This window comes from Bradyrhizobium sp. HKCCYLRH2015 (assembly GCF_051168215.1).
Lineage (GTDB): Bacteria > Pseudomonadota > Alphaproteobacteria > Rhizobiales > Xanthobacteraceae > Bradyrhizobium.
The window spans coordinates 506,588-561,058 of the sequence record NZ_JBNPUO010000004.1 but is presented as its reverse complement, the minus strand read 5'-3'; the positions used below and the strand labels follow the sequence as shown (position 1 = coordinate 561,058).

56 protein-coding genes (2 of these 56 only partly in view) are annotated in these 54,471 nt (G+C 65.4%); 36 read left to right on the top strand and 20 right to left on the bottom strand.

All coding sequences use genetic code 11. The features are described 5' to 3' along the window. From argS to surE, 11 genes are all read left to right on the top strand, one after another. Positions 1 to 1,141 carry the 3' portion of an arginine--tRNA ligase gene (gene argS / locus ACQR1H_RS13675; RefSeq protein WP_434907663.1) on the top strand. The gene continues 656 nt to the left of window position 1, outside the view, so only the last 1,141 of its 1,797 coding nucleotides appear in the window; the start codon falls outside the window, past its left edge; its stop codon occupies positions 1,139 to 1,141. Between the two features lie 95 nt (positions 1,142 to 1,236). Continuing rightward, positions 1,237 to 2,799 (top strand): SPOR domain-containing protein, encoded by a 1,563-nt coding sequence (locus tag ACQR1H_RS13670; protein WP_315799816.1) that lies wholly within the window; start codon positions 1,237 to 1,239, stop codon positions 2,797 to 2,799. Positions 2,800 to 2,841: 42 nt separating this feature from the next. Continuing rightward, positions 2,842 to 3,870 carry a beta-N-acetylhexosaminidase gene (gene nagZ, locus ACQR1H_RS13665; RefSeq protein ID WP_434907662.1) on the top strand — a complete coding sequence of 343 codons (1,029 nt, stop codon included), beginning with the start codon at positions 2,842 to 2,844 and terminating at the stop codon, positions 3,868 to 3,870. After that, positions 3,867 to 4,706: a segregation and condensation protein A gene (locus tag ACQR1H_RS13660; RefSeq protein ID WP_434872861.1), complete on the top strand. Its 840-nt coding sequence runs from the start codon at positions 3,867 to 3,869 to the stop codon at positions 4,704 to 4,706. The genes nagZ and ACQR1H_RS13660 overlap by 4 nt, the downstream gene beginning before the upstream one ends. A 19-nt stretch (positions 4,707 to 4,725) precedes the next feature. Next, positions 4,726 to 5,823, top strand: a complete 1,098-nt coding sequence (gene scpB / locus ACQR1H_RS13655) for an SMC-Scp complex subunit ScpB (RefSeq protein WP_434892051.1) — start codon at positions 4,726 to 4,728, stop codon at positions 5,821 to 5,823. Positions 5,824 to 6,102: 279 nt separating this feature from the next. Next, on the top strand, positions 6,103 to 6,336 hold the full coding sequence (locus tag ACQR1H_RS13650) for a twin-arginine translocase TatA/TatE family subunit (RefSeq protein WP_006614346.1): 234 nt from the start codon (positions 6,103 to 6,105) through the stop codon (positions 6,334 to 6,336). Positions 6,337 to 6,448: 112 nt separating this feature from the next. Continuing rightward, complete coding sequence (tatB, locus tag ACQR1H_RS13645) at positions 6,449 to 6,976, top strand: Sec-independent protein translocase protein TatB (protein ID WP_315799819.1); 528 nt, start codon at positions 6,449 to 6,451, stop codon at positions 6,974 to 6,976. Next, positions 6,973 to 7,788 carry a twin-arginine translocase subunit TatC gene (gene tatC / locus ACQR1H_RS13640; protein WP_316178562.1) on the top strand — a complete coding sequence of 272 codons (816 nt, stop codon included), beginning with the start codon at positions 6,973 to 6,975 and terminating at the stop codon, positions 7,786 to 7,788. The genes tatB and tatC overlap by 4 nt, the downstream gene beginning before the upstream one ends. Positions 7,789 to 7,918: 130 nt before the next feature. After that, entirely contained in the window at positions 7,919 to 9,247 is a 1,329-nt protein-coding gene (gene serS / locus ACQR1H_RS13635; RefSeq protein ID WP_434882374.1) for a serine--tRNA ligase, read from the top strand. 103 nt (positions 9,248 to 9,350) lie between these two features. Continuing rightward, positions 9,351 to 9,710 carry a hypothetical protein gene (locus ACQR1H_RS13630; protein ID WP_315799822.1) on the top strand — a complete coding sequence of 120 codons (360 nt, stop codon included), beginning with the start codon at positions 9,351 to 9,353 and terminating at the stop codon, positions 9,708 to 9,710. Positions 9,711 to 9,805: 95 nt separating this feature from the next. Then, the gene (surE, locus tag ACQR1H_RS13625; protein WP_315799823.1) at positions 9,806 to 10,573 is read left to right on the top strand and encodes a 5'/3'-nucleotidase SurE; all 768 of its coding nucleotides are present in this window, start codon (positions 9,806 to 9,808) and stop codon (positions 10,571 to 10,573) included. A gap of 8 nt (positions 10,574 to 10,581) precedes the next feature. On the opposite strand, the gene ACQR1H_RS13620 is transcribed toward surE, so the two are convergent. After that, positions 10,582 to 10,965, bottom strand: coding sequence for a response regulator (locus ACQR1H_RS13620; RefSeq protein WP_315799824.1), 384 nt, complete (start codon positions 10,963 to 10,965; stop codon positions 10,582 to 10,584). Positions 10,966 to 11,232: 267 nt separating this feature from the next. Here ACQR1H_RS13620 and ACQR1H_RS13615 point away from each other — a divergent pair, with 267 nt between their 5' ends. Continuing rightward, the gene (locus ACQR1H_RS13615) at positions 11,233 to 11,880 is read left to right on the top strand and encodes a protein-L-isoaspartate(D-aspartate) O-methyltransferase (RefSeq protein ID WP_434907701.1); all 648 of its coding nucleotides are present in this window, start codon (positions 11,233 to 11,235) and stop codon (positions 11,878 to 11,880) included. Between the two features lie 107 nt (positions 11,881 to 11,987). Continuing rightward, the gene (locus tag ACQR1H_RS13610) at positions 11,988 to 13,439 is read left to right on the top strand and encodes a LysM peptidoglycan-binding domain-containing M23 family metallopeptidase (RefSeq protein ID WP_315799825.1); all 1,452 of its coding nucleotides are present in this window, start codon (positions 11,988 to 11,990) and stop codon (positions 13,437 to 13,439) included. A 225-nt stretch (positions 13,440 to 13,664) separates the two neighbouring features. Here the strand turns inward: ACQR1H_RS13610 and ACQR1H_RS13605 are convergent, their stop codons facing one another. Continuing rightward, positions 13,665 to 14,669 (bottom strand): DUF815 domain-containing protein, encoded by a 1,005-nt coding sequence (locus tag ACQR1H_RS13605; protein ID WP_434907661.1) that lies wholly within the window; start codon positions 14,667 to 14,669, stop codon positions 13,665 to 13,667. Between the two features lie 203 nt (positions 14,670 to 14,872). On the opposite strand from ACQR1H_RS13605, the gene yajC reads away from it, so the two are divergent. From yajC to ACQR1H_RS13580, 5 genes are all read left to right on the top strand, one after another. Further along, on the top strand, positions 14,873 to 15,241 hold the full coding sequence (gene yajC / locus ACQR1H_RS13600; RefSeq protein ID WP_172108587.1) for a preprotein translocase subunit YajC: 369 nt from the start codon (positions 14,873 to 14,875) through the stop codon (positions 15,239 to 15,241). 88 nt (positions 15,242 to 15,329) lie between these two features. Then, positions 15,330 to 16,931 (top strand): protein translocase subunit SecD, encoded by a 1,602-nt coding sequence (secD, locus tag ACQR1H_RS13595; RefSeq protein WP_316178566.1) that lies wholly within the window; start codon positions 15,330 to 15,332, stop codon positions 16,929 to 16,931. 8 nt (positions 16,932 to 16,939) lie between these two features. Then, complete coding sequence (gene secF / locus ACQR1H_RS13590; RefSeq protein ID WP_315799828.1) at positions 16,940 to 17,965, top strand: protein translocase subunit SecF; 1,026 nt, start codon at positions 16,940 to 16,942, stop codon at positions 17,963 to 17,965. Between the two features lie 55 nt (positions 17,966 to 18,020). After that, positions 18,021 to 18,404, top strand: coding sequence for an Mth938-like domain-containing protein (locus tag ACQR1H_RS13585; RefSeq protein ID WP_316178568.1), 384 nt, complete (start codon positions 18,021 to 18,023; stop codon positions 18,402 to 18,404). Continuing rightward, the gene (locus tag ACQR1H_RS13580; protein WP_434907660.1) at positions 18,401 to 19,261 is read left to right on the top strand and encodes a phytoene/squalene synthase family protein; all 861 of its coding nucleotides are present in this window, start codon (positions 18,401 to 18,403) and stop codon (positions 19,259 to 19,261) included. The genes ACQR1H_RS13585 and ACQR1H_RS13580 overlap by 4 nt, the downstream gene beginning before the upstream one ends. 13 nt (positions 19,262 to 19,274) lie before the next feature. Here the strand turns inward: ACQR1H_RS13580 and ACQR1H_RS13575 are convergent, their stop codons facing one another. The 5 genes from ACQR1H_RS13575 to ACQR1H_RS13555 all read right to left on the bottom strand — a co-directional run bounded on the left by ACQR1H_RS13575 (position 19,275) and on the right by ACQR1H_RS13555 (position 24,020). Beyond that, complete coding sequence (locus tag ACQR1H_RS13575; protein WP_316178571.1) at positions 19,275 to 19,967, bottom strand: TauD/TfdA dioxygenase family protein; 693 nt, start codon at positions 19,965 to 19,967, stop codon at positions 19,275 to 19,277. A 243-nt stretch (positions 19,968 to 20,210) separates the two neighbouring features. Then, positions 20,211 to 21,101, bottom strand: coding sequence for a TauD/TfdA dioxygenase family protein (locus ACQR1H_RS13570; protein WP_434881591.1), 891 nt, complete (start codon positions 21,099 to 21,101; stop codon positions 20,211 to 20,213). Positions 21,102 to 21,168: 67 nt separating this feature from the next. Next, positions 21,169 to 22,269 carry a serine/threonine protein kinase gene (locus ACQR1H_RS13565; RefSeq protein ID WP_316178574.1) on the bottom strand — a complete coding sequence of 367 codons (1,101 nt, stop codon included), beginning with the start codon at positions 22,267 to 22,269 and terminating at the stop codon, positions 21,169 to 21,171. A 7-nt stretch (positions 22,270 to 22,276) separates the two neighbouring features. Then, the gene (gene trmFO, locus ACQR1H_RS13560) at positions 22,277 to 23,710 is read right to left on the bottom strand and encodes a methylenetetrahydrofolate--tRNA-(uracil(54)-C(5))-methyltransferase (FADH(2)-oxidizing) TrmFO (RefSeq protein ID WP_434907659.1); all 1,434 of its coding nucleotides are present in this window, start codon (positions 23,708 to 23,710) and stop codon (positions 22,277 to 22,279) included. A gap of 157 nt (positions 23,711 to 23,867) precedes the next feature. After that, positions 23,868 to 24,020 (bottom strand): DUF1127 domain-containing protein, encoded by a 153-nt coding sequence (locus tag ACQR1H_RS13555; RefSeq protein WP_006614327.1) that lies wholly within the window; start codon positions 24,018 to 24,020, stop codon positions 23,868 to 23,870. Between the two features lie 477 nt (positions 24,021 to 24,497). Here ACQR1H_RS13555 and ACQR1H_RS13550 point away from each other — a divergent pair, with 477 nt between their 5' ends. Further along, positions 24,498 to 24,761, top strand: a complete 264-nt coding sequence (locus tag ACQR1H_RS13550) for a hypothetical protein (protein WP_316178946.1) — start codon at positions 24,498 to 24,500, stop codon at positions 24,759 to 24,761. Between the two features lie 67 nt (positions 24,762 to 24,828). On the opposite strand, the gene ACQR1H_RS13545 is transcribed toward ACQR1H_RS13550, so the two are convergent. Both ACQR1H_RS13545 and ACQR1H_RS13540 read right to left on the bottom strand, forming a co-directional pair. Next, entirely contained in the window at positions 24,829 to 25,650 is an 822-nt protein-coding gene (locus tag ACQR1H_RS13545; RefSeq protein ID WP_315799836.1) for a lytic murein transglycosylase, read from the bottom strand. Between the two features lie 190 nt (positions 25,651 to 25,840). After that, positions 25,841 to 26,752 (bottom strand): DUF2189 domain-containing protein, encoded by a 912-nt coding sequence (locus ACQR1H_RS13540; protein WP_434907658.1) that lies wholly within the window; start codon positions 26,750 to 26,752, stop codon positions 25,841 to 25,843. Between the two features lie 402 nt (positions 26,753 to 27,154). On the opposite strand from ACQR1H_RS13540, the gene ACQR1H_RS13535 reads away from it, so the two are divergent. Then, positions 27,155 to 27,562 (top strand): DUF3597 domain-containing protein, encoded by a 408-nt coding sequence (locus ACQR1H_RS13535; protein ID WP_316178580.1) that lies wholly within the window; start codon positions 27,155 to 27,157, stop codon positions 27,560 to 27,562. A gap of 100 nt (positions 27,563 to 27,662) precedes the next feature. On the opposite strand, the gene ACQR1H_RS13530 is transcribed toward ACQR1H_RS13535, so the two are convergent. The 3 genes from ACQR1H_RS13530 to ACQR1H_RS13520 form a co-directional block, all read right to left on the bottom strand. Continuing rightward, positions 27,663 to 27,827 (bottom strand): DUF1127 domain-containing protein, encoded by a 165-nt coding sequence (locus ACQR1H_RS13530; RefSeq protein WP_315799839.1) that lies wholly within the window; start codon positions 27,825 to 27,827, stop codon positions 27,663 to 27,665. A gap of 116 nt (positions 27,828 to 27,943) precedes the next feature. Continuing rightward, on the bottom strand, positions 27,944 to 28,216 hold the full coding sequence (locus ACQR1H_RS13525) for a GNAT family N-acetyltransferase (RefSeq protein WP_434907657.1): 273 nt from the start codon (positions 28,214 to 28,216) through the stop codon (positions 27,944 to 27,946). Between the two features lie 6 nt (positions 28,217 to 28,222). Continuing rightward, the gene (locus ACQR1H_RS13520; protein WP_434847754.1) at positions 28,223 to 28,765 is read right to left on the bottom strand and encodes a DUF3828 domain-containing protein; all 543 of its coding nucleotides are present in this window, start codon (positions 28,763 to 28,765) and stop codon (positions 28,223 to 28,225) included. Positions 28,766 to 29,020: 255 nt separating this feature from the next. On the opposite strand from ACQR1H_RS13520, the gene ACQR1H_RS13515 reads away from it, so the two are divergent. From ACQR1H_RS13515 to ACQR1H_RS13490, 6 genes are all read left to right on the top strand, one after another. Next, on the top strand, positions 29,021 to 30,622 hold the full coding sequence (locus tag ACQR1H_RS13515) for an acyl-CoA synthetase (protein ID WP_316215886.1): 1,602 nt from the start codon (positions 29,021 to 29,023) through the stop codon (positions 30,620 to 30,622). 6 nt (positions 30,623 to 30,628) lie between these two features. After that, positions 30,629 to 31,486: a PCC domain-containing protein gene (locus tag ACQR1H_RS13510; protein ID WP_315799842.1), complete on the top strand. Its 858-nt coding sequence runs from the start codon at positions 30,629 to 30,631 to the stop codon at positions 31,484 to 31,486. A gap of 75 nt (positions 31,487 to 31,561) precedes the next feature. Next, positions 31,562 to 32,332, top strand: a complete 771-nt coding sequence (locus ACQR1H_RS13505; protein WP_434907656.1) for an AAA family ATPase — start codon at positions 31,562 to 31,564, stop codon at positions 32,330 to 32,332. A gap of 670 nt (positions 32,333 to 33,002) precedes the next feature. Continuing rightward, on the top strand, positions 33,003 to 33,689 hold the full coding sequence (locus tag ACQR1H_RS13500; RefSeq protein WP_434907700.1) for a UPF0149 family protein: 687 nt from the start codon (positions 33,003 to 33,005) through the stop codon (positions 33,687 to 33,689). Between the two features lie 105 nt (positions 33,690 to 33,794). Next, entirely contained in the window at positions 33,795 to 34,364 is a 570-nt protein-coding gene (locus ACQR1H_RS13495; protein ID WP_434892061.1) for an SRPBCC family protein, read from the top strand. Between the two features lie 155 nt (positions 34,365 to 34,519). Beyond that, complete coding sequence (locus ACQR1H_RS13490; RefSeq protein WP_434892062.1) at positions 34,520 to 35,533, top strand: cytochrome D1 domain-containing protein; 1,014 nt, start codon at positions 34,520 to 34,522, stop codon at positions 35,531 to 35,533. Positions 35,534 to 35,707: 174 nt separating this feature from the next. Here ACQR1H_RS13490 and ACQR1H_RS13485 read toward each other — a convergent pair whose 3' ends face one another. Further along, a complete protein-coding gene (locus tag ACQR1H_RS13485) occupies positions 35,708 to 36,352 on the bottom strand; it encodes an HAD hydrolase-like protein (protein WP_315799846.1) in 645 nt (214 codons plus the stop codon). Between the two features lie 273 nt (positions 36,353 to 36,625). Here ACQR1H_RS13485 and ACQR1H_RS13480 point away from each other — a divergent pair, with 273 nt between their 5' ends. The 3 genes from ACQR1H_RS13480 (at position 36,626) to ACQR1H_RS13470 (ending at position 38,644) form a co-directional block, all read left to right on the top strand. Then, positions 36,626 to 37,618: a lipase family protein gene (locus ACQR1H_RS13480; protein ID WP_315799847.1), complete on the top strand. Its 993-nt coding sequence runs from the start codon at positions 36,626 to 36,628 to the stop codon at positions 37,616 to 37,618. 161 nt (positions 37,619 to 37,779) lie between these two features. Then, positions 37,780 to 38,094 (top strand): hypothetical protein, encoded by a 315-nt coding sequence (locus ACQR1H_RS13475; RefSeq protein ID WP_316215879.1) that lies wholly within the window; start codon positions 37,780 to 37,782, stop codon positions 38,092 to 38,094. A gap of 223 nt (positions 38,095 to 38,317) precedes the next feature. Next, a complete protein-coding gene (locus tag ACQR1H_RS13470; RefSeq protein ID WP_316178602.1) occupies positions 38,318 to 38,644 on the top strand; it encodes a hypothetical protein in 327 nt (108 codons plus the stop codon). Between the two features lie 182 nt (positions 38,645 to 38,826). Here the strand turns inward: ACQR1H_RS13470 and uvrA are convergent, their stop codons facing one another. From uvrA to ACQR1H_RS13440, 6 genes are all read right to left on the bottom strand, one after another. After that, positions 38,827 to 41,889: an excinuclease ABC subunit UvrA gene (gene uvrA, locus ACQR1H_RS13465; RefSeq protein WP_434907655.1), complete on the bottom strand. Its 3,063-nt coding sequence runs from the start codon at positions 41,887 to 41,889 to the stop codon at positions 38,827 to 38,829. 277 nt (positions 41,890 to 42,166) lie between these two features. Further along, positions 42,167 to 42,811: an outer membrane protein gene (locus ACQR1H_RS13460; protein WP_315799851.1), complete on the bottom strand. Its 645-nt coding sequence runs from the start codon at positions 42,809 to 42,811 to the stop codon at positions 42,167 to 42,169. Positions 42,812 to 43,097: 286 nt separating this feature from the next. Continuing rightward, positions 43,098 to 43,838, bottom strand: coding sequence for an outer membrane protein (locus tag ACQR1H_RS13455; RefSeq protein WP_434907654.1), 741 nt, complete (start codon positions 43,836 to 43,838; stop codon positions 43,098 to 43,100). 212 nt (positions 43,839 to 44,050) lie between these two features. Then, positions 44,051 to 44,836 (bottom strand): outer membrane protein, encoded by a 786-nt coding sequence (locus ACQR1H_RS13450; RefSeq protein WP_434907653.1) that lies wholly within the window; start codon positions 44,834 to 44,836, stop codon positions 44,051 to 44,053. Positions 44,837 to 45,119: 283 nt separating this feature from the next. Beyond that, positions 45,120 to 45,875, bottom strand: coding sequence for an outer membrane protein (locus tag ACQR1H_RS13445; protein WP_434907652.1), 756 nt, complete (start codon positions 45,873 to 45,875; stop codon positions 45,120 to 45,122). A 193-nt stretch (positions 45,876 to 46,068) separates the two neighbouring features. After that, the gene (locus tag ACQR1H_RS13440) at positions 46,069 to 46,812 is read right to left on the bottom strand and encodes an outer membrane protein (protein ID WP_434907651.1); all 744 of its coding nucleotides are present in this window, start codon (positions 46,810 to 46,812) and stop codon (positions 46,069 to 46,071) included. Between the two features lie 462 nt (positions 46,813 to 47,274). Here ACQR1H_RS13440 and ACQR1H_RS13435 point away from each other — a divergent pair, with 462 nt between their 5' ends. The 3 genes from ACQR1H_RS13435 to gyrA all read left to right on the top strand — a co-directional run bounded on the left by ACQR1H_RS13435 (position 47,275) and on the right by gyrA (position 51,242). Beyond that, entirely contained in the window at positions 47,275 to 47,775 is a 501-nt protein-coding gene (locus ACQR1H_RS13435) for a single-stranded DNA-binding protein (RefSeq protein ID WP_315738108.1), read from the top strand. 152 nt (positions 47,776 to 47,927) lie between these two features. Continuing rightward, the gene (locus ACQR1H_RS13430) at positions 47,928 to 48,326 is read left to right on the top strand and encodes a DUF2306 domain-containing protein (RefSeq protein WP_434907650.1); all 399 of its coding nucleotides are present in this window, start codon (positions 47,928 to 47,930) and stop codon (positions 48,324 to 48,326) included. 171 nt (positions 48,327 to 48,497) lie between these two features. Further along, entirely contained in the window at positions 48,498 to 51,242 is a 2,745-nt protein-coding gene (gyrA, locus tag ACQR1H_RS13425) for a DNA gyrase subunit A (protein ID WP_315799857.1), read from the top strand. A 43-nt stretch (positions 51,243 to 51,285) separates the two neighbouring features. On the opposite strand, the gene ACQR1H_RS13420 is transcribed toward gyrA, so the two are convergent. Then, positions 51,286 to 51,543, bottom strand: a complete 258-nt coding sequence (locus ACQR1H_RS13420; protein WP_315799858.1) for a hypothetical protein — start codon at positions 51,541 to 51,543, stop codon at positions 51,286 to 51,288. A 292-nt stretch (positions 51,544 to 51,835) separates the two neighbouring features. Between ACQR1H_RS13420 and coaD the strand changes: the two genes are divergently transcribed. The 4 genes from coaD to queA all read left to right on the top strand — a co-directional run. Next, on the top strand, positions 51,836 to 52,330 hold the full coding sequence (coaD, locus tag ACQR1H_RS13415) for a pantetheine-phosphate adenylyltransferase (RefSeq protein WP_316178610.1): 495 nt from the start codon (positions 51,836 to 51,838) through the stop codon (positions 52,328 to 52,330). A 68-nt stretch (positions 52,331 to 52,398) separates the two neighbouring features. After that, on the top strand, positions 52,399 to 52,962 hold the full coding sequence (locus tag ACQR1H_RS13410; RefSeq protein WP_315711771.1) for a peptidylprolyl isomerase: 564 nt from the start codon (positions 52,399 to 52,401) through the stop codon (positions 52,960 to 52,962). Positions 52,963 to 53,253: 291 nt separating this feature from the next. Beyond that, positions 53,254 to 53,718 (top strand): peptidylprolyl isomerase, encoded by a 465-nt coding sequence (locus ACQR1H_RS13405; protein ID WP_315799860.1) that lies wholly within the window; start codon positions 53,254 to 53,256, stop codon positions 53,716 to 53,718. Positions 53,719 to 53,916: 198 nt separating this feature from the next. After that, positions 53,917 to 54,471 carry the 5' portion of a tRNA preQ1(34) S-adenosylmethionine ribosyltransferase-isomerase QueA gene (gene queA, locus ACQR1H_RS13400; RefSeq protein ID WP_316178612.1) on the top strand. The gene runs 540 nt beyond the window's last position, so only the first 555 of its 1,095 coding nucleotides appear in the window; its start codon is at positions 53,917 to 53,919; its stop codon lies off the right edge, out of view.

The window sequence follows — 54,471 nt, the reverse complement described above, 5'->3', positions numbered from 1 at the left end:
GCAGGCGCTGGCGACCGAGCACGGCGACAAGCTCAAGGCCATGCCTGAGACCGAGTGGCTGCCGATCGTACGCGACAAGGCGATCACGATGATGATGGCCGAGATCAAGGACGATCTCGCCGCGCTCAACATCCGTCATGACGTGTTCTTCTCGGAGCGTTCGCTGATCGCAGGTAGCACCAACAAGGTTGCCGACACGATCGAGTTCCTGCGCGAGCGGGGCGACGTGTATGAAGGCCGTCTGCCGCCGCCGAAGGGCGCGCCGCCCGAGGACTGGGAGGATCGCGAGCAACTGCTGTTCCGCGCTACCGCCTATGGCGATGACGTCGATCGTCCCCTGATCAAGTCGGACGGCAGCTACACCTATTTCGCCTCCGACATCGCCAATCACCGGCACAAGTTCGAGCGCGGATTCGCCGACCTGATCGACGTGTTCGGCGCCGATCACGGCGGCTACATCAAGCGCATGCAGGCGGCGGTGAAAGCGGTGACCGCCGGACAGGCGGTGCTCGACGTCAAGGTCGTGCAGCTCGTCAAGCTGTTGCGCAATGGCGAGCCGGTGAAGATGTCGAAGCGCTCCGGCGACTTCGTCACCTTGCGGGAAGTTGTTGATGAAGTGGGGCGCGATGCGGTCCGTTTCATGATGCTCTATCGCAAGAACGACGCTGTGCTCGATTTCGACCTGGCCAAGGTGATCGAGCAGTCGCGCGACAATCCGGTGTTCTACGTCCAGTACGGTCACGCGCGGGGGCATTCGATCTTCCGCAATGCGCGGGAGAGCGTGCCCGAGCTGCCGGAGGAGGAGGGGGCACGGCTGGCGTTCCTCCGCGAGGCCAACCTCGAAAAACTCTCCGACTCGGCCGAACACGACCTCTTGAAACGCCTGGCACTGTACCCACGTACGGTGGAGAGCGCGGCCCTGGCGCATGAGCCGCACCGGATCGCCTTCTACCTGTATGAACTTGCAAGCGAATTTCACGCCCTCTGGACGCGGGGGCGGGATTTGCCCTATTTACGCTTCATTATCGATGATGATGCAGAATTGACCAAGGCACGTTTGGCCATGGTTCAGGGCGTCGTCTCGGTTCTGGCGTCGGGACTTGCGGTCTTGGGCGTTAATGCTCCTGATGCAATGCGCTGATTGGGGGAAACACACGACTTCAGTTGGGGGCCTCAATCTGGCAGGGTCCGCCTTAGGACGCATATGCGGCTCACCCGCAGGGACGCTTCATCACGATGGCTGATCGTTACCAGGACAGACCCTTTCCCGCTGACGGTTTTGGCCGTGGTGGAAACCAGCAGGCCGATGCCGATCCGCTCGCCGAACTCGCTCGCCTGATCGGGCAGAACGATCCTTTTGCCGCCTCGGGCCGGGCCACCCCGCAGTCTCAGCCGCGCCCGATGGCGCGGCCCGCGGCGCCCGCGCCGGAACAGCCGGTCCCCGGCATGCCTTCAGCCGGGGCCCCGGCCTGGATGCAGCGAGCTCAGCCTGCCGCCGCCAACCCCTTCGCCGACATGGGCCGCGAGCCGCCGCAGCCGGCGCCCGCACCGCCGGCCTTTCCGGCGGGCTATCAGGATCCGCGCGGCCAGCCAGGCTTTCCTGATCAGGATTTCGCGCCCGCGCCCGCTCCCCGGCAGCAGCAGGGTTATCCGAACGCGGAGTTTGCCGATCAGTTGTCCAAGCTCGACTACAGCGTCGGCGAGTCGCGCCACGGGTTCGCCGAGAATGATCGCGACTACAACCGCGACAATGGCTTCGATGACAACGAGCCGGACTCCTCGCGCTATGACGATGCGCTGTTCGGGCAGATGGGCTCGGGACAGCAGGGGTTTCAGGGCGACAACGATTTCCAGGACAGCCAATACGGCTATCAGGACGGTTACGACGAAGGCGAGGAAGAGGAGCGGCCGCGGCGGCGCAGCGGCATGAGCACCGTGCTCGCGGTGCTGACCCTTGCGGTGGTCGGCACCGGCGGCGCCTACGGCTACAAGACCTACATCTCGTCCGGCCGGACCGGCGAGCCGCCGATCATCCGCGCTGACAACAGTCCGACCAAGATCATGGCCCAGCAGGATCCGACGCCGAAGGTGCCGGATCGGCTGCTCGGCAATGACGGCGGCGAGAAGCTGGTGTCCCGCGAGGAGACGCCGATGGATCTGAACACCCGCGGCGGCAATCCGCGCGTGGTGTTCCCGCAGATGAACCAGAATGCGGCTCCGCCGCCGGTCAGCGCCGGGGCGGCCCCGATGTCGCAGATGGCCAATGCCAATGGCATTTTGCCCAACAGTGATCCGCGTCCGATCAAGACGCTGTCCGTGACGGGAGGCAATCAGGCCGCCGCGGTCGATCCGCCGATGCCTGCGACGCCTGCAACCAAACCGGCGGCGACGCCGAAGGGCCGTAAATCGCCGGCCAACGCCAACGCGTCGGCCGCCAACGACAGCCCGATGCCGCTGACACCGCAGCCGGCCGCGCCGGCGAGCGCGCCGGCCCGGATCGCCGCCGCCGTGCCGGTCACCGAGCAGACCCAGAACGATCGGACCGGCGGTTATCTGGTCTCGATCTCGTCGCAGGCCAGCGAGGCCGAGGCGATGACATCGTACAAGGCGGTGCAGGACAAGTACGGCGCCGTGCTGGGCAAATACGAGCCGATCATCAAGCGGATGGATCTGGGTGAGAAGGGCGGCGTCAGGTACCGCGCGGCCGTCGGGCCCTTCGCGACGAAGGAAGAGGCCAACAAGATGTGCGGATCGTTGAAAACTGCCGGCGGACAGTGTTTCCCGTTTAGCAACAATTAAGGCTCGCTTGACCGCCTCCGAGGCGGGGTCTATGCGGCCCGCATGACCATGCGGGCTTTCATTACCGGCATCTCCGGACCTGATCTCAGCGACGCCGAGCGCGCGTTCATCCGCGAGTTCAGGCCCTGGGGTTTCATCCTGTTCAAACGCAACGTCCAGTCACCCGCCCAAGTGACTGAACTGGTTGAGGAATTAAGGGCCTGCGTCGGCCGCGCCGACGCTCCCGTCCTGATCGACCAAGAGGGTGGCCGGGTGCAGCGCCTGGGGCCGCCGCATTGGCCGGCCTATCCCGCCGGCGTGGTGTTCGACCGTCTCTACGACCTTGATTCGGCCGCAGGCCTCCGTGCCGCCTGGCTCAGCGCCCGCCTGATCGCCGATGACCTGATCGCGCTCGGCATCACCGTGGATTGCCTGCCGCTCGCCGACGTCCCCGTCGCCGGTGCCGATGCCGTGATCGGGGATCGGGCCTATGGCACGACGCCAACGAAGGTCGCTGCAATTGCCCGGGCGGTGACGGAGGGGCTGGAGCAGGGCGGCGTGCTGCCGGTCCTGAAGCACATTCCGGGGCATGGCCGGGCCACCGCCGACACCCATTTCCGCCTGCCGACCGTGGACGCGCCAGAAGCGGAACTCGACGCCACCGATTTCGCCGCCTTCGGGCTGCTGGCCGACCTCCCGATGGCGATGACTGCACATGTTGTGTTTAGCGCGATCGACGCCGCCCATCCGGCCACGACTTCTGCGACAATGATCGAACGGGTGATTCGCAAACGGATCGGGTTCCAGGGTTTGTTGATGAGTGATGACGTTTCCATGAACGCATTGGCCGGATCGATCGCCGAGCGCACGCGTGCGATCGTGGCGGCCGGCTGCGACATGGTTCTGCATTGCAACGGCAATCTCGACGAGATGCAGGCCGTGGCCGCCGAGACGCCGGAGCTGGCCGGCCAAGCCCTGATCCGCGCCGATCGTGCACTTGCGGCGCGCAAGGCGCCCACGGGCTTCGATCGTGACGCCGCGCGCGGCGAGCTCGACGCCTTGATCAACCGGCTGGGACCCGCGAGCGCATGACCGCTGAAATTCTGTCGTTTGAAACCGGCCGTCCCACGACGGAGCTGGCCGAGGCCGAGCCGGCGTTGGTCGTCGACGTCGAGGGCTACGAGGGCCCGCTCGATCTGCTGCTCGCGCTGGCGCGGCAGCAGAAGGTCGACCTCGCCAAGATCTCGATCCTGGCGCTCGCCGACCAATATCTTCAGTTCATCGAGGCCGCCCGCAAGATCCGGCTGGAGCTCGCCGCCGACTATCTCGTGATGGCGGCCTGGCTCGCCTTTCTGAAGTCGCGCCTGCTGCTGCCCGAGCCGCCGGCGCAGGAAGGTCCGAGCGCCGAGGAGATGGCCACGGCACTTGCCAACCGGCTGCGCCGGCTGGAGGCGATCCGCGAGGCCGCCAATCGCCTGATGAACCGGCCGCAGTTCCAGCGTGACGTGTTCCCGCGCGGCAACCCGGAGGCCATCGCGGAGGTCCGTCGTCCCAAGTTCACCGCGACCCTGTTCGACCTGCTTTCGGCCTATGCCATCCAGCGGCAGTCGCGCGTCGTCACGTCCGTTCATATGGCCAAGCGCACCGTCTGGTCGCTCGCCGAGGCGCGCGCGTCGCTCGAACGGCTCGTCGGCATGACGGAGGTGTCGGACGACTGGGGATGTCTCGACGACTACCTGCTGGACTACGTCGTCGAGCCTGCACAGAAGGCCACCGTCTTCGCATCGAGCTTTGCGGCCGTCCTCGAACTGGTCCGCGAAGGCAGGCTCGAGCTGAACCAGAAGCAGGCGTTCGCGCCGCTGTATTTTCGTAAGCGTCCACCGATCCAGCCCGGCGCCATGGCTGCGCCGGACTTGACGGTTGAGTAACGAACAAGGAGACCCTGCCATGGCAAGCTTGGCGGAACTGCGCATGGAAGAGCCCGACGAGATCGCGATCGAGCCCGCGGCGCGCCCCGAAGAGTTGCGCATCCTCGAGGCTCTCCTGTTTGCCTCGGCCGAGCCGCTCGAGCAGGCCGCGCTCGCCAAGCGTATGCCTGAAGGTGTCGACATCAAGGCCGCACTGGCGCAGCTGCAGGCGGAGTACGCCAATCGCGGCGTCAATCTCGTGCGCGTTGCCAGCAAATGGACCTTCCGCACCGCCGGCGATCTCGCCTGGCTGATGACGCGCGAGAGCACCGAGACGCGCAAGCTGTCGCGTGCGGCGATCGAGGTGCTGGCCATTGTCGCCTATCATCAACCGGTGACGCGCGCCGAGATCGAAGAGATCCGCGGCGTCGTCACCTCCAAGGGAACGCTGGACGTTCTGCTGGAGACCGGCTGGATCAAGCCGCGCGGGCGCCGCAAGACCCCAGGCCGTCCGCTGACCTTCGGCACCACCGATGCGTTCCTGGCCCAGTTCAGCCTGGAGACCCTGGGCGATCTGCCAGGCCTGGAAGAGCTGAAGGGCACGGGCCTGCTGGATTCCCGTCTGCCGACCGGCTTCACCGTCCCGACGCCATCGGACGATCCGACGCTCCGGGAGGACGAGGAGCCGCTGGATCCGGGCGATCTCGATCTGGCGCTTGCGCCGGCGGTCGAGGCCGAACCTGGCGACGCTGAGGCGGCAGAGGCCGAAACGGCGGAGATGGAAACAGTCGCAGCCGAGACGGCGGCGGCCGAGGCTGCCGAGGGCGAGATGGGAACCGCCGAGACCGCGGTTCAGGACGACGCCTCGTCGCAGGTCGCCGTTGGCGATCTGGAACTGCCCGGCACCGATGCGGAAACCGACACGACGGAGGTGGACTTCGCCGTCGAGGAGACCGAGCTCGAGCAGGAGGACGAGGCCGTGACCGAGCTCGTCGAAACTTCTGCCGAGGCTCAGGCTCAGGTGGAGGACGAGGCAGAAGCAGAGGCCGAGATCGACGCGGCAGACCATGAGATCGACGCAGCCGATGGCGAGCACGACCGCGATACCGACGAGGACGGCTCGCCGCACCAAAACTAGTGGTCGGAGCTGTTAACACTCGCGTTATTACGTAGGTCCCGCCGCGAATTGTCGGACCTTAAGTGCTTGTTTTTGGAGGCGTTGGCGCCTACCTTCCGCCCAGATCGGGCTGTCCGCGCGCTATTTTCGGCCGGTGCTAGGCCGCGTTCGTGTTGCTGTTTCGCAATCGAATGCTAGAAGCGAAGTGTCGCGGTCAAGTCCATGGATATGACGCGGTTTCGGCGGTAGCGTCGACGGGCAGTCGGGTGAAGGCTGCGCCGGTGTTTGGAGGGTTGCAGGATGGGTTCGCTTAGCATTTGGCACTGGATCGTCGTGATCGCGGTCGTCCTGCTGTTGTTCGGGCGCGGCAAGATTTCCGATCTGATGGGCGACGTCGCGCAGGGCATCAAGGCGTTCAAGAAGGGCATGCAGGACGACGACAAGGCGCCGGAGAAGACCGAGCCCGTCAAGTCGATCGATCATGGCGCCACGCCTTCGGCCACCCGCACGGATGTCGGCAGCAAAGCCGTTTGATCTGCGCGTGAAAGGCGCGGGCGGCGCGCCCCCGCAGGGACGGCACCGGGACCTGTTCAGGCAGGCCCGGGCAGGCGGGATCAGAGGCGTCGTCGCGTAGGCGGATTGTTTCATGTTCGATATCGGCTGGAGTGAGCTGCTCGTCATTGGGGTCGTCGCGTTGATCGCGATCGGTCCCAAGGAGCTTCCGGGCGTCCTGCGCATGGTCGGGCAATGGATCGGCAAGGCGCGCCGGATGGCCTCGGAGTTCCAGGGCCAGTTCCAGGAGGCGATGCGCGAAGCGGAAATGGCCGACCTCAAGAAGAGTTTCGACGAGGTCCGTGAGGCCGCCAGCGGTTTCACCCCGACCGGCGTGATCTCCTCGTTGCAGCGCGACGTCGACAAGGCTCTCGATATCGAGGGGATCGACAAGCCTACTGAGCCGGCGCCCGCACCGGACGCGGCCGCTGCTTCGTCCGAGCCTCCTTTGATGACCCCGACGACCCCCGAACCGCCACAGGCCGAGACCTTCGTGGAGGCTGAAGCTCATCAACCGGTGGGCGAGCCGCTGGCGATCGTACGTGAAATCAAGCCCGAGCCGCAGCCCGAAATGTCTGCGTCAGCAGAAGCTGAACGCCTGAAGGACGCCAAAGCGTCATGACCGTCGAAGATATCGAGGCCAGCAAGGCCCCGTTGATGGACCACCTGATCGAGCTGCGGTCGCGGCTGATCAAGGCGCTGCTCGGCTTCGGCGTGGCCTTCATCTTCTGCTTCTTCTTCGCCAAGCAGATCTACAACATCCTGGTGCTGCCGTTCGTCTGGGTGGCAGGTGCCGAGAACAGCAAGTTCATCTACACCCAGCTGCTCGAATATTTCATCACGCAGCTCAAGCTGGCGATGTTCGGCGCCGGCTTCATCTCCTTTCCGATCATTGCGACGCAGATCTACAAGTTCGTGGCGCCCGGCCTCTACCGCCACGAGCGCAATGCTTTCCTCCCTTACCTGATAGCGACCCCCGTCTTCTTCGTGCTCGGCGCCATGCTGGTCTATTTTGCGGTGTGGCCGATGATCGTGCGCTTCTCACTCGGCATGCAGCAGCTCGGCGGCCCCGAGACGGCGCAAATCGCGTTGATGCCAAAGGTCGGCGAATATCTGTCGCTGATGATGTCGCTGATCTTCGCCTTCGGCATCGCATTCCAGCTCCCGGTCATCCTGACCCTGCTTGGGAGGATCGGCATCGTCACCTCGCAGATGCTGAAGGAGAAGCGGCGCTATTTCATCGTGATCGCCTTCATCATCGCGGCCGTCCTGACGCCGCCCGACGTGCTCAGCCAGGCCTCGCTGGCATTGCCGCTGCTGGCCCTCTACGAGGGCGCGATCATCGCGGTCGGCATCGTCGAGAAGCAGGCGGCTGCGGCCAAGGCGGGCTCTTCGTCGGGCTCCGGCAACTTGCCGACCACGCCAGCGGAATAGGGCAGGCCCGCAAGCCCGGGCTCCATCCCGGGCGTTGCCTGTTCCCATCCGCCGCCTTTCGCGGTAGTGCAGGCCGGCCCGTGATCCACGGCGACTCGCCGACATCTTTCGTTCCCAGGACCGAACGACCATGCACGACATCAGATCGATCCGTGACAACCCGCAAGGTTTCGATGCGGCGCTGACGCGCCGGGGTCTGTCGCCCCAGTCGTCGCAACTGCTGGGCATCGACGAGCGGCGTCGCGCGGCGATCCTGGCGTCCGAGCAGGCGCAGGCCCGGCGCAACGCCGCTTCCAAGGAAATCGGCGAGGCCAAGAAGGCCAAGGACGAGGCGCGTGCGAGCGCGTTGATGGAGGAGGTCGCGAGGCTCAAGACCACGATGCCGGAGCTCGAGGCCGCAGCGAAGCAGGCCGACCAGGAGCTGGCGCGCGAGCTGTCAGCGATTCCGAATCTGCCGCTCGACGAAGTGCCCGACGGCAAGGACGAGCACGACAATGTCGAGCGCCATGTGTTCGGCGCCAGGCGCAACTACGCGTTCGCGCCCAAGCCGCATGACGACATTGGTTCACCGCTCGGCATGGACTTCGAGGCGGCCGCAAGACTGTCGGGCGCGCGGTTCGTCGTCCTGAAGAAGGGACTGGCGCGGCTGGAGCGCGCGCTTGGGCAATTCATGCTCGACCTGCACACGACCGAGCACGGCTACACCGAGATCAACCCGCCGCTGCTGGTGCGTAACGACGTCATGTTCGGCACGGGACAATTGCCGAAGTTCGAGGACGACCAGTTCTGGGCCGTGAAGGGCGAGCTGATTGCGGAGCCGGATGATCGCCTCAAGACCGAGCGGCTCGGACTCATTCCAACTGCTGAGGTTGCCCTGACCAACCTCGTGCGCGAGTCCATCGTCGACGAGAAGGAGCTGCCGATGCGGCTCACGGCGCTGACGCCGTGCTTTCGCGCCGAGGCGGGCGCGGCCGGCCGCGACACTCGCGGCATGATCCGCCAGCATCAGTTCACCAAGGTCGAGCTGGTCTCGATCACGACGCCGGAAACCAGCAAGGACGAGCATGAGCGCATGCTGGCCTGCGCCGAGGAGGTGCTGCGCCGGCTCGATCTGCACTATCGCGTCATCACGCTGTGCACCGGCGACATGGGCTTCTCCTCGCAGAAGACCTACGACATCGAGGTCTGGATGCCGGGGCAAGGCGATGGCGGCGCCTTCCGCGAGATCTCCAGCTGTTCGGTGTGCGGCGACTTCCAGGCGCGCCGCATGGATGCACGCTATCGCGGAAGTGACGGCAAGCCGCGCTTCGTGCACACATTGAACGGCTCGGGCACGGCTGTCGGCCGTGCGCTGATCGCGGTCATGGAGACCTATCAGCAGGCCGACGGCTCGATCGCGGTCCCCGACGTGCTGCAGCCCTATATGGGCGGCCTCAAGGTGGTGGCCGCCGAGCCATAGCGCCGCGGCAAATTGCATCCGCCCCGGTCGCCGCCATTGCGTGGCGGCCGGCGGGTCGTATCCTCCGGTTCTGTTCAGCAATTGCTTTTCAGAAACCGGCAACATGGTCCTGCATCGGGATATTTTCTGGATCGGGCGGCAATGGGCCGTCACCGGCTCCGGCATCCAGGCGGTCGATCAGCGCCTGAAGGGAGCGTTCGACGTCGATCGCTCGAGGGTCTGGGACGAGGGTCTGCACGACTCGCTGCGCGATCAGCCCTGGTTCAACCCGGTCGACTTCGAGAAGGCGTTGAGTGTCGCGCGGGCCCGGTTTGCAGCAGTGCCGCCGACCGAGCCTTCAGCAGTGCCGGCGCCTCCTGCTCAGCAGGCAGCCGGCGTATCCGGCACGTCCAGCCTACCGTTGAGGCTGGGCATACGAGGGCAGCTCGCCAGGTTCCTGCCGCAGTGGCGGATCCGGCATTGACCGGGTGATGCCGGCGAGCGCTCGGGTTTGCCTCGCTGCTGCACAGCAGATAAGACACCCCCGAACGATGCTTTCGAAGAGACGGAAGGTTGGCCATGCGGATTCTCTGCACCAATGACGACGGGATCCATGCGCCGGGTCTCAAGGTGATCGAGGAGATCGCACGGGCCCTGTCCGACGACGTCTGGATCGTGGCGCCCGAGCTCGACCAGAGCGGCGTGTCGCATTCGCTCTCGCTCAATGATCCGTTGCGGCTGCGCGAGGTCGGCCCGCGCCACTTTGCCGTGCGCGGCACGCCGACCGACTGCGTCATCATGGGGGCCCGGCATATCCTGGGGGCGAAGCTGCCCGACGTGGTGCTGTCCGGCGTCAACAAGGGCCGCAACGTTGCCGAGGACGTGGTCTATTCGGGCACCATCGCCGGCGCGCTCGAAGGCACCATTCTCGGCTTGCCGTCGTTTGCCCTGTCGCAGGAATTCAGCATCGCCACCCGCGACAAGCCGTCCTGGGACACCGCGCTCAAATTCGGCCCGCAGATCGTGCGCAAGGTGCTCGAAGCCGGCGTGCCGAGGAATACAGTGATCAACGTCAACTTCCCCGCCTGTGCACCGGAAGAGGTCAGGGGCGTCGTGGTCACCCGCCAGGGCAAGCGCAATCTCGGCTTCTTGAAGGTCGATGAGCGGCGCGACGGCCGCGGCAACCCCTATTTCTGGATCGGCTTCGACCGGGCAGCTTCGCTCGATCTGCCCGACGAGGGGACGGACCTCGCAGCTCTCGCGGCGCACTACGTGTCAGTGACTCCGCTTCGCCTGGATCGCACGGACGAGGCGTTCTCCGGCAAGCTCAGCGACATTCTCGGCTGAAGCGCCTTCTACCCCTGCGGCTCAGCGCCACGCAGGGCATGATCGATCGCCTTTCCGAGCGTCTCGAGCTGGAACGGCTTCTGCAGGGCCGGCCGGTCGCGATATTCTTCCGGCAACCCCGACGAGCCGTAGCCGGTTGCGAAGATGAAGGGCCGGTTGCGCGCCTTGATGAGATCGGCCACCGGCGAGATGACCTTGCCGTTGACGTTGACGTCGAGAATGGCAACGTCGAAATAGGTGCTCTCGGCCAGCCGCATCGCTTCGCCGATTTCGCCGGCCTCGGCCGCGACGGTGTAGCCGAGCTCTTCCAGCATGTCGGCCACCATCATTCGGATCATGACTTCGTCTTCAACCAAAAACACAGAGCCGCGCGGCGGCCGCGGTGCAGTCATGATGTCAGTCCTTGCCCATATCCGATTTGACGCTCGCAAATAACGGCTTATGGCGCAACGTCAACAATGTCGTCTTTCATGGCCGTGCGGCGTGGGCACGATCGCCCATAAGGTGAACGAACCGGACCCGACTTGGTTCCTCGTGCGGAACGCGGTCGTCGTCGGGACCATGACGGTGCATCCTGGTTGCGACGGGCGCGCGGAAAATCGGTGCGCAACCCTCGCCCGGCAGGTAAATTGCGCAGGAGCCCACCAACCGACATCCCGATGCCCCCAGCTGCTCCTCCCGAGAAAATGATGTTTCAGCTGACCCTGCGTCGGCGCGGGATCAGCGATCAGGCGGTGTTGCGTGCGATGGAAGAGGTGCCGCGGGAGGAGTTCGTTCTGCCGGCCGACCGCCCGGACGCCTATCGCGACAGCGCGATGGCGATCGCTTGTGGACAGACCATCAGCCAGCCCTTCGTCGTCGCCTACATGACCGAGCAGCTCAAGCTGCAGAAGTCCCATCGTGTCCTCGAAATCGGGACGGGGTCGGGGTACCAGGCCGCGATTCTGTCCAGGCTGGTTACCAACGTCCTGACGGTGGAGCGCTTCCGGACATTGGCCGACAAGGCCAGGGAGCGGTTGGAGAAGCTCGGCTGCTTCAATGTCGAGGTCATGCTCGGCGATGGCTACGCGCTGCCGCCGGGGGGCGGCCAGTTCGACCGCGTCATCGTAACGGCGGCGATGGATGAGATTCCCCAGAGCCTGCTCGACCGGCTGGAGCCGGACGGTATCCTGATCGCGCCGGTCGGGCCGCAACACGGGGTGCAGACGCTCGTCAGGATCACGCGGACGGGTGATCGTCTCGACCGAAAAGAGCTCGTCGACGTGCGATTTGTGCCGGCAATTCCGGGAATTGCGCGCGAACTCTAAAGAGACGGATCAGCAGGCCGCACAACGCTTTATTCGCGGCTTAAGCGCTTATTTACCGCGGCTGTGTTTACTCGAATTCGTTGTTTGTTGCGTACGAGTGAGTAACCATGCCCGCCACTGTCGAGTTGCTTCGCTCGCGCCGCCTGCCGCAGGTTGCGGCGTTGGCGCTGATGTCATTCGGCGTCGCCGGCTGCAGCGCCGACATGTCGACGCGGCTGTCGCAGACGCAAAATCCGTTTTCAAACCCGTTTGCATCCGATTCCACCGGGTCGGTGCAGGCGCAGCCGCCCCGGCAGCACCAGCAATATAGCCAGTCCTACACGCCGGCTCCCGCGCCGGCGCCAGCCTATTCGTCCGCGGCGCTGCCGCCCCCGGCGGTCGGGGCTCCGCAATCCTATCCGACGGGCGGCGGTGCCGGAGGCATGTCGTCGGGTGGGCGCGGCGTCGCATCCTATGCGCCACCCGCTGCGGTCCCCGTCGCAGCGCCCGCCGTCGCCGCACCCCAGGCCTATGCACAGCCGGCGCATTCCTATGCTCCGCCGGCCCAGCCGCGGCTCGAGACCACCGGCACCGTGCCGCCGCGTTCGGTCGCGGCCGCGCGTCCTGCCAGTGGCACCAAGATCATCGTCGGCACCAGCGATACGCTCGACATCCTCGCCAAGCGCTACCGCGTGACGCCGGCTGAGATCCTGGCTGCCAACGGCTACAAGGGGCCGCGCGCGTTGTCGCCGGGCCAGCAGCTGATCATTCCGCATCCTGGCGCGGTGGCGGCTGCGCCCGCGGCCCAGCCCGTTGCTGCGGCGCCAATGATCGCGCCGAAGCCGGTGGCGGCCGCAGCACCGTCCACCGTCCACTTCGTCAACCGCGGCGAGACACTCGCCAGCATCGCCCGCCAGAATCATCTGACGGCGGCTGAGCTCGCCCGCGCCAACAACATCGATCAGGCATCGCCGCTGAAGCTCGGGACCAGGCTGACCGTCCCTGGCAGGGCCGTAGCGGCAGCCGCGCCGGTGGCCCCGGTCGCAACCGTTCCCCAGGCGGTTGCGACCGTGCCGGCGCCAGCGCCGACGACGCGGGTTGCGGCGGCAGGTCCGGTCCAGAGCGCCCGCCTGGCCCAGGCCAATCCGGCGCCCGAGAAGGAGGAGGAGCCGGCGCGGCCGGCCGAAACCACCAGCTCGCTGCCGACCTTCCGCTGGCCGGCTCGCGGCAAGGTGATCACGAGCTACGGCGCCAAGACCAACGGCAAGTCCAACGACGGCATCAACATCGCCGTGCCCGAGGGCACCCCGGTGAAGGCAGCCGAAGATGGCGTCGTCGCTTACGCCGGCAATGAATTGAAGGGCTATGGCAACCTGGTCCTGGTGCGGCATTCCAACGGCTATGTCACCGCATATGCCCATGCGAGTGAGCTGATGGTGAAGCGCGGTGATCCGATCAAGCGCGGCCAGGTCATTGCCAAGTCGGGTCAATCGGGAGAAGTCGGATCGCCGCAGCTCCACTTCGAGATCCGCAAGGGATCGTCTCCGGTTGACCCGCTGCAATTCCTCAACGGGGCGTGAGCCGCGACGCCTGCCGTCCTCACATGCAAGGGCTCGCCTCTGGGCGAGCCCTTGTCGTTGAGGCGGGATATCAGCCAAAGGCGTCATTGCGAGCGCAGCGAAGCAATCCAGGGTGGTGTGCGGGACTCTGGATTGCTTCGCTGCGCTCGCAATGACGGAGGCTGAGACTGGTTGCGTGCCACGCAGGCGGCTGTCATCGCCTGCGATGGGGCGCGGAAAGTCGGATTACTTCGCGCTCAGCCGCACGCCGAGGCGGCCCGCCAGATCCTGCGTGAACTGCCAGGCGACGCGGCCGGAGCGCGAGCCGCGCGTCGTGGCCCATTCCAGCGCCTCGCGCTCCAACTGATCCGCGGCGACTGCGATGTCGAAATGGCCGCAATAGCCTTTGACCATCGCGAGATATTCGTCCTGGCTGCAGCGGTGGAAGCCGAGCCACAGGCCGAAACGGTCGGACAGCGAGACCTTCTCCTCGACCGCTTCGCCCGGATTGATCGCGGTGGAGCGCTCGTTCTCGATCATATCGCGGGCCAACAGATGGCGTCGGTTCGAGGTGGCGTAGAGAATGACGTTCTCGGGCCGTCCCTCGATGCCGCCTTCGAGCACGGCCTTCAGCGATTTGTAGGACGCATCATTGCCGTCGAACGACAGGTCGTCGCAGAACACGATGAAGTGGAACGGCGCGGCACGCAGGATGTCCATCAGCGCCGGCAGGCTCTCGATGTCCTCGCGATGGATCTCGATCAGCTTCAGCCGGTCGGCCGGCTTGCGCGTGACGTTGATGCTGGCATGGGCGGCCTTGACCAGCGATGATTTGCCCATGCCGCGCGCGCCCCACAACAAGGCGTTGTTGGCCGGCAGGCCGTTGGCAAAGCGCTCGGTGTTCTCGATCAGGATGTCGCGCATCCGGTCGATGCCCTTGAGCAGATCGATCTCGACGCGGCTGACGCGCGGCACGGTCGAGAGCCGGCCGTCCGGATGCCAGACGAAGGCGTCGGCCGCGTTGAGGTCAAGCGCGGGCGTGGCACCCGCATGGGTTGCCGCCAGACGCGTGGCAATGGCTTCCAGCGCACGGGCAATCCGGTCAGCCGTATCGTCGGAGGCGGGGCGGGCAGGACGTTTTGCCGCGATCTCTGGTGGCTTTTGCGCTGCAGGCCGGGTGCCTTTGGCGAGCGGTCCGAGGGCGTTTTTGGCGGGGCTACGGGACGGGGCTTTGGCTGGTTTTTTCGACATGCTGCAAGTTCCTGATGGGGCAGCCATATCGGGCCTCGCCGGCTGCCGCAAGCGGGGCGAAATGAAGGGGCGGGGCGCCTTGCTATTGGGACTGCTGCCGCTATATTCCGCGCGAAATTCGCAAGAGGCCGGCCCGCGCCGAGACATGCGTGGTTCGCCGGCTATTCCCGTCTCACCGGGCGCTGCCCACGAGGATCGACCACATGCTGATCACCCCTGCCTATGCCCAGGCCGCCGGCGCTGGCGACACCAACAGCATGCTGATGTCGCTGCTGCCGTTCGCGCTGATCTTCGTGATCATGTATTTCCTGATCCTTCGGCCGCAGCAGAAGAAGGTCAAAGAGCATGCCGACCTGGTCAAGAACGTCCGCCGCGGCGACACCATCGTGACCCAGGGCGGCCTGGTCGGCAAGGTGACCAAGGTCGTCGACGACGACCAGGTCGAGTTCGAGATCGCCGACGGCATCCGCGTGCGCCAGATGCGCCAGATGATCACCGGCGTCCGCACCAAGGGCGAGCCCGCGAAGGCAGACGCAAAGGACGACAAGAAGGACGAGAAGGCCGCGAGCTGATTGCGGCCCGGCCAGATCAACTCCGGCCTTCGCTCTCTAGTGATGTTCTGATTTTTCGGGCCGGCTACGGCCCTTACGGACAAGCTCCATGTTGTATTTCACGCGGTGGAAGGCGCTGGGCATCATTCTCACGGCGCTCGTCGTGTGCCTGTGCGCGGTGCCCAACTTCTTCTCCGAGGCGACGGTCAAGACCTGGCCGGCCTGGGCGCAGCGCCGGCTGGTGCTCGGCCTCGACCTGCAGGGTGGCTCCTATCTGCTGCTCGAGGTCGACTCCAACTACATCAAGAAGGAGCGGCTCGATGCCGTGCGCGACGACGTTCGCCGCACGCTGCGCGATGCCAAGATCGGCTACACCGGATTGGTGAGCCGGGGTGATGGGGTCGAGGTCCGGATCACCAAGGAAGGCGACACGGGAACTGCGATCTCCAAGCTGCGTGATCTCTCGCAGCCGCTCGGTGGGCTGCTCGGTTCCAGCGGCCAGCGCAGCCTCGAGGTCAGCGATGCCGGCGGCGGACTGGTCCGGCTGACGATCCCGCCGGCGGCCATCACGGAACGCATCCGCCAGACCATCGAGCAGTCGATGCAGATCGTCGAGCGCCGCGTCAACGAGCTCGGCACCGTCGAGCCGGTGATCCAGCGCCAGGGCAACGACCGCATCCTGGTGCAGGTGCCGGGCTTGCAGGATCCGACGCAGCTCAAGAACCTGCTCGGGCGCACGGCCAAGATGGAATTCCGCATGGTCGACACCTCGGTGCCGGCGGATCAGGCGATGCAGGGGCGGGTGCCGCCGGATTCCGAGGTGCTGCAGAGCGCGTCGCCGCCCAACCAGCCCTATGTCGTCAAGAAGCAGGTGCTGGTCTCCGGCGGAGATCTCTCGGACGCGCAGACCGGCTTCGACCAGCGCACCAACGAGCCGATCGTCACCTTCCGCTTCAACTCGGCCGGCTCGCGCAAGTTCGCGCAGGCCACGACCGAGAATGTCGGGCAGCCGTTCGCCATCGTCCTCGACAACAAGGTGATCTCGGCGCCGGTCATCCGCGAGCCGATCACCGGCGGCTCGGGCCAGATCTCCGGCAATTTCACCGTGCAGTCGGCCAACGAGCTCGCGATCCTGCTGCGCGCCGGCGCGCTGCCGGCGCCGCTCACGGTCATCGAGGAGCGCACCGTCGGTCCGGGTCTCGGCGCCGATTCGATCGCCAAGGGTGAGCTCGCCTCCTATGTCGGTTCGATCCTCGTCATCGTGTTCATGCTGGTGACCTACCGGCTGTTCGGCGTGTTCGCCAACATCGCGGTGGTCGTGAACGTCGCCATGATCTTCGGTGTGCTGTCGCTGCTCAACGCCACGTTGACCTTGCCGGGCATCGCCGGCATCGTGCTGACGGTCGGCATCGCCGTGGACTCAAACGTGCTGATCTATGAGCGCATCCGCGAGGAGCTGCGTGGCGGCCGCAACGCGATCTCGGCGATCGACGCCGGCTTCAAGCGCGCGCTGGCGACCATTCTCGACTCCAACATCACCACCTTCATCGCCGCCGCCGTGCTGTTCTACATCGGCACCGGCCCGGTGCGCGGCTTCGCCGTGACGCTGGGCATCGGCATCCTCACCACGGTCTTCACCGCCTTCACGCTCACCCGCCTGATCGTGGCGGGGTGGGTGCGGTGGAAGCGGCCGCAAAGCGTGCCAATCTAGGAGCTACTGTGACACACTGGGTTCTCATCGGGCTTGGCATCCTGATCGTGGTGCTGACGGTGGTCAGCGCGCTCGGCCTGCTACCGTCGCTGCGCATCGTGCCCGACGACACGCATTTCGATTTCACGCAGTTCCGCCGCATCAGCTTCCCGATCTCGGCGGCACTGTCGATCCTGGCGATCGTGCTGTTCTTCACCCATGGCCTGAACCTCGGCATCGATTTCCGCGGCGGCACCCTGCTCGAGGTGCGGGCCAAGTCCGGCACTGCCGACATTGCGGGGATGCGCGCGAAGCTGTCGACGCTCGGCCTCGGCGAAGTGCAGCTGCAGCAGTTCGGTGCTGATACTGATGCATCGGTTCTGATCCGTATCGCCGAGCAGCCTGGCGGTGATGCCGCGCAGCAGGAGGCCGCCAACAAGGTGAAGGCGGCGATCGGTGATTCCGTCGAATATCGCCGCGTCGAGGTCGTGGGTCCGCGCGTCTCTGGCGAGTTCCTCGCCGTCGGCTTGCTTGGCCTGATGCTCGCGATCGTCTCGATCCTGATCTATCTCTGGTTCAGGTTCGAGTGGCAGTTCGCGCTCGGCGCCATGATCGCCAACGTCCACGACATCGTGCTGACCATCGGCTTCATGTCGATCAGCCAGGTCGACTTCGACCTCACCAGCATCGCGGCGCTGCTGACCATTCTCGGCTACTCGCTGAACGACACCGTCGTCATCTACGACCGTATCCGCGAGATGCTGCGGCGCTACAAGAAGATGCCGATGCCGCAGCTGCTCAACGAATCGATCAACTCGACCTTGTCGCGCTCGATCATCACGCACGTCACGGTGACCCTGGCGCTGCTGGCGCTGCTCTTGTTCGGCGGCCCGGCGATCCACAGCTTCACCGCGGTGATGATGTTCGGAGTCGTGCTGGTCGGCACCTACACCTCGATCTTCATCGCGTCGCCGATCCTCATCTATCTTGGCGTGCATTCGGTCCGAGCCGAAGCGCAGGAGGAGAAGCCGGCGGCGAAGAAGAAGATGCCGTGATTCGAAGGAAGCTTGCCTTCGGATCAGATCTGGAGGCAGCAAGCTGGTCTCGGGCATGACCACTCCGAACGACACTCCGCACTTCCCGCGATCGGCGCCGATCGACGGCTATGGCAAAGGCGGCTTTGCCTTTGCCGGCATGTCGCACCGCGGCTCGCTGTTGTGCCTGCCCGACTCGATCTGGGCCTGGGATGTCACTCGGCCCGGCCAGATCGACCGATATTCGCTGCAGCGCGTTTTCGACGCGGCGAATAGAATCGACACGCTCATCATCGGCACCGGAAACGAAGTCTGGATCCCGCCCGCACCGCTGCGCGCGGCCCTGCGCGGCGTGAACGTCGTGCTCGATGCGATGCAGACCGGCCCCGCGATTCGCACCTACAACGTCATGATCGGCGAGCGGCGCCGGGTTGCGGCAGCGCTCATCGCCGTCCCATGAGCGAGACGAGCGCCAACAGCGACGCCGCGTTCTGTGCAGGCCTTGTCCGCGAGCACGATTTCGACCGCTACGCCTCGACGCTGTTCATGCCACCCGAGCCCCGGCGTGCGCTGTTGTCGCTGTACGCATTCAACGTCGAAGTAAGCCGCATTCGAGATCTGGTGTCGCAGCCGCTGCCGGGCGAAGTCCGGCTGCAGTGGTGGCACGACACGCTGACGGGTCACGAACATGGCGGCGCCGAGGGAAATCCCGTTGCGGCCGAATTGCTGCTCACCGTGCAGCGCTTCGCGCTTCCGGTCGAGCGGCTGACGCGCCTGGTCGATGAGCATCAGTTCGATCTCTACAACGATCCGATGCCGTCAATGGCGGCGCTGGACGGCTATCTCGGCGACACGCGTGGCGCGCTGTTCGCGCTGGCCGCGCAGATCATCGCGCCGCCGTTTGCGGACGCCGATCATCTCGCGCACCATGCCGGCATCGCGCAAGGGGTGCTCCAGGTGATCGCGTCGCTGCCGCGCGATGCCGCCCACCGGCAGCTCTATGTCCCGCTCGATCTTCTCGCGCGGCATGGCGTCGGCCAGGAGGAGATGTTCTCCGGCAAGGCGTCGCCGGCGATCCAGGAGGTGATCATGGACCTGCGCGGGCAGGCCCGCCAGCATCTCGATCACACCCTCGAACTGGCGCGTCAGGCGCCGCCGGCCGTGCGGCCGGTTCTGCTGCCGCTCGTGCTAGTCCGGCGCGACCTCGCGCGGGCCGGGCCCCGCGACGATCCGTTTCAACCGCGCCCCCGCTCGCGCCTTGCGACGCTGTGGACGCTGTGGCGGGCCGCGGGGACGGCGAGTTTTCGCGCGCGCTGACGCCGTCGCGGGCTCAAGCCGAGGGCATCGTGTTCCAGAGTGGCGGGCTGTGCAGGAGTCTCGGCATGTCCGGCGGCTCGTGCCGGTGGATCGTGCAGCGGGTGTCCCAGACGACGAGATCACCGGGCCGGCAGGTGTGGGTCCAACTGAACTCGGGCCGTTCGGCAAGCTGCCAGAGATCGTCGAGCAGCGCGTCTGATTCGTCCTGCTCGAGGCCGACGACGTAGGAATGGCGACGCTGCCCCAGCGCGAGCATCGAGCGGCCGGTATCGATATGATTGCCGACCAGCGGGTGCACCGGGCCTGCGATGACGGTGCGACGGCCGTCATCGGCGGTGTCGGTCGAGAGATGACGAACCTTCAGATGAGCGACGCGGCTGCGCAGCGCCGGCGAGAGCGCGTCATAAGCGGCGTAGAGGCTGCAGAATGACAGTCTGTCGCCCAGCAAGCCGCCGGGAGAGGTGTAAAATAGATCCGCGTGACCGAAGCGGCGGCTGAAAGCCGCGATGTCACGTTCACCAAGACGCTGGCCGCGCACGAGCAGGACCTGGTGCTTGAGCAGCGCGCGCATGAACGAGGCGAACGCCCAATCATCGAAGGATCCGAGATCGACATTGCAGACCTCGGCACCGAGCGTCTTTCCCGTCGGGATGACCTGGATGAGGCTGCTTTCGGCGCTTCGAGCAACGTTGCTTCTGAGACTCACTTGCGTCATCTCCCAAGTTTCACCAGCGCCTGCAAATCAACCATCGTAATTTGTCGCGGGTGTTTCGGCTCGGAGGCAATTCGCGGAAGGATCGCGGCACGATCTGCCGATTGTCGGCACACTCTGCCGCTCTGAGTCGGAAATTGGACGCTTCAAGGCGACGCACGAGGAAATATCCAGCAACCTGCAACTCATTCGCAGGCAATCTGGCGCTTGATCGTGCGGATGTCGCGCGCAAGCGAATCAGTGCGGGCGATTCGTTCCCTTGATCTGGGTCCGATGCATGATTCGCCGCGCATGATCATCGAACGGATCGCGCCGATGCATGGTGCAGCGATTGTCCCAGATGACGAGATCGCCGACCTTCCAGACATGCTCCCAGGCGAATTCCGGACGGGCTACATACGCCCACAATTCGTCGAGCAGTGCCTCCGATTCCGCCAGTTCGAGCCCGACCAGATAGGCGTTGCGCCGGCGGCCGAGATAAAGCATCTGCCGACCGGAATCGGGATGCGTGCAGACCAGCGGATGGATCGCGCCCGGCGAGGTGCGCGGATCATCGGTCGGCGTCACGCCCTGACGTACGAAGCCGCCGCTGTTGTAGGTGCCGTCGTGCTTGATCTTCAGATCCGCGACACGGCGCTTCAGTTCGAGCGGAAGCGCGTCGTACACGGCATACATGCTGCAGAACGAGGTGTTGCCGCCGGCGGGCGGAATTTCCAGCGCGTAGAGCGCGCTCGCGATCGGCGGCGTGTCGAGATACGACATGTCCGTATGCCACACCGCTTCTCCCGCGCCGAGACTGCCGATCGCCTCGCCATTCACCTTCACGTTCGAGACGATATAGATTTCGGGCAGACCGTCGACGAAGCGGCGCCCGTTCTCCTGCACCGGCGCCCAGTCGAGATCACCGAAGCGGCGGCTGAAGGCGATCAGGTCCTGGTCCGTCAGATCCTGGCCGCGCACCAGCAAAACGGAGTGCGTGTGAAAGGCGCGGAGCAGGGCGCCGAAGGCCGCATCGTCGAGATGCCTGAGATCGACATGTCGAATCTCCGCCCCGAGTTGCCGGCCAGTCGGGATGATCTCGATGCTCGACGACCGAGAGATTGTCGCCGCGCGGGTCTCGACGTTCATTGCCAAATCCTCCCAAACGACATTGCAACCACAGGATACAATGGCCGGGCCGCGAAGTCTCGTTCGCTCAGGCCGAAGGCAGCTTCAGGTCGGCCTCGAAATTGAACCGGTCGCGCAGGTTCTTGCGCGAGTCCAGGATGTCCTTGAGGAAGGCGCGATCACTGTCGCTCGTGAGCATCGGCTCGATCAGGTCGATCTGGTTCATCGCGACCAGCTGCAACAGCTCGGTGCGTGGCCTGCCGCTGGCGTCGCGCGGCAGGGCATGCACGACCTGGATGTGCTCCGGCGGCTTCGGGCCCTTGGCTGAAGCAAGCTCGTTCTGCAACTGGGTTTCAAGCGTAGGCTGCTCCCCCTCGACGAACGCATACAGCCCGACGCCGGTTCGGCGGTCGGCGAAGGCGACGATCGCGGCATCGCGCACGGCCGGGTTCTTCCGGATCATATCCATCAGCACCGGCGCATCGTTGACGAGGCGCCGTCCACCCCCCTCGCGGTCGGTGAAATTGAAGATGCCGCGCGTGATCGCGCGATACACCTTCTTGCCGGTCATCAGCCAGATGCGCGCGAACAGCGATTTGCGTGCCAGGATCTTGCGCTCCTTCGGCGTCAGCGCCTCGGGCGCGTAACTCCGCTTGTGCTTGAGCAGGTGACGCAAATCCTCATAGGCCGCGATCCGGAACAGGCGGCTGCGGCTGTCGAAGCAGGCGGCCAGCTGAAAGTCCGTCACGTAGCTATGGCCGTCGTGACCGACCAGCCAGTTCTGCTCCTTGGCGAGATCGTTGTGCGTGATTCCGGCGCGATGCAGCCGGCGCATCATCCGCTTGGCCGAGCGGAAATAGGCGACGTTGCCGTGCGGCTTGGCCAGATGCAGCGCCACGCCATTGATGAAGCCGCGGACCAGCGCGCGATCGCCCGCCCACAGCAGATCGGGGCCGGCGTTGAGCCCCCTGGCGCGCGTCAGCGCCTTGCGCTCGCGCGCGAACAAATGCCGCGCCAGCACGAACGACCACCACGGCACCTCGTCGAGCCGGCGCAGCACCGCATCGACTTCGCCGGCCTCGCTCTTGAAGCGGCCGCGCTCGACGGTCGAGAACACGTCGCGCTTGAGCAGCACGCCTTCGCTCCAACGTGCCGCCAGCACGGCGGAATCAGTCTTCGGCAAACTCATGGGGCTCTCACGCAGCGGCCGCGACGCGCAGGTGCTCGGCGATCCAGCGGTCGAGATCAGCCAGCGCGCGGGCGCTCATCGCCTGCTTCTTCGCCACCGTCTTCTCGTTGCCCTTCAGCCGCGTGCCGTCCGGCTTGCGGGTGGGGGCCGCCGCCAGCGGCGGGAACAGGCCGAAATTGATGTTCATGGGCTGGAACGAGCGCGTCGCGCCGTCGATCGTCTCGATGTGGCCGCCGGTGATATGGCCGAGCAGGGCGCCGAGCGCGGTGGTTGGCGGTGGCGGCAGCAGATCGGCGCCGCGCACCTCGGCGGCGGCGTAGAGGCCGGCGATCAGGCCGATGCTCGCCGACTCCACGTAGCCCTCGCAACCGGTCATCTGGCCGGCAAAGCGCAGCCGTGGCTGAACCCGCAGGCGGAGCTGCGCATCGAGCAGCTTCGGCGAATTGAGGAAGGTGTTGCGATGCAGCCCGCCGAGCCGCGCGAATTCGGCGTTCTCGAGACCGGGGATCGTGCGGAAGATCTGCTGCTGCGGGCCGTATTTCAGTTTCGTCTGGAACCCGACCATATTGTAGAGCGTGCCGAGCTTGTTGTCCTGGCGCAGTTGCACGATCGCGTAGGGTTTGACGGTCGGATTGTGCGGATTGGTCAGGCCGACCGGCTTCATCGGACCATGGCGCAACGTCTCGTGACCGCGCTCGGCCATCACTTCGACCGGCAGGCAGCCGTCGAAATAGGGCGTGTTGGTCTCCCACTCCTTGAAGTCGGTCTTCTCGCCGGCGAGCAGCGCCGCGACGAAGGCGTCGTACTGCTCCTTCGTCATCGGACAGTTGATGTAGTCGGCGCCAGTGCCGCCCGGACCGACCTTGTCGTAGCGCGACTGGAACCAGGCCTTTGACATGTCGATCGTGTCCTTGTGCACGATCGGCGCGATGGCGTCGAAGAAGGCGAGCGCCGTCTCGTCGGTCAGGTCACGGACGGCCTCGGCCAGCGGCTGCGAGGTGAGCGGACCGGTGGCGATGATCACGTTCTCCCAGTCCGCCGGCGGCAGGCCGGTGATCTCGCCGCGGCGCAGCTCGATGCGCGGATGGCCTTCCAGCGCGCTTGCGACGGCGACCGAGAAGCCGTCACGGTCGACGGCCAAGGCACCGCCGGCCGGGACCTGGTTGGCGTCGGCGGCCCGCATGATCAGCGAGCCAAGCCGACGCATCTCGGCATGCAGGAGGCCGACCGCGTTATTGGCCGCGTCGTCGGAGCGGAACGAGTTGGAGCACACGAGCTCGGCCGGCGTCGCGGTCCGGTGCGCCTCGGTCATGCGGTCCGGCCGCATCTCGTGCAGCACGACGTCGACTCCAGCCTCGGCGAGCTGCCAGGCGGCTTCCGAGCCGGCGAGGCCGGCACCGACAATGTGGACGGTCTTCGAAGGTGATTTGGAGCCTGTCATGCGCGGGACAGGTAGCGCTTTTCCCGAGCGCTGCAAATGCGCCAGTGAGGCTCGGCGCGAGAAAGCGGGCGCGTGTGTCGCCGTGTGCGAACCACCCGAAAACGGCAACGCCCGCAGCGAGGCGGGCGATGTCCGGTAGATATCGGAAGAGGGCTGATCAGCCGTTGTAGTGACCGGCGGCAACGCGCGGGATGTCCGAGCGATCGAGACCGATGTCGGCGAGTTCGCGATCGCTGAGCTGCGACAGCTCGGCAACGTTGCGCTGATACTCACGGAACGCCTGAACCATGCGGATGAGCGAGAGCAACATGAGAAATCTCCTTTAGTTCGCGATTCAGTTCTTCGTTGGAACTTCATCGTTGAAATGAACATAGAAGGGAATGTTGCGATGCGGAAGTGTGAATGTTGCGATGCAGCTAACCCCTCGGCGCATAGCTTGAGTAACGCTTGGGTAAGAATCGGGCAGGGCGCCCAGCCGCTGAGCGAATTGCAAAAAACCACGTATTCATGCGGTTTTTCAATCGCTCGTTCGGATTGCCGGATCGCGTAATGCCAACTGCGATGCTGGACAAGTTTTGGAGGTGCCCGCCCGGCCCGTACCTCGCGAAATGCATGGGTTGATAGAATGAATATAAATTCATTATTTTGGCTTTACCTCTCGAATGGAAGGCTCGCCATCACGGATCGCTCGCGGCGATTTCATTTCGTGCCATCTTGCGGAAGGTGCGACAAAGTGTCGCGGTATCCGGTAATGATGCCGATGCCGCCGCACCAGCGAGGAAGAACAATGAACAAACTGTTTGGGGCCGCGCTCATCACTGCGGCAATCGTGGCGTTCGGTCCGGCTCAGGCCGCGCGGATGCATGGCGCCGGCTGCAGCGGGGCCAACCTGGAAAAGACCGAGACGGCGATCGAGGCCATGGCCGACGGCGACGCCCGATACACGGCGCAAAAAGAGATCGCGGCGGCGCAGGACGCGCTTCTGAGCGGCAAGATGGGTGCCTGCAGCATGCACCTGACCAGGGCGATGCAGGCCGGGATGAGCAAGTAGCGGGCGTATCACAGCATCATCGAACGAACGGCCGGTCGCGATGCCGCGATCGGCCTCACTCTCCCTCCTACGGCGCCCGCGCCAGCTGGGTCGCGAACGTCGCGATCGTCCGCGCATAGACCTCGCTCTTGTTCCACTGCTGGATGACCGCAAAATTCGGGCCGCCGGGCTCCCAGTCCTTGCCCTTCTGCCAGCCATAGCCCTTCAAATAGTTCGCGGTGGAGGCGAGAACGTCGGGCGCGCTGCGGATCAGGTCGCGCCGGCCATTGCCGTCGAAATCCACGGCATATTTGATCCAGGACGACGGCATGAATTGGGTCTGCCCGATCTCGCCGGCCCAGGCGCCGTGCATCTCGGCCGGTTGAAGGTCGCCGCGGTCGACGATGCGCAGCGCATCCAGCAACTCGCCGCGGAACTGCTCGGCGCGGCGGCAGTCATGGGCCAGCGTCGCGAGCGCGCGGATGGTCGGGAACTTGCCGACGTTGACGCCGAAATCGGTCTCGAGACCCCAGATCGCGACCAGCACCTCGCCGGGCACGCCGTAGCTCTGCTCGATCCGCGACAGCACCGAGCCGTATTGCTTCAGCATGTTGGAGCCGCGGGTCAGGCGCGGCGGCACCATGCGCCCGGAGAACTCCTCGAAGGTCTGGCTGAACACCTTCTGACCGCGGTCGCGGTTCAGCACGCTCTGGTCGGGCGTCACGCCCGTCAGCGCCGCATTGATCGTGTTCTGCGAGATGCCTTTGGCCGCCGCTTCGGTCTTGAACTCGGCGAGCCAGCCGTCGAAATTGCCGTTGCCGCAGGGTACCGCGGCATGCGCTGGCGCTGACAGGGGGGTGAGGGCAGCGAGACAGGCAAGAGCGGAAACGGCGAGAACGCGAGCAATCATCGAAACACCTGGACGGCAATGGATTCAAAAGGCGTTGCTGGGCGTGCTCCATGTCGGGCGTAACCGCGGCAGCAGCAAGGCCTGTCGATCACATTGGCGTCGGATTTCGTGAGCGCCGCCGGACGCTGCGGCCCCTCGACGCGACCGCCGGCCTGGAGGCCGGCGGCAGGGAAAACTCATCGCTGCGTCCTCACATCTGGTCACGCGAGCGCCATGGGAACAGGTTCGCGGGGAAATCGGCCGCGGGCTTGGAGTTGCGGGGGGCCGGCGGCACGATCCGGGCGGCGTCGGGATGGATCGCGATGGCCTCACGGTAGAGATGCCAGGTGGCGTGGCCGAGCACCGGGATCACGACGGCGAGGCCGAGGAAGAACGGGATCGTGCCGGCCACCAGGAGCACTGCGACGATGAGGCCCCAGGCCGCAACCGGAACTGGATTCTTGGCCGCCACGCGCAGCGAGGTGACCACCGCTTCGAGCGCGCCGGCGTGACGGTCGAGCATCAATGGGAAGGACACGATGCTGAGGCACAGCGCCAGCAGCGCGAACAGGAAGCCTGCGCCACAGCCGACCGCGATCAGCCACCAGCCTTGCGGTGTGGTGAAGACCCGCTGCAGGAAATCGCTCACACCGGTCGCGCCGCCATAGCCGAACACTGCGACGTAGATCGCCTGCGCCGTCGCGACCCAGGTGACGAACAGCGCGAGGAGCAGCGTGCCCAGTCCGAGCATTGAGCCGAACGACGGCGACCGCAGCACGTCCAGGGCGTCCCAGGCACTGGTGTCCTCGCCGCGGTCACGGCGGCTGCTGAGCTCATAGAGACCGAGCGCGGCGAACGGGCCAAGCAGGGCGAAGCCCGCCGCCAGCGGAAACAACAGCGGCACCACCGCATAGCCGAACACTGCGCGCGCCAGCACCAGGCCGAGAACGGGATAGATCGCGCATAGCATCACGGCGTGACTCGGCACCGCCTTGAAGTCATCCCAGCCGAGCCGGAGCGCGCGCATCAGGCTCGACATGTCGATCGTACGAATCGTCAGCTCAGCCGCGACCTCGTCTGCCGCCCGCACGTGGGAGGCAGCATTGCTGTGGTAGGTGGCCATCGTCGTGTGCTCCCTCAACTTGCGTAGGGCGCTTCCCAACCACGCAGGCGGGCTGCGCTTCTCGTTGGAACAAGTTCGCGGATGGCCAGACGCGACGAACCTCGGGGCGGCCATTCGCGAACGGAAGTCATCAGGATAGTGCCAAAACAGGCTGCGCCTACTCACGCCTCGGTGAGGGCTGTGAATGTCGCAGTGCATTAGACTGGAACGCTCACGCAGAAGCTGGAGCATGGTCCAATAAAGTCGTTCCGCCGTCATTCCGCCTTGGGTAAGCTTCACATTGGTCGCCGTGTTCGCGTTTGGCAGGCCACGGCGGTGGCGGGGCGGCTCCGACGGGCGTCTCCGCAACGGAAGGCCGCCGGCCGAGTTCTTCTTACGATCACCATCCATTGGGAGCCATTGATGAGCGTTTTCGGAAAGATCATGGGCGCGATTTTCGGCCATCATGCCGAGGCGGCACCGGCCGGCGGCAGCACGCCCGCCGCTGGTGGTACCGCGCCGGCAGGCGGCGCGGCCGCGTCCCCGACGGCAGCCCCGGCTGCTGCGCCGCAAAATGTCGATGTGGCTGCGATCGTCGACAAGGCGGCGGCTGCCAAGCACGAGAAGCTGGAGTGGCGGACCTCGATCGTCGACCTGATGAAGGCGCTCGACATCGATTCGAGCCTCGCTGCGCGCAAGGAGCTCGCCAAGGAGCTCGGCTATAGCGGCGACACCAACGACTCCGCCAGCATGAACGTGTGGCTGCACAAGCAGGTGATGAGCAAGCTCGCCGCCAATGGCGGCAAGCTGCCGCCGGAGATCAAGCACTGAGCTTGCGCCGCTCACGGCAAGAACAAGAAAGCGAAAGGCCCGCCATCGTGCGGGCCTTTGTCGTCTTGGATCGCGTCGAGCGCGAGGCTGCGCCAGCGCCTCAGACGTGTACGAAGCCGGCGCGTTCCCAGGCCTCCGCGTGCAGCTGGTCGCGCTCGAAGCCGATGTCGCGCAGCGTGCGCTCGTCGAGCTGGTCGAGATAGGCGAGCTGGGTGCGGTAGTGAACGTAGCGCTTGAGAACGTCGAAAATGGCTGTGATGAACATGTGCCTCTCCCCATGGGTCTGGTTGCTTGTTCGGCGGGGGATTGCTGATCCATCCAGGTAGCCATTGCGTTAAAGCGCACCGTCCAATCGTCTCGCCCGGTAATTCCACGGCCCCATCAGGCCATGATGTCCCGGTTCTCCGGATGGTCACGGAGGTAGTCGGCAACGAAGCTGCAGCCCGCGATGACCTTGCGGCCATCGGCGCGGATCAGTGCGAGGGCGCCTTCCACGAGCTGCGAACCGATGCCGCGGCCTCGCAGCGGTAGCGGGGTCTCGGTGTGGGTGATGATCACCCCCTGTGGCGTGGCCCGGTAATCGGCAAACGCGACGTGGCCATCGATATCGAGCTCGAAGCGGCTCCCGGCCTTGTTGTCACGGACATCAGTCATGCGTCCCTACTTTCGCTTGGGTTTCTCGGTGATCTTGAGGAACTCCGCCAGCAGTGTACGGATCGACCATGGCTTGCCATCGACCGCACCCCGGATGTCGTCGATCTTCCATTGGCCGGCCTCGCGCACGAGGTCGTAACGGATGATGTCGTCGGCCTGTTCCTTGCGCTCGGTGCGGTGGCCGCGAATGCTGACAGCAACGGTTGCCTTGTCGCCGTCCTGCATTTCCGGCGTTACCTTGAACGAGGCGACATCGGGATCCTGCGAATTCGTGACGGGATCGAAATCGATCGCCCCGACCTCACCCTTGGGCGTGCGGGCGTCCATTTTCGCCCATTGGGCGGCCAGCGACTTCGACAGATATTTCGCGCGCGCCGCCTTGTCCTCGATGACGAAGGTGCCGCCATCCTCGCCCTTGCCCTTGGCGACGCGGGTGTAGATCGCGGTCATGATGCCGACGGGCTCGTTGGAAGAAGGCGCCTGCGCATGCAGCGGAGAAGCGGCGAGCACGCCAGCGAGGCCGAGAAGCAGGAAGCGACGATCGATCATGGTTGTCCTCAAATCAGATTCGGCGCGCGGTGATATGAAGAAATGCGCGGCCGGCCACGGTTTGTCGCGCGGCATCTGCATCCGTTCGAAACACGCCACCGCATGGGTGCGATGGGGAGGCCGGCCTTGCGAGGGCGAGCAGGACCGGGATAAACAGGCCCAAAGGTATCGGGCGGCTGAGATCGCCTGAAGGATCGATCGAGGGGACGCTTCCATGGGTCTGTTCGTCAGCTGCAGCGGCGCGAGAGGTTGTCGATGACACCGGCACCCCTGCGCATGTCCCGCCGGGTGATGAACCTCGCGCATATCGTTACGCAAAATGGCCGCCGGCTTGGCGATCGCGTCGGCTTCGTCTGGGGCGAGAGGTCGTGGACCTGGCGCGAAATCGACGCGATGGTCTCGGCGCTCGCGGCGGCGCTGGCCGAGCGGGGGATCGCCAAGGGCGATCGCATTCTGGTGCACTCCAAGAACTGCGAGGAGATGTTCGTCTCGATGTTCGCCGCGTTCCGGCTCGGCGCGGTCTGGGTGCCCACCAATTTCCGACTGATGCCGGACGAGGTCGCCTATCTCGCGACCGCCTCGGGCGCCAAGGCATTTCTCTGCCATGGCGATTTTCCGGAGCATGCTGCGGCGGTGACGACCACGGAGTTCACGTGGCGCATCGGCGAGGGCGGCAGCTTCGGCGCGCGCTCCGTGGCCGACGCCATGCAGGCGCATGCGGGCGCAGAGGTCGCAAATGCGGCCGTCGAGCACGACGATCCCTGCTGGTTCTTCTTCACCTCGGGCACCACGGGCCGCTCCAAGGCGGCGGTGCTGACCCATGGCCAGATGGCGTTCGTCATCACCAATCATCTCGCGGATCTGACGCCGGGCACGACAGAACACGACGCGTCTCTCGTCGTGGCGCCGCTGTCGCACGGCGCCGGCGTGCACCAGCTGATGCAGAGCGCGCGCGGCGCCCGGACGGTGCTGCTGCCGAGCGAGAAGTTCGACATCACCGAAGCCTTCCGCCTGATCGAGAGGCATCGCGTCAGCAACCTGTTCACGGTCCCGACCATCCTCAAGATGATGGTCGAGCATCCCGCGGTCGACCAGTTCGATCATTCTTCGCTGCGGCATGTCATCTATGCCGGCGCGCCGATGTATCGCGAGGACCAGAAGCGCGCGCTCGCGCGGCTCGGCAAGGTGATCGTGCAGTATTTCGGTCTCGGCGAGGTCACCGGCAACATCACGGTGTTGCCGGCCGCGGCGCATGAGGAAGAGGATGGACCGGAGGCGCGGATCGGCACCTGCGGCTATGAGCGCACGGGCATGCAGGTCTCGATCCAGGACGATCAGGGGCGTGAGCTCAAGCCCGGCGAGACTGGCGAGATCTGCGTCATCGGACCGGCCGTGTTCGCGGGCTACTACGACAATCCGGAGGCCAATGCGAAGGCGTTTCGCGACGGCTGGTTCCGCACCGGCGATCTCGGCCACATGGACGAACACGGCTTCGTCTACATCACCGGCCGTGCGTCGGACATGTACATCTCCGGCGGCTCCAACATCTATCCGCGCGAGGTCGAGGAAAAGATCCTGACGCATCCGGATATCGGCGAGGTCGCCGTGCTTGGCGTGCCCGATCCGGTGTGGGGCGAGGTCGGCGTCGCCGTCTGCGTCGCGCGCGAGGGCGCGGCGGCGCCGAGCGAGAGCGCCATCGCCGGCTATCTCGCGACCAAGCTGCCGCGCTACAAGATGCCGAAGCGCTTCTTCTTCTGGGACGCGCTGCCCAAATCGGGCTATGGCAAGATTCCGAAGCGTCTGGTGCGTGACGAGCTCGAGGCGCGCGGCCTGCTCGATCTCACCAGGCAGGACTGACGCGTGATGCGATCCATCATCCAGCCCGGCGCGCCCGTGGCCGACCGCATCCAGTGGGTCGCGGCGCGCGGCCGCGCTTTCACGTTCGCGCTCGAAAAAGGCCTGCCGCTGCTGGAAGCCGCGCGCCGCGGCTTCGCGGCCAATGGCTTTGCCGGTGGCGTGCTCGACATCAAAGGCGGGGCGCTCGGACCGTTCGCCTATGTGATGCCGGCGCTGTCGAAGACGGCGGATCATGCCGCGTTTTACAGCGAGACCTATCGGCCCGCCGGTGTGACGCGCCTGTCGACCGCGACGATGACGCTTGGCGTGCGCGACGGCGCGCCATTCTTCCATTGCCACGCGCTGTGGACGGAACAGGGCGGCCGCGCCGGGGGAGGGCACATCCTGCCGGAAGAGACCATCGTCGCCGAGCCGTTCGAGGTCGAGGCTTTCGGGCTCGATGGCGCGATCTTCACGGCCGCGCCTGATCCCGAGACCGGCTTCAAGCTGTTCGGCCCGGTGGCGGCCGCACCAAGCGGCGCCACGACGGATCGCCGCGCGTTCGCGTTGCGGCTGCGGCCGAACCAGGATTTCGCCGGCTGCCTCGAGGCGTTCTGCCGGGCGCAGCGGATCAGCAAGGGGCGCATTCGCGGCGGCGTCGGCTCGACCATCGGGGCGCGCTTCGAGGACGGCGGCGTCGTCGAGCCGTTCGCGACGGAGCTGACGATCACCGCCGGCACGATCGCGCCCGGTGACGACAGCCTTGAAGCCACTGTTGACGTCGCGCTGGTCGACTACACCGGCGCACTCGCGCAAGGCCGCCTCGTCCGCGGCGACAATCCGGTGCTGATGACCATGGAGCTGGTGCTGGAGGTCGTGGCATAGCGTCGGTGCGGCGGTGGCCGATGCGACCGCGATGTGCGAGATTGCCGGTGATGTCACCGAGGTTGTGAAGGCGTCATGGCGAGGAAGCAACGCGAGATCCGGTTGCCAGCCCCTTATCTGAAGCGGCTGTGGCTCGATCCGGCCAAGATCTCCGATCGCGCCGCCTATCCGTTCTGCCTGCCGTTCCTGCAGGATGAGTTCGAGCTCAGCTTCACGAGTGCGATTACGATCATCGTCGGCGAGAACGGCACCGGGAAGTCGACCCTGCTCGAAGGCATCGCAGCGCTCGCCGGCTATGACGAGGCCGGCGGCGGCAAGGGTTACATGCCGGTTGATCATGGCCGCGCGGTGGAGCGCATGGGCGGCGCACTCGCTGCCGCGCTGCGGGCGAGCTGGCTGCCGAAGATCACGCAGGGCTGGTTCTTCCGCGCCGAGAGCTTCTTTTCGGTGGCGCGCTATCTCGACCAGGCCGCACTGGACGATCCGCTCGGCGAGCCGCCGCCGGACTTCCTGTCCCACTCCCACGGCGAGGGCTTCCTTCGCTTCTTCGACGAGCGCTGCCAGCGCCAGGGCATCTACATCTTCGACGAGCCGGAATCGGCGCTGTCGCCGGCGCGGCAGATCGAGTTTTTGAAGCTGATGCGGCGGATGGATGACTCCAGTCATTGCCAGGTGCTGATGGCGACGCATTCGCCGGTGCTGATGGCCTATCCGGGCGCGACTCTGCTGCGGTTGACCAAATACGGGTTGGAGCCCGTCCGCGTGCAGGACACTGATCATTTCAAGGCCATGCGCGAGTTCTGCAATGATCCGGACGGGTTCGTACAGGGCGTGTTTGCGGAGTGACGGCTCCGGACGACTCTGGATTGCTCGCCGTGACTGGCCATGTGACGCCGATCTCGCGATGCCCCGGCATCCGAGCTTTGACATTCATTCCGCCCTCCCAGGTGAGAGGGCGCAGGGAAGGCCGGGTGCAGGCCGCACCCATGGCCCGCCTGCGAAAAAAATGCAGGCGGCAGGAACCACAGGATTGGCCGAACAACCGGCCTTCCCTGCGCGACGGTTTACGACTTATACGCGCTCTCCTCGGTGCACCGGGCTTTCTGGCCACCGTCATCGGCGCGACGCCCAGAAGGCATCGACACCCATTTGACCTCAGCGTCGGGAGGTCAGGACCACACGATTTCGCCGTCCGTCCCGCGACCCGTCGTCTTGCGCATCAGCACCGGGCCCGTGACGTCCATCGCATCCCGCCCTCCACGCCCGTGACGACCGCGAAGCGTCCCTCTCGTGAGGACGGGACGCATGCAGGAAAACAGAAATTCCGTAAAAACGAAAGAAGAATATTTTTCGCGGCAGGACTGGACAAGGGTGATGCCGCTGATCCCGTGCGGAAATTTAGGTTTTGCGCACGGCTGTTTTGGTGTCAAAACGGCCGCGTCGTGGCTCGGCCATGTGCGCGGCTTGCCCGTCGGGCGACTCGGAACGTGACGGGAGCGAAGGAAGAGGGGGCTGCATGCCGGAGCAGATCGGTCGCCACGACAAGCTCGAACGGGCGCTGCTGGCCCTGGATGATCGCGCCATGGTGCTGGAGGAGCTCGACGGCTTCATCGCCGGCCTGCTCGTGCTCCCTGAGCCGATTCCTCCGGGCGAATGGTTCGCGGCGGCCTTCGGGCTCGGCAAGGGGCATCGCTCCGTCTTCTCCAGCATCGACCATGCCAATGAGGTGCTCGGGCTGGTCATGGACTATCACCGGGAGATCGCGCTGACGCTCGCGCAGCATCCGGAGCAGTACCAGCCGCGTTTTCCAATCGACGCCTTCGACGGCGACGTCGTCTGGGAGCTGTGGATCGACGGTTTTGCGGCGGCCACGAACCTGAGACGCGAGCGGTTCGAGGCTTACGAGCGGGTCGGCGGCGAAGTCGCGATGGCCGCAATCGGATTGATGATGGTGATCGGCGCGACCCTCGATGAGAATCCGGATCCCGTCGAGTATGAGAACCTCAGCCGCCGGGCGCCGGCGAACATCCGCCAGGCGGTGCTGACCCTGTATCAATACCGGCAGAGCGGGGCTCCGTTGCCCGCGTCCACCAGCTTCGCCCGGCAGCCCAATCCGTTCGCGTCGTTCGGCAAGCCCGGCCGCAACGACCCCTGTCCTTGCGGTTCCGGCAAGAAATACAAGCGCTGCTGCGGCGCAAATTGAGGCGGTCACGACACGGTCTTTTTTGTTGCAACAATCCGGTGCGGTGCAAAGATAGGCCTGTCCGCGCCGGATGCGCGGGCCAATGAAAGTGACCGAGGAAACGAGATGAGGATGGTGTTCGGCAAGGCGCTGACCGCAAGGACGGCGCTCGCGATCGCAACGACGGCCCTGACAATCACGACCCTGACGATGGCGGAAGCGCATGGGCCCACCCGGCGCAAGGTGCAGGAGCACGTGGAGATCAACGCCGCGCCCGCCAAGGTATGGGCCGTGATCGGCAACTTCCAGGACATGAGCTGGCTCGGCGTCGTCGACAAGACCGCGGGCGACAAGGGCAACGAGATCGGCGCCACGCGCAAGCTGACCCTGAAAGGCGGCGCGACCGTCGACGAGGAGCTCTACAAATACGACGCCGAGAAGATGAGCTATTCGTATCGCATCACCGCCGTCGACGTGAAGGTGCTGCCGGTGACGAACTACTCGTCGACCATCGCGGTGACGCCGAGCGCTGACGGCAAGGGCAGCGTGGTCGAATGGACCGGCGCGTTCTACCGCGGCTTCCCCAACAACGACCCGCCGCCGGAGCTGAACGACGAGGCTGCGGTCAACGCGGTCAGCGGGCTCTACAAGGGCGGGCTCGAGGGCCTGAAGAAGAAGGTGGAGGGCGGTAGCTGAAGGGGCGGATTGGTAGTTAGGGATCGATGATGTCGCCCAGCCGGCACTGCGCTCCCTCTCCCCGTTCTTACGGGGAGAGGGTTGGGGTGAGGGGCAGACGCACGGGAAGTGCTCGTGGAGAGACCTGTACCCCCTCACCCGGATTGCATCTGGCGATGCAATCCGACCTCTCCCCGCAAGCGGGGAGAGGTAAGCACCGAGTCCGCTACTCTGCCACCAGTCCTCTCTCTCATTTTGGCCGAGCCCTTCTGTTCGCAGTTGTACTCGCCCTTGGCACCGCAGCTCACGCCGAGGAAGCCTTCGTCACCAATCAGCTCAGCGACGATCTGACGATCGTCGACCTCGCGACCTCGAAGCCGGTGGCGACGATTCCGATCGGCGGCAAGCCGGCCGGCGTTGCCGTCGCCGCCGACGGCCGCTTCGCCTATATCGCGAGTCCGGACGACAAGACCGTCAGCGTCGTCGATGCTGCCGAGCGAAAAGTCGTCGGCCGCATCGAGGTCGGTGGCGGGCCGCTCGGCATAGCGGTGACGCCGGACGGTTCGACGGTCTACGTCGCCGACTGGTACAACGCCGCGATCCGCGTGATCGATGCGAAGACCCGGACGGTGATCGGCAGCATCACAGTCGGCGCCTCGCCGTCGGGGCTTGCAGTGACCCCCGACGGCAAGCTGCTGCTGTCCGCCGACCGCGACGACGACATGGTCTCGGTGATCGACACGGCGACGCGCCAGCGCCTTGCGACCATCAAGGTCGGGACGCGGCCGTTCGGTGTGACCATCGACGCCGAGGGCAAGCGCGCCTACACGGCAAATGTCGCCTCCAACGACGTCTCGGTGATCGACCTCGCCGGGCGCCGCGAGATCGGCCGGGTCAAGACCGGCTTGCGGCCCTATGCGGTGGCGCTGGCGCAGGGCAGGGGCTTCGCCACCGACCAGTATGACGGCACGGTCAGCGTGTTCGACCTGGCGAGCCTGCAGCCGCTCAAGCGCATCAGTGTCGGCGACTATCCGGAGGGCATCGAGGCGACCGCCGACGGCCAGCGCGTCATCGTCGCCAATTGGGAGAGCAACATCCTGAGCGTCATCGACGTGGCCGCGCTGAAGGTCACGGGAGAGATCAAGGTCGGGGACGGTCCGCGCGCCTTCGGCGCGTTCCTGCGGCGGTGAGGCGCTGGGCACGGACTGTAGCCCGGATGAGCGCAGCGATATCCGGGTTCTTCTGCGACGCCGGCGATGACCCCGGATGTCGCTGCGCTCATCCGGGCTTTGACGAGGCGCTCGCAAAGACGCGGGCAGGTATCGAGGTTCGTCATTGTCCCTGCATCCCGGCGCCGATGCAGGCTACGGATCTCGTCCGGCATGCACGACCAGCCGCTCCACGATCTCCTCCACCCGCGTGAACAGCATCTCCGGTCGCTGGTCGCGCAGCGCCTGCTCCGCGGCATAGCCCCATGTCACCGCGCCGAAGGCAATGCCGGCGGCGCGCGCCGCCTCGATGTCGCGGGTCTCGTCGCCGATCGCGATGGCCCGGGCCGGGTCGACGCGCAGCCGCTTCAGCACGCGGCGGAACTTGCGTGCCTTGCCGAACACCGAGGCCGAGCAATCGAAATCGGCGAACAGACCGGCGCGCAATCCGAGCTTCTGCCGCGCGTTGGCCTCGCTGTCCGACGAGACCAATGCGAGCGTCGTGCCGTTCGCGGCAAGCGTGTCGAGCATGATGTCGACGCCTGCAAACAGCGGAATGCTTGCGGCATGCGCCGTCTTCAGGCGGCGCACGTGGCGCGCGATGAAGGGCAGCTTCCAGCGCGGCACCTGGAGGAAATCGAGGATCTCGCGCGTCGAGGCATGGCGCAGCCCGTCGATGTCCTCGTCCTTCACCTGGCGAAAGCCGAAGCGCGCGGCGACCGCATTCACGTGGACCCGAAACCACGGGAAGCTGTCGGCGAGGGTGCCGTCGAGATCGAAGATGACGAGAGAATATGGCATCGCGCGGGGTGAGCGTGGCGAGGGGCTGATGATCGTCGAGGCGTGTCGTGCTGCGACAGCCCTGCGCCATAGCAATGGGAGGGGCGGGGCGCAATGAGACGCGACCGTTGCGTCTCGCAGCGCCATGGCGACGTGCGATGATCAGGGGTTGAACATGTTGTGATGTGCACCTGGAGATGACGCGGTCTATGATCCCGGTGCGCCGGCGGATCAGGGTCTGCCTGCCCGATTTGATCGAAATTGTTTTCATCATTCAAGCCAGAGAGATTTCACATGGCCCTCAACAAGGTTGCTGCAGCCTATCTGTCCTACTTCGCCTATATCGACGACGCGCTCGATGCGGTTCAGCCGAGCGATTTCGTGACGATGCTGAAGTCCGTCCCGTCGGGCGCGGCGAACGGTCCGTGGTCGCTCGTCTGGGGCCCGGCGGTCAACAACGGCGTGCTCGCCTATGTCGCGCAAGGCAGCGACGGCAGCTATGCGCTGGCGTTCCGCGGCACCGATGTCGACGGCTCGGTCGCCGGCGCCTTCGAGAACGTGCTGGCCGATGCCGACGCGGTTTTCCAGGTGCCGTGGCTGTATCCGCAGCAGGCCGGCGCGCCGCTGCAGATCAGCGCCGGAATCAACGACGCGCTGGCGCTGGTCATCGCGCTCACCGATCCCACGACGGACCTGTCGCTGCTGGACTATCTGCGCGGCCTCGCGGCCAAGCAGAACCTGCAACTGATGGTGACCGGGCACAGCCTCGGCGGCGCGCTCGCTGTGGCGGCGACGGCATGGCTGCAGGATCAGCTGCCGAAGCTGAACTCGTCGCTGAAGTTCACGCTGTGGCCGCACACCTTCGCGGCTCCGACGATGTGGAACGCGGGATTCGCGGCGACCTTCGCAAAGAGCTACACCTATTACGCGGCGGTCAACAGCAACGACATCGTGCCGATGGGCTGGGCCAACCTGAACGGGATTCTCGGCACCTATCCGCCGCCGGCGCCTGTCCTGAAGGACACCAACTACTACTCGATCTACAAACCGCTCGAGTGGCTCAGCGCATCGATCCCGACCTATACCGCGATTGCGCCGAGCAATCCGGACCTGTTCACGATCACGCCGATCGTCGAGGCGAACGACTCCTGGACCGCGGAAGCCGGCTACATGCATTCCATGCAGCTGCAGTATTTCCCGCATGCGACCGGCACGAAGGCGCCGCCCCTGCCGGGAGTGACCAAGACCGGCGTGGCGCGGCCGCGGGCGGTCGCCGTCGCGGCCTGAGCGTCGCAGGGGAGCTTTTGCGGGGCTGGGTTCGCTCAGTCCTGCAAGGGGGCTCGGTGCGGCGGCCAATCAACCTTTCATCACGATTTTTGTGAGTGTGCGCTGCAGGAACGCCTTGCGCGGTGCGGTGGTTGACCCCGCACAGAAGCAAGGAGAGAGACATGCAACGCACGATCAAGATGGCCGCGCTGGCCGGAGCCACGCTGGTGATCGGCACCGCCGCAGCGTCCGCGCAGGGCTATGCCCGTTTCGGCGACTCCATGGCCTGGGTGCCGCCGGCGCAGACCACCGATTCCGAGCCGGTGTATGGCGCAGCGCCGGCGCCGGCCTACGCGCCCGGTCCGGTGGCTGGCCCAGTGGCCTGGGGCGGCGGCTACAATGGCACCAACCATCCGACCCCGGGCTCGACCCAGGGCGATGTCGGTCCGTCCGGCAACAACAACGGCACGCTGACCGGCGTCTATCGTCAGTGGTAATCGCTGTCAGATAAGTCAGCGTCCAGTCGACAAGCCCGCCGCCCGGACACGAGCGGCGGGCTTGTCTTCCGCAAGGAGCTACCGAGAGACAGCCGCGTTGGATCATTCAATCGCGGCAATGTGAGCGAAGCGTTGTGTCGCAGCATTGTCGTGACCTGCCGCGGAACCGGCAGGGTCCTCACGTTGTTTGCTCCGCGATAATTAGGAACGAAGGAGCAAGTTCATGACGCGCATGTTTGGTTTGGCGGCCTTGACCGCGGTCACGCTGGTTGCCGGCACCGCCGCCGCTTCAGCCGGCGAGTACGGCCCGGGTGGCTACGGCTATGGCGGGCAGGTCACCAGCACCTACGCCTACCGCGATTCCTTCGCCTGGGCGCCGGGTCCGGTCTATGAGGAAGGCTACGTCGCGGTCGCGCCGGGCCCGTATGACGGCCCGGGCTGGGGCGCCGGCTACAACGGCACCAACCATCCGACTCCGAGCTCGACCCAGGGCGATGTCGGGCCCGGCGGCAACAACAACGGCACGCGCAGCGGGTATTATCGCTGGTGAGTTGTACGTGAGCAGACAGACGAAGCCCGCCGCTCGTGATCGAGCGGCGGGCTTCGCTTTTTGGAGAGGACGTTTATCCATCGCGCCCCTCATTGCGAGGGACAAAAAGCGACGAAGCAATCCGGAGGCTCGGGTTCGGCCCTGGATTGCTTCGCTTCGCTCGCAATGACGGCGCGACGGAACTACTCCGCCGCCTCGCTCGCCGCTCCGCGCGTGCGCTTCTTCGGCTTGGCTGACTTCTCCAGCACCGGCTTCAGGAACTGCCCGGTGTAGCTGCGCGGCGCTTTCACGATGTCCTCGGGCGGACCCCAGGCGACGATCTCGCCGCCGCCGTCGCCGCCTTCGGGGCCGAGGTCGATGACCCAGTCGGCGGTCTTGATGACCTCGAGATTGTGCTCGATGACGACCACCGTGTTGCCCTGGGCGACCAGCTCGTGCAGCACTTCCAGCAGCTTCTTGACGTCGTGGAAGTGTAGGCCCGTGGTCGGCTCGTCGAGGATATAGAGCGTGCGGCCGGTGGCGCGCTTGGACAATTCCTTGGCGAGCTTGACGCGCTGCGCCTCGCCGCCTGAGAGCGTGGTGGCCTGCTGGCCGACATGGATGTAGTCGAGGCCGACGCGGCGCAGCGTCTCGAAGGTGTCGCGCACGCGCGGCACCGCCTTGAAGAACTCGGCGGCCTCCTCGACGGTCATGTCGAGCACGTCGGCGATCGACTTGCCCTTGAACAGCACGTCGAGCGTCTCGCGGTTGTAGCGCTTGCCCTTGCAGACGTCGCAGGTGACGTAGACGTCGGGCAGGAAGTGCATCTCGATCTTGATGACGCCGTCGCCCTGGCAGGCCTCGCAGCGGCCGCCCTTGACGTTGAAGGAGAACCGGCCGGGCTCGTAGCCGCGCGCCTTGGATTCGGGGAGGCCGGCGAACCACTCGCGGATCGGCGTGAACGCGCCGGTATAGGTCGCGGGATTCGAGCGCGGCGTGCGGCCGATCGGCGACTGGTCGATGTCGATGATCTTGTCGATGTGCTCCAGGCCCTCGATGCGGTCGTGCGGCGCCGCCGCCTCGTTGGCGCCGTTGAGCTTGCGCGCGATCGCCTTGTACAGCGTGTCGATCAGCAGCGTCGACTTGCCGCCGCCGGACACGCCGGTGATCGCCGTGAACAGGCCGAGCGGAATCTCGGCGGAGACGTTCTTCAGATTGTTGCCGCGGGCGTTGACGACCTTGATGGTGCGGCGATGGTTCGGTGGCCGCCGCTCGGGTACCTCGACCTCGAGCTCGCCGGTGAGATATTTGCCGGTCAGCGACGCCGGATTGCGCATGATCTCGGCCGGCGTGCCCTCGGCGACGATGTTGCCGCCATGGGTGCCGGCGCCGGGGCCGATGTCGAGCACGTAGTCGGCGAGGCGAATGGCATCCTCGTCATGCTCGACCACGATCACGGTGTTGCCGAGGTCGCGCAGCCGCTTCAGCGTGTCGAGCAGGCGGGCATTGTCGCGCTGGTGCAGGCCGATCGACGGCTCGTCCAGCACGTAGAGCACACCCGTCAGCCCCGAGCCGATCTGCGAGGCCAGGCGGATGCGCTGGCTCTCGCCGCCGGACAAGGTGCCGGAGGAGCGCGCCAGGGTCAGGTAGTTCAAGCCGACATCGAGCAGGAAGGTCAGGCGGTCGCGGATCTCCTTGAGGATGCGGGTGGCGATCTCGGTCTGCTGCGCGTTCAGGGCCTTCGGCACCTCGGCAAACCATTCGCCGGCAGCCTTGACGGAGAGATCGCTGATTTCGCCGATGTGCTTGCCGCCGACCTTGACGCACAGCGCCTCGGGCTTGAGCCGGAAACCCTTGCAGCCGGCGCAGGGCACGTCGTTGAAGTACTTGCCGAGCTCCTCGCGCGCCCATTCGCTCTCGGTCTCGCGGAAGCGGCGCTCGATGTTGGTGATCACGCCCTCGAACGGCTTCTTGGTGTCGTAGGCGCGAACGCCGTCCTCATAGGTGAACTTGATCTCGTCGTCGCCGGAGCCGTGCAGCAGCGCGTTCTGCGTCTTCTTCGGCAGATCCTTCCACTTGGTGTCGAGCGTGAACTTGTAGAACTTCCCCAGCGCGGTCAGCGTCTGCAGGTAGTAGGGCGATGACGACTTGGCCCACGGCGCGATCGCGCCCTTGCGCAGCGTGACGTCCTTGTCGGGGATCACGAGGTCGGCATCGACGTGCTGCTCGACGCCGAGGCCGCCGCATTCGGGGCACGCGCCATAGGGGTTGTTGAACGAGAACAGCCGCGGCTCGATCTCGGGGATGGTGAAGCCGGACACCGGGCAGGCGAACTTCTCGGAGAACAGGATGCGCTCGGGCCCGCTCTTGTCGTGGATCTTGGCCACCTTCTTCTTCTCGTCATGGCCGGGCTTGACCCGGCCATCCATCTCCTTCGAAGAGGATGGATCACCGGGTCTCGCGCCTTCGGCGCGGCCCGGTGATGACGAGGAAGGGGCTGCATCCGCGAACTCGATCACGGCCAAGCCCTCGGCGAGCTTCAGCGCGGTCTCGAAGCTCTCCGCCAGGCGCTGGCCGATATCGGGGCGCACGACGATACGGTCGACGACGACATCGATGTCGTGCGGGAACTTTTTGTCGAGCGTGGGCGCCTCGGCGAGCTCATGGAAGGTGCCGTCGATCTTGACGCGCTGAAAGCCCTTCTTGAGATATTCGGCGAGTTCCTTCTTGTACTCGCCCTTGCGGCCGCGCACGACCGGGGCCAACAGATAGAGGCGGGTGCCTTCGGGCAGCGCCAGCACGCGGTCGACCATCTGCGACACGGTCTGGCTCTCGATCGGCAGGCCGGTGGCCGGCGAGTAGGGCACGCCGACGCGCGCCCACAGCAGGCGCATGTAGTCGTAGATCTCGGTGACGGTGCCCACCGTCGAGCGCGGATTCTTCGAGGTCGTCTTCTGCTCGATCGAGATCGCCGGCGACAGGCCGTCGATCTGGTCGACATCCGGCTTCTGCATCATCTCGAGGAACTGGCGTGCATAGGCCGACAGCGATTCGACGTAGCGGCGCTGGCCCTCGGCATAGATGGTGTCGAAGGCGAGCGAGGATTTGCCGGAGCCGGACAGCCCGGTGAACACCACCAGCCTGTCGCGCGGGATCTCGACGTCGATGTTTTTCAGATTGTGCTCGCGGGCGCCGCGGATGGTGATGGCCCGCAGGCTCGACTGGTTGGCTTGCGCGCGCTGCTTGGCCTTGAGCACTTCATCCATGGCGATCGTCCCACGGCGCAGAGTCGCGCCATCGTTGCAGGCGCGTTTCGCCGGGAGCCGGCCATCGGACGCCAGGGGGAAAAGGTATCGTCGGAACGTAGGAAGAACGTGGCCGGATTTCCAGTACCGTCAGCGAATCATCAACAATGCGCTCAGGGAATGGCAGCGAATGGCAGGAGGCTGCCGGTTCCGTCCGGCCCTGTGCGCGATCCCGCAAAGAAAAAGCCTCCGCTCTGGCAGAGCGGAGGCTGTGTGCGTTGGCCCGGAGGCGACGTTCTTAGAAGTGGTAGTTGATGCCGACCTGACCGGAATGCACGTTGAGCGTGCCGGTCGCGAGCGTGCCGAGGCCGGTGAAGGTGTAGCTCTCGCCACCGAAGCTCTTGTAGAGGTACTCGCCCTTCAGCGACCAGTTCGGGGCGAACATGTACTCGACGCCTGCGCCGACGGTCCAGCCCGAGTGGATCTTGCTGTCCGAAACGGCGACGCCGGGAGCCGTCAGCGAGATGCGGTTGTCGGCCCAGGCGTAACCGCCGGTGGCGTACAGCAGGGTCGGGCCGAAGGCGTAACCGATGCGGCCACGGACGGTGCCCCAGTCACGGATCTTCGATTCGGCGGTCACGCCAAGCGCGCCGACGGAGGCATTGATGTCAGCCCAGGCAGCATCGGCCTCGAGGCCGAACACGACAGCACCCTGCTGCCAGTTGTAGCCGACGGTGCCACCGGCGAAGCCGCCCTTCATGGCCGCAAAGTCAGCATCCTCATTGGCGTAGCCACCCATCGCACCGATGTAGAAACCGGTCCAGGTCTGCACCGGCGCGAGAACCGGGGCCTTGGTGTAGGTCGGGCGTGCGGCGAGATCAGCGGCGGCAGCGGGAGCGGCCAGGGCGGCCAGGGCCACGGTCGCGAGCAAGATCTTCTTCATTCCAGTCTCCAGTTTATTCCTCGAAGTCCGCATCGCACCGATAAGCTTACGCACGAAACAGACTCACCCGTTCAAGTTGACGAGGTTCCTATAGCCCGGTTCCGTACGGAATACCGTCACCCTGAAGACACACTCGCGGCCAAACCGCGTTTTTACGGCCCAGTTCCAGAAAGCCTATGTTACTCAATTGCTTGGTTCCGTGTGTGGCGAGCCGGCACGGTGGTATCGGTGCAACAAAAAAGGCCGGCTTTCGCCGGCCTTTCTCGGAACCTGTCGGTTGCAGGTATCAGTATTTGGCAATGACCGGGCCGCCGAAATGGTAGCTGAGGCCGACCTTGACGGTGTGGACGGTGTCCTTCCACTCGGAGCGGTTGGTCGCGAAAGCGCTGTACTGGATCGCGCTCTTGCCGAAGTCGAGATAGTTGTACTCGAGCTTGGCTGACCAGTTCGGGGCGAACATGTATTCCGCGCCGGCCCCGACCGTGTAGCCCCAGCGGGTGGTGGTCTGGCTGAAGACGTTGCCCGGCACGCCGTCGTAGCGGTGCTGCAGTTGGCCCACCGCCGCACCGCCGCTGACGAAGAACAAAGCGGGGCCGACGGCATAGCCGAGGCGGCCCTTGATGTCGCCGAAGCTGGTCAGCTTGGTGAAGAAGGTGTCGCCCACGCCGGCATTGACCACTGCGGAGCGGCCGTTGATGTCGGCCCAGTGATAGTCGCCTTCGAGGCCGAACACGACGTTGTCGACCTGCCAATTGTAGCCGAGCACGCCGCCGACGAAGCCGCCATTGGTGTTGTAGTTCTGGGTGCCCAGGAAGCCCGGCGCATTGAAGCGGCCAAGGAAGGTTTCCTTGCTGGTGCCCCAGCCGCCGCCGCCCTGGATGCCGGCGTAGAGGCCCGACCAGCTCAGGATCTGCGCGACCATGGGCGGCGCCTTGGTGTAGGGCCGTGCCGCCATGTCGGCCGCCGACGCGGACGTGGCGGCCGCGACGCCGGCGAGGGCCGTCGTGATCACAAGCAACTTCTTCATCAAATTCTCCCCCGGGAGGTTGGAATGACAAGCGATGGGCAAGTCATACACAGGGCATCCCGGAGACGCTGTAACGCGCCCGCCACAGAAACGAAAAAGCGTTATAAATCATATATTTAGCACAAAAACGCCGCGACGCTGCCGGGCTGTTGACACGAAAAAGGCCGGCGTGGAGGCCGGCCTTTCCGAATGCGTGCGAGTGGCGGCTTTTTTCAGTAGCGGGTGCCCATCGGCGCTCCGAATCGATAGTTCACTCGGACGGTCGCCATGTCGATGTCCTGCTTGATGGTGTCGACGCGCGACAGCACGGTGGCGGTGGCCGGGAAGCTGATGTCGCGCGAGCCCATGAACAGGTGGTCGTACTCGACGGCGACCGACCAGTTCGGCGCGAAGCCGAACTCGACGCCGGTGCCGACGGTGCCGCCCCAGCGGGTCTCGCTGGCGGAATCCAGCTGCGTGCCGACCGGGAAGGGCGCAGCCGCATTCGCCGTGCCGGTGTATTTGTTGTGGGTGACGGCCGCGCCGCCCTTCACGTACCAGAGCACGTTGCCCCAGGCATAGCCGACCTGGCCGGTGAACAGGCCGATCGCATCGGTCTTGGTGGTGTTGGTGATGCCTGCAGCCAGCGCAGCCGTGCTCGCGTTCGACGACTTCAGGTCGGTCCAGTCGCCCTGGGCCTCGACGCCGAACACCCAGCTCGCCGCCTGCCAGCGATAGCCGACCTGGCCGCCGATGAGTCCGCTCGAGGCATTGTGGCAGCCTTCGGACTGGGTCGGCACGACCGGCACGCCGCCGACGCGATTGAGCGTCCAGCAGTTGTGGCTCCAGTCGGCGCCGCCATTGACGCCGAGGTAGAACCCGGCCCAGCTCGGCAGCGGCGTGACATAGGCCGGCGGCGGCGCCTTGCTGTAAGGGCGCGTCGCGAAGTCGGCCGCGGAGGCCGGCGCCAGTCCCAGCGCCGCGGCTCCAGCGGTCAAGATCAAGGTCGTCTTCTGCATTCGTCTCTCCCCAGTCCCATAACTGTCCTCGCACCGGATCCCTCCGATCCGGGCCCACGCGAAGGTGGCCTGTGGCTGGTTGTAGGAGAGACTGCTTTCTAAACTCGTGATCGGCAGCAGGCGTGCGGCGGGATGTGTCGAACGTGCTTAAGCGCGGGTAAAGATCGCGGCCGTCGCGCCGATCGTGGAGCTGTCCGAGGGCACGCATGGTGAGCGCCTGGCGCGTCAGGCCTCGAGTGCCAGTCTTCGAGCGCGCCAGTCTTCGAGTGCCTATCCTCGAGGGTCAGTGCTTGGAGACGACGGGACCGCCCCAGCGATAGTTGACGCGGACCGTCGCCATGTCGACGTCCTGGCCGACCGCATCGGTCCGGCCCGCGGCTCCGCCGGGAACACCGGAGAAGCCCAGGGTGCGGTTGCCCATGAACAGGTGCTCGTATTCGGCTGCGACCGACCAGTTCTTGGCGAAGCCGACCTCGACACCGGTGCCGACCGCAGCCCCCCAGCGCGTGGCGCTGGACTGGTCGAGAGCCGCGCCCGTTGCCGTGGCGAGACCGTTGTACTTCTCGCTTGCGACCGCGGCGCCGCCCTTTACGTACCAGAGCACGTTGTTCCAGGAATAGCCGACCTGGCCCGTGAACACGCCGATGCCGTTGATCTTGGTCTGGTTGGTCACGGCCGGGGCGAACTGGCTGGTGTTGCTGCCCTTGAGGTTGGCCCAGTTGCCCTGACCTTCGACGCCGAATACCCAGCCGCCAGCCTGCCAGCGATAGCCGATCTGGCCGCCCGCCAGCGCGCCGGTCGCATCGTGGCAACCCTCGGCGTTGGTCGCAGCGACACCTGCGAAGCTGACCTTGTTGGTCCAGCAGGTGCGGGAGGATGCGCCGCCGGCGTTCAGGCCGAGATAGAAACCACTCCAATCATAGATCGTTGTGATCATCGCAGGCGCTTTGGTGAAGGTGCGCGCGGGCAGATCGGCAGCGATGGCCGGCGCAATCCCCAGCGCCAGCGAAGTTGTCGCCCCCAGCAACAGCCTTCTCATCGCATTCCCCAAACCAAGTCCGACGCCCGCACGCACGCTCTCACCAACGCCCACCCGCCGGACCTTGATAGCCCCTTCCGCCGTAAAAAGCCGTCACCCAAAGGACACAACGGCTCGGCAAGTACCGGTTCTGGCACGCAAAAAAAGGCCGGCGCGAGGCCGGCCTTTCGACATATTCGCTCTTGGCGTGCGATCAGTAGCGCGACATGCCCGGACCACCGAAGTGGTAGGAGATGCCGGCCTTGACGGTATGGACGGTGTCGCTCCACTCCGAGCGGTTGGTCGCGACCGGGGAGTACTGGATCGAGCTCTTGCCGAAGTCGAGATAGTTGTATTCGACCTTGGCCGACCAGTTCTGCGCGAACATGTATTCGGCGCCAGCGCCGATGGTCCAACCCCAACGCCAGTCGTTCTGCACGAAGACATTGCCCGGAACGCCATCGTAGCGGTGCTGCAGATCGCCGACCGTGGCACCGCCGCTGACGAAGAGCAGCGCCGGGCCCATCGCCCAGCCGAGCCGGCCCTTGATGTCGCCAAATCCGCGCAGCTTGGTGAAGTAGGTGTCACCGACGCCAGCGTTGACCACGGCCGAGCGGCCGTCGATGTCCGCCCAGTGGTAGTCACCCTCGAGGCCGAACACGATGTTGTCGACCTGCCAATTGTAGCCGATCACGCCGCCGGCGAAGCCGCCGGTGATGTCGTAACGCTGCGTCCCGGCGAAGATGGCTGTATTCGGCGCACCGAAGAAGGTCTCATCGCTGCGGCCCCAGCCGCCGCCGCCCTGCAGACCGAGGTAGAAGCCGGCCCAGGTCGGAAGCGGCGCCGGCGCCATCACCGGGGCCTTCGTGTACGGGCGGGCGGCGAGATCGGCGGCTCCCGCCGGCGTCAGCGCCCCCAAAACCATCAAGCTGACAGCTCCCAGAAAAATTCGTTTCATCCCAAGTCTCCCGCGTTGGGCGTCTCCAAAATGGTCCCCGGAGACGCTCGTCTGTGAAGTTGGTGCGACCACGCCTGCGGCCCCAATCCGTCCGCAAATATACGCGATTCAACCCTGGATACCGTCTCCCAAAAGCCACAGGCGAGGAGGAAGTGGGGCGCGCTAACTTTATGAAAGTTAATCCCTTTTTCGTGATTAGGGGAACTTTTTCCGGGTTCCGCAAAGGGAACTTTCGGTTCCTTCGAGTTCCATGGAACTCGACGCATGGTTGTAGTCATATGGATACGAACAAAACTGGAACAATGGCGATCCGCCTGCTATATGTGGATAAGCAATGGACGGGGCGGGTGGACCGCGCGGCAACCGTATAGGGTCCGCCGCGAGAGGAAGGGTTAGCCACCGGACGCCGTGAGGCCGGTGTGGACGGCCGGTCCGATGATCGAGAACCGCGGGAGAGTGGTGATGGCGGGTAGTGTGAACAAGGTGATTCTGGTCGGCAATCTCGGCAAGGACCCCGAGATCCGGCGCACGCAGGATGGGCGGCCGATCGCCAATCTGAGCATTGCGACGTCGGAAACGTGGCGCGACAAGGCGACCGGCGAGCGCAAGGAAAAGACCGAGTGGCACCGCGTGGTGATCTTCAACGAGGGTCTTTGCAAGGTCGCCGAGCAGTATTTGAAGAAGGGCGCCAAGGTTTACATCGAGGGCGCGCTGCAGACCCGCAAATGGACCGATCAGAGCGGTGTCGAGAAGTACTCGACCGAGGTCGTGCTGCAGGGCTTCAACTCCACCCTGACGATGCTCGATGGCCGGGGCGGCGGCGGTGGCGGCAGCTTCTCCGATGACATGGGTGGCGGCGATTTCGGCAGCAGCGGTCCGTCGATGGCGCCGCCGCGCCGCGCCGTTGCTTCGGCCGGCGGTGGCGGACGCAACAGCGACATGGACGACGACATTCCGTTCTGAGGCGCGTGCGTCCTCGGTCGATACAAGGTGGCTTTCGTCCGTGACGGGACGGGAGCCGGGGCGATCACCTCGGGTCTCGCATTGCAGACGATCGCGCGCGTCTGACGTTTGGTTTGCCTGAGCTGTGCGTAACTTGACCACCGGGGTGTTGCATGAGCTTCGCACCGCTGCTCGCCGCCGAACCCGCCGTCCTGCTGCACGCGGTCGCCGCGATGACGGCGTTCGCACTGGGGCTGCTCCAGTTCGCAGCCCCGAAAGGGACCTTGCCGCATCGAACGCTCGGCTGGATCTGGGTCGCCCTCATGGCTGCCGTTGCGGCCAGCTCGTTCTGGATTCACACCATCCGGCTGGTGGGTCCTTTCAGCCCGATCCACCTGCTGTCGATCTATACGCTGGCCGTGCTGCCGCTTGCGGTGTGGGCTGCGCACCGCCATCGGGTGGCGGCCCATCGCCGGGCCATGATCACGCTGTTCTCCGGCGCCCTCGTGATTGCCGGACTGTTCACGCTCATGCCTGGACGGATCATGCACAAGGTGGTCTTCGGCCCATAGCCAAACAGGGTTCCCGGAGCCTGCCATGGGCGGCCGCGGCAACCGGTTAAGTCCCTGGAAAGGCGAGCAGAAAAAGCGCGCTCCGAACCCCCTTGGGGGTGGCTAGCGGCAGCGCCATGCGCTATATGATTCCAAGCGATTTTCGCGTGTCAAAACCGACCGGTATCCCCTTTGTCCGATAAAGAAGATGAGAAGCCCGGCGAGCCGGGCGGACCTTCCGACATTCGTCCCGTTTCCATCCTCGACGAGATGAAGCGCTCCTACCTCGATTACGCGATGAGCGTGATCGTGTCGCGAGCGCTGCCCGATGCGCGCGACGGCCTCAAGCCCGTGCACCGGCGCATCCTGTATTCGATGTACGAGCAGGGGCACACGCCCGACAAGAAATACGTCAAGTCCGCGCGCGTGGTCGGCGACGTCATCGGTAAATACCATCCGCATGGCGATCAGTCGATCTACGACGCCATGGTGCGCATGGCGCAGGACTTCTCGATGCGCGTGCCGCTGATCGACGGCCAGGGCAATTTCGGCTCCGTCGACGGCGATCCCCCCGCGGCCTATCGATACACCGAAGCGAAGCTCGCCAAGTCGGCGATTCCGCTGCTCGACGACATCGACAAGGACACCGTCGACTTCCAGGCCAACTACGACAATTCCGACAAGGAACCGTCGGTTCTTCCGGCCAAATATCCGAACCTGCTGGTCAATGGCGCCGGCGGCATCGCGGTCGGCATGGCCACCAACATCCCGCCGCACAATCTCGGCGAGGTGATCGATGCCTGCATCGCGCTGATCGACAATCCCGCGCTCACGATCGACGACCTCATCAACATCATTCCAGGGCCGGATTTCCCCACCGGCGGCATCATCCTCGGCCGCGCCGGCGTCCGCTCGGCCTATCACCTGGGCCGCGGCTCGATCATGATGCGCGGCAAGGTGACGATCGACACGATCCGCAAGGATCGCGAGGCGATCATCATCTCCGAGATTCCCTACCAGGTGAACAAGGCGACGATGGTCGAGCGCATCGCCGAACTGGTGCGCGAAAAGAAGATCGAAGGCGTCGCCGACCTGCGCGACGAAAGCGACCGCGACGGCTACCGCGTCGTCGTCGAGCTGAAGCGCGACGCCGTGCCGGACGTCGTGCTCAACCAGCTCTACAAGTTCACGCCGCTGCAGACGAGCTTCGCCGCCAACATGCTGGCGCTCGACGGCGGCCGCCCGCAGACGATGACGTTGAAGGACCTGCTGACGATCTTCGTCGCGTTCCGCGAGCGTGTCGTCACGCGCAGGACCAAGTTCCTGCTCAACAAGGCGCGCGACCGCGCTCATATCCTGGTCGGCCTTGCCGTGGCCGTCGCCAATATCGACGAGGTCATCCGGGTCATCAGGACGTCGCCCGATCCTGCGACCGCGCGCGAGGCGTTGATGTCGCGCGACTGGCCGGCGCGCGACGTCGAGGCCATCATCACGCTGATCGACGATCCGCGCCACCGTCTTTCCGAGGACGGCACCATCCGGCTGTCGTTCGAGCAGGCCAAGGCGATTCTCGACCTGCGCCTGCAGCGCCTGACGGCGCTCGGTCGCGAGGAGATTTCCGACGAGCTCGACAAGCTCAAGGTCGAGATCAACGACTATCTCGACATCCTGCGCTCGCGGGCGCGGGTACAGGGGATCATCAAGGACGAGCTCGCCGCTGTTAAGGCGGAGTTCGGCACGCCGCGCCGCACCGTGATCGCCGAGCAGGAAGGCGAGGTCGAGGACGAGGACCTGATCCAGCGCGAGGACATGGTCGTGACCGTGTCGCACGCCGGCTACACCAAGCGCGTGCCGCTGTCGGCGTATCGGGCGCAGCGCCGCGGCGGCAAGGGCCGCTCGGGCATGCAGACCCGCGAGGAGGATTTCGTCAGCCGGCTGTTCGTGGCCTCCACGCACACGCCGGTGCTGTTCTTCTCGTCGCGCGGCCAGGTCTACAAGGAGAAGGTCTGGCGGCTGCCGATCGCGGCGCCCAACGGGCGTGGCAAGGCGCTGATCAACATCCTGCCGCTGGAGCAGGGCGAGCGCATCACCACCATCATGCCGCTGCCGGAGGATGAATCCTCCTGGGCCAATCTCGACGTGATGTTCGCGACCACCGGCGGCAACGTCCGCCGCAACAAGCTGTCGGATTTCGTCGACGTGCGCCGCTCCGGCATCATCGCGATGAAGCTCGACGAGGGCGAAGAGATCGTCAACGTTCAGATCTGCACCGAGCGCGACGACGTCCTGCTCACGGCGTCGGGCGGGCAGTGCATCCGCTTCCCCGTCACCGACGTGCGCGTCTTCACCGGTCGGACCTCGATGGGCGTGCGCGGCATCGCGCTCGCCGGCGGCGACAAGGTGATCTCGCTGTCGATCCTGCGCCATGTCGAGACGACCTCGGACGAGCGTACGGCGTACTTGAAGATGCGCCGGGCGATGTCGGGCGATGCTGCCACCGAGGAGCCGGTCGAGGCCGAGGGCGAGGAGGCGGCCGCTGGCGCGATCCAGCTGTCGCAGGAACGCTATGTCGAGATGTCGGCGCAGGAGCAGGTGGTGCTGACCGTCTCGGTCAACGGCTACGGCAAGCGCACCTCGTCCTACGAGTACCGCACCACCGGCCGCGGCGGCAAAGGCATCGTCGCGATGTCGGTCAACAACCGCAACGGCAAGCTCGTCGCCTCATTCCCGGTCGAGGATGGCGATCAGATCATGCTGGTGACGGACAAGGGGCAGTTGATCCGTTGCCCCGTCGACGGCATCCGCATCGCGGGACGCTCGACGCAGGGCGTCATCGTGTTCGACACCGCCGATGATGAGCACGTCGTTTCGGTGGAGCATATCGGCGAGGAGGCCGAGAACGGCAACGGGAACGCTGACCAGGCGAATGGCGAATAGGGCGTAGCGAATAGCGGACGACGCAGGTCTTTCGCTGTTCGCCTCACTGCGTCCGCTCGACCGAGACCATCCTGGCCTCGCGGATGGTTCCCCGGGTTCCGGCGCTGCGCAGGCAGCCCGCCTCGAAGTTGGGCCAGGCCTGCTGCGAGCAGTCGCGGCCGATCGGGCGGATGTCCAGGCGGTCCGCCTTGGCCAGCGGACGCGGCACGCTGGCTTCGACCTGGGGAGCGAAGCCGGGCAGGAGGGTGATGCCGGCAGCCACCAAGCCGGCTGCTGCGACTGCAGATAGCGCTTTGATCATGACGGTCCCCTGTCTGGGCCGTTCGGCCCGTGTTCGTTAACGATTTGATAACCAGATCGGGTTTCGAGACGTCTTCGCGGGACGGGCGAATTGGTTTCGTCTCGGCGCGAGCGTGTTTCATGTCGGATGTTCCGACGAAACAATCGCGGTAGCCGACCACGGTTCCGGCCCATCGGCGTCGCACCTCGTTCCATCGCAATGCAGTCTCTCGGCCGCTCTTTGCCCATCACAGCCACGCCAGCGTGCCTGACGGCGGCTTGCCGGCCTGTTCCGGGCGGTATAGGACGAGCGCATGCAACGCATTGCGCTCTATCCGGGCTCGTTCGATCCCGTCACCAACGGCCATCTCGATGTGGTCCGGCAGGCCGTCCACCTCTGCGACCGCCTGATCGTCGCGGTCGGCGTGCATCACGGCAAGAAGCCGCTGTTCTCGACCGAGGAGCGGCTGGCGATGGCGCATGAGATCTTCGGCCCCGTGGCAGCCGCGGCGGGCTGCAGCTTCGAGGCTTCGACCTACGACAATCTGACGGTCACGGCCGCGCAAAAGGCCGGTGCGATCATGATGATCCGGGGCCTGCGCGACGGCACCGATTTCGACTACGAGATGCAGTTGGCCGGCATGAACCAGACCATGGCACCGCAGGTCCAGACGGTGTTCGTTCCAGCCTCGGTGGGTGTCCGTCCGATCGCAGCCACGCTGGTTCGCCAGATCGCCGCCATGGGCGGCGAGATCTCGCATTTCGTGCCGCCGTCGGTGGTCGAAAGTCTCAAGGCCAAGTTCAAGTGATCCTTCAGGCACCGGCCGCTTCCGGCGGTGCCTTCCTCTCCACATCGTCTCATGTCATCGGAGTTGCCATGATCCGCGCGCTCGCTTTCGTCTTCGCTCTCGTCTTCGCATTGCCGGCGCTGGCCCAGTCGCTGCCTGCCGGCCTCGACAAGCAGAATGCCCTGGTCATCGACACCACCAAGGGCCGCATCATCATCAAGCTGCGCACCGATCTGGCGCCACAGCATGCCGAGCGGCTGAAGACGCTGGCGCGCGAAGGCTTCTACAACAACGTGCCGTTCCACCGCGTCATGGACGGCTTCATGGCGCAGACCGGTGACGGCCAGAACTTCAATGGCACCGGCGGCTCGAAGTACCCGAACCTGAAGCAGGAGTTTTCGTCAACGCCGTTCAAGCGCGGCACCGTCGGCATGGCGCGCCGGGGCGATAGCGTCGATTCCGCCAACTCGCAGTTCTTCATCTGCTTCGGCGATGCCTCCTTCCTCAACGGCCAATACACCGTGATTGGCGAGGTCGTGCAGGGCATGGACGTCGTCGACAAGCTCAAGAAGGCGCCTCCGGGCTCCTCGGGCGGTGCCGTCACCGATCCGGACAAGATGGTGAAGGTTCAGGTCGCCTCGGACATCAAGTAGAGGCAGAGCAGGGGGACACCCGGGTCTCGCGCCCGGTTCCCTTGGGCCTTAAGGAACCTTTTGCCACGTCGCGGCGGCATGCCGATTCTGCCGGCCCGCCACATCGACAGGGCCGGTGGCTTCAGCTTTAAACGCATTGGGTCTATTCTGGACCAGCATCGCGGGCCTCGTCGTGCTCGGATTGCCGTCAGGAGGGGTGACGGCCGCACATGGGAAGGCGCCGCGACATTTCAGACCCAGGATTTGCTTTGTCCTGACCCCCGTCAATTCTACCAAAACCGAGAGACCAGCATGGCTGTGACCGAAAATACCTTGATCCTCGAGACCACCCAGGGCCCCGTCACCATCGAGATGCGTCCCGATCTCGCGCCCGGCCATGTCGCGCGCATCAAGGAGCTCGTCCGCGAGGGCTTCTACGACGGCATCGTCTTCCACCGCGTCATCGACGGCTTCATGGCGCAGACCGGCTGCCCGCAGGGCACCGGCACCGGCGGCTCCGGCAAGAAGCTGAAGGCCGAGTTCAACGCCGAGCCGCATGTTCGCGGCACCGCCTCGATGGCGCGTGCGGCCAATCCAGATTCAGGCGACAGCCAGTTCTTCATCTGCTTCGACGACGCCCGCTTCCTGGACAAGCAGTACACGGTCTGGGGCAAGGTCACCGAGGGCATGGAGAATGTCGACAAGATCAAGCGCGGCGAGCCGGTGCAGAACCCGGACAAGATCGTGAAGGCCTACATGGCCGCCGACGCGGCGTAACCAACGACCCTCTCCATGAACACGCCTCTCGGCGTGTTCATGGTCGGTGTGCAGTACCGCCCTCGGCTTTTGACCCTCATGGTGAGGAGCGTGCGCAGCACGCGTCTCGAACCATGAGGCCACAGTCGGGCCTCATCCTTCGAGACGCGCTGACGCGCTCCTCAGGATGAGGTTTTCGACGGTCGTTCCAGAACGACGATGCGCACAGACCTCTTCGACTTTCAGCTGCCCCCCGAAAACATCGCGCTGCGGCCGGCGAGCCCGCGCGAATCCGCGCGCATGCTGGTGGTGCAGGGCGATGGCGTGCTGCGCGACCGCACGGTCGCCGACCTGCCGGACTGGCTGGAGCCGGGCGATCAGCTCGTCGTCAACGACACCAAGGTCATCGCCGCTCAGCTCTCAGGACGCCGCATCAGCCGCGAGACCGAGGCGAAGATCGAGGCGACCCTGATCAAGCGGCTCGACGGCTCGCGCTGGCAGGCGCTGGTGCGGCCCGCCAAGAAGCTCGCGCCAGGCGATACGATCCGTTTCGGCAACGAGGGCAAGGTCTGCCTGCTCGGCCATCTCGACGCCACCGTCGAAGCCAAGGGCGAGGAGGGCGAGCTGACGCTGTCCTTTGTGTTTCATGGGCCCGCGCTCGACCAGGCGATCGCCGATCTCGGCCGGCCGCCGCTGCCGCCCTACATCGCCGGCAGGCGGCCCGCAGACGAGCAGGACGCGACCGATTATCAGACCATGTTCGCGGCCAAGGAG

What these genes read in the sequence shown, in the direction of transcription:
- ACQR1H_RS13530 (WP_315799839.1), bottom strand. Translation starts at nt 27,827, where the DNA reads ATGTTCATCACAGCCATTTTCGACGTTCTCAAGCGCTACGTTCACTAC.
- uvrA (WP_434907655.1), bottom strand. Translation starts at nt 41,889, where the DNA reads ATGGATGAAGTGCTCAAGGCCAAGCAGCGCGCGCAAGCCAACCAGTCG.
- ACQR1H_RS13540 (WP_434907658.1), bottom strand. Translation starts at nt 26,752, where the DNA reads ATGGCCACCTACCACAGCAATGCTGCCTCCCACGTGCGGGCGGCAGAC.
- ACQR1H_RS13605 (WP_434907661.1), bottom strand. Translation starts at nt 14,669, where the DNA reads ATGTCGAAAAAACCAGCCAAAGCCCCGTCCCGTAGCCCCGCCAAAAAC.
- ACQR1H_RS13420 (WP_315799858.1), bottom strand. Translation starts at nt 51,543, where the DNA reads ATGATCAAAGCGCTATCTGCAGTCGCAGCAGCCGGCTTGGTGGCTGCC.
- ACQR1H_RS13670 (WP_315799816.1), top strand. Translation starts at nt 1,237, where the DNA reads ATGGCTGATCGTTACCAGGACAGACCCTTTCCCGCTGACGGTTTTGGC.
- ACQR1H_RS13505 (WP_434907656.1), top strand. Translation starts at nt 31,562, where the DNA reads ATGGCGAGGAAGCAACGCGAGATCCGGTTGCCAGCCCCTTATCTGAAG.
- ACQR1H_RS13545 (WP_315799836.1), bottom strand. Translation starts at nt 25,650, where the DNA reads ATGATTGCTCGCGTTCTCGCCGTTTCCGCTCTTGCCTGTCTCGCTGCC.
- ACQR1H_RS13430 (WP_434907650.1), top strand. Translation starts at nt 47,928, where the DNA reads ATGAGCTTCGCACCGCTGCTCGCCGCCGAACCCGCCGTCCTGCTGCAC.
- tatB (WP_315799819.1), top strand. Translation starts at nt 6,449, where the DNA reads ATGTTCGATATCGGCTGGAGTGAGCTGCTCGTCATTGGGGTCGTCGCG.
- ACQR1H_RS13455 (WP_434907654.1), bottom strand. Translation starts at nt 43,838, where the DNA reads ATGAAGAAGTTGCTTGTGATCACGACGGCCCTCGCCGGCGTCGCGGCC.
- ACQR1H_RS13445 (WP_434907652.1), bottom strand. Translation starts at nt 45,875, where the DNA reads ATGAGAAGGCTGTTGCTGGGGGCGACAACTTCGCTGGCGCTGGGGATT.
- serS (WP_434882374.1), top strand. Translation starts at nt 7,919, where the DNA reads ATGCACGACATCAGATCGATCCGTGACAACCCGCAAGGTTTCGATGCG.
- ACQR1H_RS13550 (WP_316178946.1), top strand. Translation starts at nt 24,498, where the DNA reads ATGAACAAACTGTTTGGGGCCGCGCTCATCACTGCGGCAATCGTGGCG.
- tatC (WP_316178562.1), top strand. Translation starts at nt 6,973, where the DNA reads ATGACCGTCGAAGATATCGAGGCCAGCAAGGCCCCGTTGATGGACCAC.
- ACQR1H_RS13460 (WP_315799851.1), bottom strand. Translation starts at nt 42,811, where the DNA reads ATGAAGAAGATCTTGCTCGCGACCGTGGCCCTGGCCGCCCTGGCCGCT.
- ACQR1H_RS13525 (WP_434907657.1), bottom strand. Translation starts at nt 28,216, where the DNA reads ATGACTGATGTCCGTGACAACAAGGCCGGGAGCCGCTTCGAGCTCGAT.
- ACQR1H_RS13615 (WP_434907701.1), top strand. Translation starts at nt 11,233, where the DNA reads ATGCCCCCAGCTGCTCCTCCCGAGAAAATGATGTTTCAGCTGACCCTG.
- ACQR1H_RS13440 (WP_434907651.1), bottom strand. Translation starts at nt 46,812, where the DNA reads ATGAAACGAATTTTTCTGGGAGCTGTCAGCTTGATGGTTTTGGGGGCG.
- ACQR1H_RS13630 (WP_315799822.1), top strand. Translation starts at nt 9,351, where the DNA reads ATGGTCCTGCATCGGGATATTTTCTGGATCGGGCGGCAATGGGCCGTC.
- ACQR1H_RS13490 (WP_434892062.1), top strand. Translation starts at nt 34,520, where the DNA reads ATGCAATCCGACCTCTCCCCGCAAGCGGGGAGAGGTAAGCACCGAGTC.
- ACQR1H_RS13405 (WP_315799860.1), top strand. Translation starts at nt 53,254, where the DNA reads ATGGCTGTGACCGAAAATACCTTGATCCTCGAGACCACCCAGGGCCCC.
- ACQR1H_RS13585 (WP_316178568.1), top strand. Translation starts at nt 18,021, where the DNA reads ATGACCACTCCGAACGACACTCCGCACTTCCCGCGATCGGCGCCGATC.
- ACQR1H_RS13620 (WP_315799824.1), bottom strand. Translation starts at nt 10,965, where the DNA reads ATGACTGCACCGCGGCCGCCGCGCGGCTCTGTGTTTTTGGTTGAAGAC.
- ACQR1H_RS13555 (WP_006614327.1), bottom strand. Translation starts at nt 24,020, where the DNA reads ATGTTGCTCTCGCTCATCCGCATGGTTCAGGCGTTCCGTGAGTATCAG.
- ACQR1H_RS13450 (WP_434907653.1), bottom strand. Translation starts at nt 44,836, where the DNA reads ATGCAGAAGACGACCTTGATCTTGACCGCTGGAGCCGCGGCGCTGGGA.
- ACQR1H_RS13515 (WP_316215886.1), top strand. Translation starts at nt 29,021, where the DNA reads ATGACACCGGCACCCCTGCGCATGTCCCGCCGGGTGATGAACCTCGCG.
- ACQR1H_RS13485 (WP_315799846.1), bottom strand. Translation starts at nt 36,352, where the DNA reads ATGCCATATTCTCTCGTCATCTTCGATCTCGACGGCACCCTCGCCGAC.
- trmFO (WP_434907659.1), bottom strand. Translation starts at nt 23,710, where the DNA reads ATGACAGGCTCCAAATCACCTTCGAAGACCGTCCACATTGTCGGTGCC.
- nagZ (WP_434907662.1), top strand. Translation starts at nt 2,842, where the DNA reads ATGACCATGCGGGCTTTCATTACCGGCATCTCCGGACCTGATCTCAGC.
- ACQR1H_RS13475 (WP_316215879.1), top strand. Translation starts at nt 37,780, where the DNA reads ATGCAACGCACGATCAAGATGGCCGCGCTGGCCGGAGCCACGCTGGTG.
- coaD (WP_316178610.1), top strand. Translation starts at nt 51,836, where the DNA reads ATGCAACGCATTGCGCTCTATCCGGGCTCGTTCGATCCCGTCACCAAC.
- ACQR1H_RS13470 (WP_316178602.1), top strand. Translation starts at nt 38,318, where the DNA reads ATGACGCGCATGTTTGGTTTGGCGGCCTTGACCGCGGTCACGCTGGTT.
- scpB (WP_434892051.1), top strand. Translation starts at nt 4,726, where the DNA reads ATGGCAAGCTTGGCGGAACTGCGCATGGAAGAGCCCGACGAGATCGCG.
- ACQR1H_RS13650 (WP_006614346.1), top strand. Translation starts at nt 6,103, where the DNA reads ATGGGTTCGCTTAGCATTTGGCACTGGATCGTCGTGATCGCGGTCGTC.
- ACQR1H_RS13535 (WP_316178580.1), top strand. Translation starts at nt 27,155, where the DNA reads ATGAGCGTTTTCGGAAAGATCATGGGCGCGATTTTCGGCCATCATGCC.
- surE (WP_315799823.1), top strand. Translation starts at nt 9,806, where the DNA reads ATGCGGATTCTCTGCACCAATGACGACGGGATCCATGCGCCGGGTCTC.
- ACQR1H_RS13500 (WP_434907700.1), top strand. Translation starts at nt 33,003, where the DNA reads ATGCCGGAGCAGATCGGTCGCCACGACAAGCTCGAACGGGCGCTGCTG.
- ACQR1H_RS13435 (WP_315738108.1), top strand. Translation starts at nt 47,275, where the DNA reads ATGGCGGGTAGTGTGAACAAGGTGATTCTGGTCGGCAATCTCGGCAAG.
- ACQR1H_RS13570 (WP_434881591.1), bottom strand. Translation starts at nt 21,101, where the DNA reads ATGAACGTCGAGACCCGCGCGGCGACAATCTCTCGGTCGTCGAGCATC.
- ACQR1H_RS13660 (WP_434872861.1), top strand. Translation starts at nt 3,867, where the DNA reads ATGACCGCTGAAATTCTGTCGTTTGAAACCGGCCGTCCCACGACGGAG.
- yajC (WP_172108587.1), top strand. Translation starts at nt 14,873, where the DNA reads ATGCTGATCACCCCTGCCTATGCCCAGGCCGCCGGCGCTGGCGACACC.
- ACQR1H_RS13410 (WP_315711771.1), top strand. Translation starts at nt 52,399, where the DNA reads ATGATCCGCGCGCTCGCTTTCGTCTTCGCTCTCGTCTTCGCATTGCCG.
- ACQR1H_RS13480 (WP_315799847.1), top strand. Translation starts at nt 36,626, where the DNA reads ATGGCCCTCAACAAGGTTGCTGCAGCCTATCTGTCCTACTTCGCCTAT.
- ACQR1H_RS13610 (WP_315799825.1), top strand. Translation starts at nt 11,988, where the DNA reads ATGCCCGCCACTGTCGAGTTGCTTCGCTCGCGCCGCCTGCCGCAGGTT.
- ACQR1H_RS13520 (WP_434847754.1), bottom strand. Translation starts at nt 28,765, where the DNA reads ATGATCGATCGTCGCTTCCTGCTTCTCGGCCTCGCTGGCGTGCTCGCC.
- secD (WP_316178566.1), top strand. Translation starts at nt 15,330, where the DNA reads ATGTTGTATTTCACGCGGTGGAAGGCGCTGGGCATCATTCTCACGGCG.
- ACQR1H_RS13565 (WP_316178574.1), bottom strand. Translation starts at nt 22,269, where the DNA reads ATGAGTTTGCCGAAGACTGATTCCGCCGTGCTGGCGGCACGTTGGAGC.
- ACQR1H_RS13510 (WP_315799842.1), top strand. Translation starts at nt 30,629, where the DNA reads ATGCGATCCATCATCCAGCCCGGCGCGCCCGTGGCCGACCGCATCCAG.
- ACQR1H_RS13495 (WP_434892061.1), top strand. Translation starts at nt 33,795, where the DNA reads ATGAGGATGGTGTTCGGCAAGGCGCTGACCGCAAGGACGGCGCTCGCG.
- ACQR1H_RS13580 (WP_434907660.1), top strand. Translation starts at nt 18,401, where the DNA reads ATGAGCGAGACGAGCGCCAACAGCGACGCCGCGTTCTGTGCAGGCCTT.